Annotated in this window: 46 protein-coding genes, 3 tRNA genes, 1 pseudogene and 1 riboswitch; of the genes and pseudogenes, 38 read left to right on the forward strand and 12 right to left on the reverse strand. The window is 61.0% G+C overall.

Translation table 11 applies throughout. The annotated features are described in order from the left end of the window. Position 1: 1 nt before the first annotated feature. A tRNA-Gly gene (locus RQH14_RS21140) sits at positions 2-74 on the reverse strand. 249 nt (positions 75-323) lie between these two features. On the opposite strand from RQH14_RS21140, the gene RQH14_RS21145 reads away from it, so the two are divergent. The 16 genes from RQH14_RS21145 (at position 324) to hisF (ending at position 13,524) form a co-directional block, all read left to right on the forward strand. Beyond that, positions 324-398, forward strand: a tRNA-Val gene (locus RQH14_RS21145). Between the two features lie 682 nt (positions 399-1,080). Continuing rightward, positions 1,081-1,461 (forward strand): hypothetical protein, encoded by a 381-nt coding sequence (locus tag RQH14_RS21150; protein WP_311215090.1) that lies wholly within the window; start codon positions 1,081-1,083, stop codon positions 1,459-1,461. Positions 1,462-1,979: 518 nt separating this feature from the next. Further along, positions 1,980-2,864, forward strand: a complete 885-nt coding sequence (locus RQH14_RS21155) for a cytochrome (protein ID WP_311215091.1) — start codon at positions 1,980-1,982, stop codon at positions 2,862-2,864. A gap of 70 nt (positions 2,865-2,934) precedes the next feature. Further along, entirely contained in the window at positions 2,935-3,507 is a 573-nt protein-coding gene (gene def, locus RQH14_RS21160; protein ID WP_311215092.1) for a peptide deformylase, read from the forward strand. Then, positions 3,504-4,424: a methionyl-tRNA formyltransferase gene (gene fmt, locus RQH14_RS21165; RefSeq protein ID WP_311215093.1), complete on the forward strand. Its 921-nt coding sequence runs from the start codon at positions 3,504-3,506 to the stop codon at positions 4,422-4,424. Before def ends, fmt begins: the two co-directional genes overlap by 4 nt. Further along, on the forward strand, positions 4,421-5,968 hold the full coding sequence (locus RQH14_RS21170; RefSeq protein ID WP_311215094.1) for a transcription antitermination factor NusB: 1,548 nt from the start codon (positions 4,421-4,423) through the stop codon (positions 5,966-5,968). Before fmt ends, RQH14_RS21170 begins: the two co-directional genes overlap by 4 nt. A gap of 46 nt (positions 5,969-6,014) precedes the next feature. Next, complete coding sequence (gene rpe / locus RQH14_RS21175) at positions 6,015-6,689, forward strand: ribulose-phosphate 3-epimerase (protein WP_231338935.1); 675 nt, start codon at positions 6,015-6,017, stop codon at positions 6,687-6,689. A gap of 77 nt (positions 6,690-6,766) precedes the next feature. Next, a riboswitch (FMN riboswitch) is annotated at positions 6,767-6,922 on the forward strand. Between the two features lie 89 nt (positions 6,923-7,011). Continuing rightward, positions 7,012-7,716 (forward strand): nicotinamide riboside transporter PnuC, encoded by a 705-nt coding sequence (pnuC, locus tag RQH14_RS21180; RefSeq protein ID WP_311215095.1) that lies wholly within the window; start codon positions 7,012-7,014, stop codon positions 7,714-7,716. Further along, positions 7,713-8,852 carry a bifunctional diaminohydroxyphosphoribosylaminopyrimidine deaminase/5-amino-6-(5-phosphoribosylamino)uracil reductase RibD gene (gene ribD / locus RQH14_RS21185; protein ID WP_311215096.1) on the forward strand — a complete coding sequence of 380 codons (1,140 nt, stop codon included), beginning with the start codon at positions 7,713-7,715 and terminating at the stop codon, positions 8,850-8,852. The genes pnuC and ribD overlap by 4 nt, the downstream gene beginning before the upstream one ends. Continuing rightward, on the forward strand, positions 8,852-9,481 hold the full coding sequence (locus RQH14_RS21190; protein WP_311215097.1) for a riboflavin synthase: 630 nt from the start codon (positions 8,852-8,854) through the stop codon (positions 9,479-9,481). Before ribD ends, RQH14_RS21190 begins: the two co-directional genes overlap by 1 nt. Further along, entirely contained in the window at positions 9,478-10,173 is a 696-nt protein-coding gene (ribB, locus tag RQH14_RS21195; protein ID WP_311215098.1) for a 3,4-dihydroxy-2-butanone-4-phosphate synthase, read from the forward strand. Before RQH14_RS21190 ends, ribB begins: the two co-directional genes overlap by 4 nt. Then, the gene (gene ribA, locus RQH14_RS21200) at positions 10,170-10,874 is read left to right on the forward strand and encodes a GTP cyclohydrolase II (protein WP_311215099.1); all 705 of its coding nucleotides are present in this window, start codon (positions 10,170-10,172) and stop codon (positions 10,872-10,874) included. The genes ribB and ribA overlap by 4 nt, the downstream gene beginning before the upstream one ends. Before the next feature lie 18 nt (positions 10,875-10,892). After that, positions 10,893-11,378, forward strand: a complete 486-nt coding sequence (gene ribH / locus RQH14_RS21205) for a 6,7-dimethyl-8-ribityllumazine synthase (RefSeq protein ID WP_311215100.1) — start codon at positions 10,893-10,895, stop codon at positions 11,376-11,378. A 114-nt stretch (positions 11,379-11,492) separates the two neighbouring features. Then, positions 11,493-11,756, forward strand: a complete 264-nt coding sequence (locus RQH14_RS21210) for a phosphoribosyl-ATP diphosphatase (RefSeq protein WP_024820576.1) — start codon at positions 11,493-11,495, stop codon at positions 11,754-11,756. A gap of 83 nt (positions 11,757-11,839) precedes the next feature. Continuing rightward, a complete protein-coding gene (gene hisG / locus RQH14_RS21215) occupies positions 11,840-12,700 on the forward strand; it encodes an ATP phosphoribosyltransferase (RefSeq protein WP_311215101.1) in 861 nt (286 codons plus the stop codon). Between the two features lie 47 nt (positions 12,701-12,747). Further along, complete coding sequence (gene hisF / locus RQH14_RS21220) at positions 12,748-13,524, forward strand: imidazole glycerol phosphate synthase subunit HisF (protein WP_089594622.1); 777 nt, start codon at positions 12,748-12,750, stop codon at positions 13,522-13,524. A gap of 58 nt (positions 13,525-13,582) precedes the next feature. On the opposite strand, the gene RQH14_RS21225 is transcribed toward hisF, so the two are convergent. Continuing rightward, the gene (locus RQH14_RS21225; protein WP_172323894.1) at positions 13,583-14,227 is read right to left on the reverse strand and encodes a TIGR03085 family metal-binding protein; all 645 of its coding nucleotides are present in this window, start codon (positions 14,225-14,227) and stop codon (positions 13,583-13,585) included. An 89-nt stretch (positions 14,228-14,316) separates the two neighbouring features. On the opposite strand from RQH14_RS21225, the gene hisI reads away from it, so the two are divergent. The 11 genes from hisI (at position 14,317) to pyk (ending at position 29,549) form a co-directional block, all read left to right on the forward strand. Further along, positions 14,317-14,733: a phosphoribosyl-AMP cyclohydrolase gene (gene hisI, locus RQH14_RS21230; RefSeq protein WP_311215102.1), complete on the forward strand. Its 417-nt coding sequence runs from the start codon at positions 14,317-14,319 to the stop codon at positions 14,731-14,733. Between the two features lie 57 nt (positions 14,734-14,790). Next, a complete protein-coding gene (locus tag RQH14_RS21235; protein ID WP_311215103.1) occupies positions 14,791-16,374 on the forward strand; it encodes an anthranilate synthase component I in 1,584 nt (527 codons plus the stop codon). Continuing rightward, positions 16,371-16,976, forward strand: a complete 606-nt coding sequence (locus RQH14_RS21240) for a Trp biosynthesis-associated membrane protein (RefSeq protein ID WP_311215104.1) — start codon at positions 16,371-16,373, stop codon at positions 16,974-16,976. The genes RQH14_RS21235 and RQH14_RS21240 overlap by 4 nt, the downstream gene beginning before the upstream one ends. A gap of 132 nt (positions 16,977-17,108) precedes the next feature. After that, on the forward strand, positions 17,109-17,381 hold the full coding sequence (locus tag RQH14_RS21245; protein WP_089594626.1) for an HGxxPAAW family protein: 273 nt from the start codon (positions 17,109-17,111) through the stop codon (positions 17,379-17,381). 2 nt (positions 17,382-17,383) lie between these two features. Then, positions 17,384-18,202: an indole-3-glycerol phosphate synthase TrpC gene (trpC, locus tag RQH14_RS21250; protein ID WP_311215105.1), complete on the forward strand. Its 819-nt coding sequence runs from the start codon at positions 17,384-17,386 to the stop codon at positions 18,200-18,202. Between the two features lie 115 nt (positions 18,203-18,317). Next, complete coding sequence (gene trpB, locus RQH14_RS21255) at positions 18,318-19,694, forward strand: tryptophan synthase subunit beta (protein ID WP_311215106.1); 1,377 nt, start codon at positions 18,318-18,320, stop codon at positions 19,692-19,694. After that, positions 19,694-20,506, forward strand: a complete 813-nt coding sequence (gene trpA / locus RQH14_RS21260) for a tryptophan synthase subunit alpha (RefSeq protein ID WP_311215107.1) — start codon at positions 19,694-19,696, stop codon at positions 20,504-20,506. The genes trpB and trpA overlap by 1 nt, the downstream gene beginning before the upstream one ends. Before the next feature lie 20 nt (positions 20,507-20,526). Further along, a complete protein-coding gene (gene lgt, locus RQH14_RS21265) occupies positions 20,527-21,681 on the forward strand; it encodes a prolipoprotein diacylglyceryl transferase (protein WP_311215108.1) in 1,155 nt (384 codons plus the stop codon). A 259-nt stretch (positions 21,682-21,940) separates the two neighbouring features. Then, positions 21,941-26,554 (forward strand): glutamate synthase large subunit, encoded by a 4,614-nt coding sequence (gene gltB / locus RQH14_RS21270; RefSeq protein WP_311215109.1) that lies wholly within the window; start codon positions 21,941-21,943, stop codon positions 26,552-26,554. Beyond that, positions 26,547-28,004 (forward strand): glutamate synthase subunit beta, encoded by a 1,458-nt coding sequence (locus RQH14_RS21275; RefSeq protein WP_311215110.1) that lies wholly within the window; start codon positions 26,547-26,549, stop codon positions 28,002-28,004. Before gltB ends, RQH14_RS21275 begins: the two co-directional genes overlap by 8 nt. 54 nt (positions 28,005-28,058) lie before the next feature. Further along, positions 28,059-29,549, forward strand: a complete 1,491-nt coding sequence (gene pyk / locus RQH14_RS21280; protein WP_231338917.1) for a pyruvate kinase — start codon at positions 28,059-28,061, stop codon at positions 29,547-29,549. A 144-nt stretch (positions 29,550-29,693) separates the two neighbouring features. Here the strand turns inward: pyk and RQH14_RS21285 are convergent, their stop codons facing one another. Then, complete coding sequence (locus RQH14_RS21285) at positions 29,694-30,299, reverse strand: ANTAR domain-containing response regulator (protein ID WP_011774540.1); 606 nt, start codon at positions 30,297-30,299, stop codon at positions 29,694-29,696. Positions 30,300-30,497: 198 nt separating this feature from the next. Here RQH14_RS21285 and RQH14_RS21290 point away from each other — a divergent pair. Together RQH14_RS21290 and RQH14_RS21295 are read left to right on the forward strand one after the other, a co-directional pair. Next, positions 30,498-30,579: transfer RNA gene (locus RQH14_RS21290), tRNA-Leu, on the forward strand. An 86-nt stretch (positions 30,580-30,665) separates the two neighbouring features. Further along, the gene (locus RQH14_RS21295) at positions 30,666-31,796 is read left to right on the forward strand and encodes a site-specific integrase (protein WP_311215111.1); all 1,131 of its coding nucleotides are present in this window, start codon (positions 30,666-30,668) and stop codon (positions 31,794-31,796) included. Positions 31,797-31,820: 24 nt separating this feature from the next. Here RQH14_RS21295 and RQH14_RS21300 read toward each other — a convergent pair whose 3' ends face one another. Then, entirely contained in the window at positions 31,821-32,087 is a 267-nt protein-coding gene (locus tag RQH14_RS21300; protein ID WP_311215112.1) for a hypothetical protein, read from the reverse strand. A gap of 173 nt (positions 32,088-32,260) precedes the next feature. Between RQH14_RS21300 and RQH14_RS21305 the strand changes: the two genes are divergently transcribed. The 5 genes from RQH14_RS21305 to RQH14_RS21325 all read left to right on the forward strand — a co-directional run bounded on the left by RQH14_RS21305 (position 32,261) and on the right by RQH14_RS21325 (position 39,951). Then, a complete protein-coding gene (locus tag RQH14_RS21305; protein WP_311215113.1) occupies positions 32,261-32,485 on the forward strand; it encodes a hypothetical protein in 225 nt (74 codons plus the stop codon). A gap of 471 nt (positions 32,486-32,956) precedes the next feature. Beyond that, complete coding sequence (locus tag RQH14_RS21310) at positions 32,957-33,415, forward strand: hypothetical protein (RefSeq protein WP_311215114.1); 459 nt, start codon at positions 32,957-32,959, stop codon at positions 33,413-33,415. After that, positions 33,402-34,547: an XRE family transcriptional regulator gene (locus RQH14_RS21315; RefSeq protein ID WP_311215115.1), complete on the forward strand. Its 1,146-nt coding sequence runs from the start codon at positions 33,402-33,404 to the stop codon at positions 34,545-34,547. The genes RQH14_RS21310 and RQH14_RS21315 overlap by 14 nt, the downstream gene beginning before the upstream one ends. A gap of 226 nt (positions 34,548-34,773) precedes the next feature. Beyond that, entirely contained in the window at positions 34,774-38,292 is a 3,519-nt protein-coding gene (locus RQH14_RS21320) for a hypothetical protein (RefSeq protein ID WP_311215116.1), read from the forward strand. A gap of 534 nt (positions 38,293-38,826) precedes the next feature. Beyond that, complete coding sequence (locus tag RQH14_RS21325) at positions 38,827-39,951, forward strand: hypothetical protein (protein ID WP_311215117.1); 1,125 nt, start codon at positions 38,827-38,829, stop codon at positions 39,949-39,951. A 312-nt stretch (positions 39,952-40,263) separates the two neighbouring features. Here RQH14_RS21325 and RQH14_RS21330 read toward each other — a convergent pair whose 3' ends face one another. From RQH14_RS21330 to RQH14_RS21365, 8 genes are all read right to left on the reverse strand, one after another. Next, positions 40,264-42,039, reverse strand: coding sequence for a hypothetical protein (locus RQH14_RS21330; protein ID WP_311215118.1), 1,776 nt, complete (start codon positions 42,037-42,039; stop codon positions 40,264-40,266). A 453-nt stretch (positions 42,040-42,492) separates the two neighbouring features. Then, positions 42,493-42,780: a hypothetical protein gene (locus RQH14_RS21335; protein WP_311215119.1), complete on the reverse strand. Its 288-nt coding sequence runs from the start codon at positions 42,778-42,780 to the stop codon at positions 42,493-42,495. Between the two features lie 246 nt (positions 42,781-43,026). Next, on the reverse strand, positions 43,027-44,388 hold the full coding sequence (locus tag RQH14_RS21340) for a hypothetical protein (RefSeq protein ID WP_311215120.1): 1,362 nt from the start codon (positions 44,386-44,388) through the stop codon (positions 43,027-43,029). Positions 44,389-44,530: 142 nt separating this feature from the next. After that, on the reverse strand, positions 44,531-45,580 hold the full coding sequence (locus tag RQH14_RS21345) for an ImmA/IrrE family metallo-endopeptidase (protein WP_311215121.1): 1,050 nt from the start codon (positions 45,578-45,580) through the stop codon (positions 44,531-44,533). Next, the gene (locus tag RQH14_RS21350; RefSeq protein ID WP_311215122.1) at positions 45,577-46,044 is read right to left on the reverse strand and encodes a hypothetical protein; all 468 of its coding nucleotides are present in this window, start codon (positions 46,042-46,044) and stop codon (positions 45,577-45,579) included. Before RQH14_RS21350 ends, RQH14_RS21345 begins: the two co-directional genes overlap by 4 nt. 87 nt (positions 46,045-46,131) lie before the next feature. After that, complete coding sequence (locus tag RQH14_RS21355; protein WP_311215123.1) at positions 46,132-46,893, reverse strand: zeta toxin family protein; 762 nt, start codon at positions 46,891-46,893, stop codon at positions 46,132-46,134. Positions 46,894-47,292: 399 nt separating this feature from the next. Beyond that, a complete protein-coding gene (locus tag RQH14_RS21360; protein WP_311215124.1) occupies positions 47,293-48,159 on the reverse strand; it encodes a hypothetical protein in 867 nt (288 codons plus the stop codon). A gap of 473 nt (positions 48,160-48,632) precedes the next feature. After that, complete coding sequence (locus RQH14_RS21365) at positions 48,633-48,980, reverse strand: hypothetical protein (protein ID WP_311215125.1); 348 nt, start codon at positions 48,978-48,980, stop codon at positions 48,633-48,635. 956 nt (positions 48,981-49,936) lie between these two features. Between RQH14_RS21365 and RQH14_RS21370 the strand changes: the two genes are divergently transcribed. From RQH14_RS21370 to RQH14_RS21385, 4 genes and pseudogenes are all read left to right on the forward strand, one after another. Further along, positions 49,937-50,428, forward strand: coding sequence for a hypothetical protein (locus RQH14_RS21370; protein WP_311215126.1), 492 nt, complete (start codon positions 49,937-49,939; stop codon positions 50,426-50,428). Beyond that, the gene (locus RQH14_RS21375; RefSeq protein ID WP_311215127.1) at positions 50,425-51,441 is read left to right on the forward strand and encodes a hypothetical protein; all 1,017 of its coding nucleotides are present in this window, start codon (positions 50,425-50,427) and stop codon (positions 51,439-51,441) included. Before RQH14_RS21370 ends, RQH14_RS21375 begins: the two co-directional genes overlap by 4 nt. Beyond that, positions 51,438-51,896 (forward strand): hypothetical protein, encoded by a 459-nt coding sequence (locus RQH14_RS21380; protein WP_311215128.1) that lies wholly within the window; start codon positions 51,438-51,440, stop codon positions 51,894-51,896. Before RQH14_RS21375 ends, RQH14_RS21380 begins: the two co-directional genes overlap by 4 nt. Positions 51,897-52,194: 298 nt before the next feature. Further along, positions 52,195-52,683 (forward strand): annotated as a pseudogene (locus tag RQH14_RS21385) (lipase); the annotation flags it as partial.

Raw genomic sequence — 52,683 nt, forward strand, 5'->3', positions numbered from 1 at the left:
GAGCGGACGACGAGATTCGAACTCGCGACATCCACCTTGGCAAGGTGGTGCTCTACCAGCTGAGCTACGTCCGCAGTATCGTTTTGACGGCCAACCCTTCAGGCTTTCCGTCGCTTTCCGACGAGTAAAAACTCTATAGGAGGTTGTAGCAAACTCCAAATCGAGGGCGGAGATTTGGTTTCGCGGGTGGCCGGATCCTTGATTCTGCGCGGAATCTGCTGAGTTTCACGCATGTAATTCCAGGGGTGTAGTTCGGTACGGCCATGAAGGTGCTGATCGGTTTTGCAATCAGGCGGTGGTCGGTTAGTGTTTTCTATGCACCCGGGCGATTGGCGCAGTGGTAGCGCGCTTCGTTCACACCGAAGAGGTCACTGGTTCGAACCCAGTATCGCCCACCATAGGAAACCCCCCGGAGATCCGGGGGGTTTCTGTGTTTCCGAGGCTTTCCCTTGGCGCTGCGCTGATTTCGCTCCAGCGACACAAGACAAAAGGGTCCGGCGCTTATGCACCGGACCCTTTCCTTTGAGCAGAAGATCTCAGCAGCGCTGCAGGATGGTCGTCACGTTCGGTCCGGTGTAGACATAGCGGTCCGAAACGTACTGGGCTCCACCCGCGCCAGGATGGAGCTCGAGCCAAATGTTGCCTCCGTCTACCCAGGTGCCCGTCGTCCAGCAGTCAACCTCGTAGACTCTGCCGCTGGTCAGCATTGAGCCTGTGTAGGCGTATCCAGCGCCAGTTCCTCTTCGAACGTTCAGATTGTAGTTGGTGTGGACCTGAGGACACTTTGCACGGCTATCGCTTGGATAGACGGGATTGCCGTAGCGTCCGAATTGTGCTCGGGCGCTCGGGGGCAAGTGGACGACCTGATGTCAGCTTGTCGGAAACGGGGTCGCAGCCGGGACAGGGTCGCTCCCGGGGTGCATCACAGGATCTGTCACAAGAGTGTTCTTATTTGACAATCCCTTGACATGATGGGTGTTGCAACGTGAGACTCAAGGCGGCTTCGCGGTGTGATCGCCAATGCATTTGCTGGTGCGGGCGTGGTGCCACTAATTCACTATTTGGGGAAGGAATTACGACATGCGTAAATCACGATTCGCTCTTTCCAGTGTTGCAGCCGCTGGCGTTGTTGGAATCTCACTGCTGGCAACTGCGCCCATGGCCTCCGCCAGCGCTGGGGCGTCAGTGACCGGCTCGTACGCCTACTACAACTCGGCCAGCAACGTCCTTTCGAGCCAGGACACCCGTGTGGACGGTGTCTCGTCCGTAGCGCAGCTCAGGTACGTCTCGAATGGGACTACCTACATTGCGACGCTGACCAACAGCAACGGAAGTGGCACTCAGAGTCAAGCGCAAAGCAGCGGACTCAGTGGCACCGTTTACGTCCGGGCGTGCCTCAACAACCGAAGTGCTGGCACCGGCGTCTACGGTTGCTCAGGTTGGGTAGCCTCGGGCGCCTAGGAATGAGCAGAAGGATATGTGTTTGGGTTCCCTGCGGCCGGACGCTGCAGGGAACTTAAATGCTGTGCCGAAGCAGGCTCTGCGGTGATTGATTGTTTGCAGCATCTTGAAACCACATCATGAACGGCGTATTACGAATTTGATCTGCAGAAGAGTGTTCGCCAGTGGTCATAGAAAATACTGGGAACGAGGAAACCGCCGGCCCTCACGCCTGCGACGAGGAACACCCGGGTCACTTTCCCGTAGTTGGCGGGGTCTGACCCTTTGATTGCACCGCATTCGACAAGATCGATGGGTATTTAGCGTCACGAAACGCTCCATCGGAGCACTTGGTCAACATGCGTGCTGATGACGAACCTGATGTGCCCTGGAACGCTCCTGACTCTGGGATGTCCTCCACGGAGCTGGCGGTGACGGCCCCCATCCTCGCGGCGAAGCTGGCCCGGCTGCCCCCGGAGCAGCTCGCAATGATCTTCCCGCCGGAGAATTCTGTCGGCCCTGTATGACACAGTCTTTATATGACTGCTCCACTGCTTGCCCACGCTACTGACTACGGCCGGATGTATGCCCGCTCCACCACGGAGCAATTTTCGGTGCCCTCGATCACCACGGTAATCGGACAACAGGCGCACTCATTGGATGGCTGGTTCAGTTACATGGGTGCGAGCAGTCTCGCTGCGGATCCGGAGCTTCCCGCGATCCTGGGGAGTCCAGCCAAGACCCGCCAGGCCATCAACAAAGCCGCCAAAGCGGCGGAAGTGTACCGGGATGCAGCGGCAGCACGCGGCGACCGCGTGCACACCTACTGTGAGCAGGTTGCCTTGCGTGCTCTGGGACGTCCGCACCGCATGCAGGAATGCCGGGACGACCTCGCAGCCCATGGTGAGGAGGCGTTTGCCGCCCGTTTTGATGAATGGTGGGAGCTGTACCGGGTGGAGCCGTTGGCCCCCGAGATCACCGTGTGGAACAAGACTGTGGGCTACGCCGGGACACTTGACCTTGTGGCCCGGATCAACGGACGTATCTGCCTGATCGACTACAAGACCAAAGGCACTACCCGGGACGGAACGGTCAAGGCGCTGGATGACAAAGTGGTCATGCAGCTTGCCGCTGGAATGAAGGCTGAGGAGAGCCTGGTTGATCCCGTTGCCGGGGAATGGGAACCCTGGAAATACGGCGACAACCCCATGCTGCTCGCTGTAGCAATCGGAGAGACCGAAGTCAGGCCGATGCGGGCCAACCCGGAAATCCTCAAGCACCACTGGTGGAAGTTCTGCGCCCTTCGGCGCGTCTGGGAAATGTCGGCAGACGTCTCTGCAGCGGGACAAGCACTGTTGCCCATCGCTCCACCTGTGTTTGCATCGGTTGGGGCCGGGGCGGCAAACAGCGGCAGTGGCGAATGACCTCAACTAAACTGGCTTAGGCTCCGCAACACCCGGAGCCGGGTTTGACGATAGTGAGGACTGACAGCACATGGCAATTTTGAGTATCCGAATCATCGGGGATCCGGTGTTGCGCACCGTAGCGGACCCCGTCACCGATTTCGGTCCGGAGCTCGCCAAGCTGGTAGCTGACATGACCGAAACCATGGAAGACGTGGAAGGCGCAGGCCTCGCCGCGCCCCAAATCGGCGTCAGCCAGCGCGTTTTTACCTACCGCATTGGGGGAGTGGAAGGCCACATCATCAACCCTGTCCTGGAAAACAGCGATGACTTCCAGCCGGACGAAGTAGAGGGTTGCCTCTCGATCCCCGGCCTGGGCTTCCCGGTCCGCCGTTTCCGGACAACCAGGGCCACCGGTGTTGATATCAACGGCAACCCGGTCTCGGTGGAAGCCGAAGGCATGCTTGCCCGGTGTTTCCAGCACGAGACGGACCACCTCGACGGCATTTTGTACACGGACAGGTTGGAAGGGGAGGACCGCAAGGCAGCACTCCGCGCCATCCGGAACGCCAATTACCACGCCATCACGGAGAAGACCACGTCCCAGCGCGCCACCAGCGTGGGATCAAGTTTTGGTGGCGGCAGCTTCGGGGCACCCGAGTGAGGGTCCTTTTCGCAGGAACCCCCGCCGTCGCGGTCCCATCGTTGGACGCTTTGGTCAAGGCGGGATTCGATGTCGTCGCTGTCCTGACGCGACCGGACGCCCCCCTGGGCAGGAAGCGGGTGTTGACGCCTTCGCCCGTCGCGGCGCGGGCATTGGAGCTGGGTATCGACGTCATCCGTGCGGCCAAGGTCGATGCGGATACCACCGCCCGGATCTCTGAGTTTGCCCCGGATGTCGCCGCCATTGTTGCCTACGGTGGAATTGTTCCGAAGACAGCTTTGACAGTTCCGACGCATGGGTGGGTCAATCTGCATTTCTCCCTCCTTCCTGCTTGGCGGGGCGCTGCCCCCGTCCAGCGTTCAATCATCGCTGGGGACGAAATCACCGGAGCCGTGACGTTCCAGCTCGAAGAAGGCCTCGATACCGGCCCAGTATTCGGCACCCTCACTGAAGCTGTTCGGCCGGACGACACCGCGGGGGACCTCCTTGAGCGCCTCTCCATCAGCGGGGCCGTGCTTCTCAGCCAGACGCTCTCCGCGATCGACGCCGGTCAGGCTGCCCCGCAGCCGCAAGCCGGGGAAGTCTCCCTCGCTCCCAAACTGCTGCTTGAGGATGGCCGCCTTGACTGGCAGTTGCCTGCCCTGGCCCTCAGTCGTCGGGCTCGTGGTGTGACTCCTGAGCCGGGAGCATGGACAACGCTGGAAGGCCAGCGGATCAAACTTGAACCAGTGACCCTCCGTCCTGAGGTTAAGGACCTGGCTCCGGGCGCCATCAGGGTGGATGGCAAATCTGTTCTGGTTGGCACCGGATCCCACGCCGTTGAGCTCGGCAGGATCCAGCCGGCAGGTAAGAAAATGATGTCGTCGGCTGACTGGGCCCGCGGCTTGGCAACACCCGAGAGAGTGGTATTCGAATGAGTGAGTCCGGCCGGCGAGGCCCCAACAACAGCGGGAACCGGGACGGCGGCGGACAAGGCAACCGGGGTGCACGTGGCGAAAGCCGGCGTGACGCCCAGGGCCGGGAGCGAAACCGTGGCCCTCAGCGGGGCTTCACGAACAATGCTCCTTCGCAGCGCACGCGCCGTGCCGACCCCGCACGCCTTGTGGCCTTCGAAGTGCTCCGTGCTGTTGCTTCCGAGGATGCCTACGCCAACCTGGTGCTGCCAGCCCGCATCCGGGAACACCGCTTGGATCGCCGGGATGCCGGCTTCGCCACTGAGTTGAGCTATGGCGCTTTGCGCGGTCAAGGCACCTATGACGCCATTCTTGCCCGCTGCGTTGACCGCCCCCTTGATCAGTTGGATCCTGCAATCCTGGATGCCCTGCGGATTGGCGCCCATCAGTTGCTTTCAATGCGTGTTCCTGCGCATGCGGCGTTGGATCAGACCGTTGGCCTGGCACGAGCCGTCATCGGCGCAGGTCCGTCGGCCCTGATCAATGCAGTCCTGCGCAAGGTCACTGCCCACAGCATGGGCGAGTGGTTGGACATCCTGCTGGCCAGCGAAACCGATGAGACCCGGATCGCCTCGCTCCGGCATGCCCACCCTGAATGGATCGTGCGCGCACTGCGCCAGTCACTGGTCAACCACGGCCGTCTGAAGTCGGAGATCGATGACCTGCTGGAGGCGGACAACGCCGCGCCGGTGGTCAATCTTGTAGCGCTGCCGGGCTTGGGAAGTCTTGACGAGGCTTTCGAGAATGGGGCCACGGCAGGCGAACTGGTGGAAGATTCGGCATTGTCCGCCGGTGGAGACCTCGGTCGCCTGGAGACGGTCCGTCGCGGAACCACCCGTGTCCAGGACGTCGGATCCCAACTGGTTGCCCGGGCTTTGGCCGGCGTGGACCTTGGTGCCTCTTCCGGAAGCGAACGCTGGTTGGACTTGTGTGCCGGTCCGGGAGGCAAGGCCGCTCTTCTGGCTGCCCTGGCGCATCGGGACGGCGCTACCCTGTTGGCCAATGAGCCCGCGCCACATAGGGCGAAACTCGTTCAGCAGGCCCTTTCAGCTGTTCCGGAGGACACTTGGTCGGTACGGACCGGTGATGGACGCGACGTTGGTTCGGAGCAAGCAGAAGCTTTCGATCGCGTGCTGGTTGATGTTCCCTGCAGTGGGCTGGGAGCGTTGCGCAGGCGACCCGAATCGCGGTGGCGGCGCTCACCCAAGGACATTGGCGACCTCGGCCCGTTGCAGCGTGATCTCCTGAAGTCTGCAATTGAAGCCGTGAAGCCCGGCGGCGTGGTTGCTTACGTGACATGCTCGCCGCATCCGGCCGAGACCACCGCGGTTGTCAGCGACGTCATGGCCAAGCGTGAGGACCTGGAACTGCTCGACGCCGGTCAGGCGCTTGACGATGTCAGCCTCACCGGGAACTTGGGCGCCGGTCACGAACAAACAGCCCAGTTGTGGCCACACGTCCACCAGACCGATGCCATGTTCATGGCCATCATCCGTAAAAAGCCGTAACTGCCGGAATCCGGCTTGCCATTCCCACCGACCCAGAGGGGCTGCCTTGTCTCAGTGCTGTATCAACCCGAGCATCCTGTCTGCCGATTTCGTCAACCTTGAGGCGGAACTGCAGCGGATCAGCAATGCCGATGCCGTCCATGTTGACGTCATGGACAACCACTTTGTCCCCAACCTGACGCTGGGACTGCCGGTGGTACAGCGGATCCAAGCGGTCAGTCCGGTACCGTTGGACGCCCACCTGATGATTTCCGACGCCGACCGTTGGGCGCCTGCGTACGCGGACGCCGGCGTCGCTTCGGTGACATTCCATGCGGAAGCCGCCATGGCCCCCGTCAAGCTGGCACGCGAACTGCGTGCGCGGGGATCCAAAGCTGGAATGGCCCTTCGTCCGGCTACGCCGGTTGAGCCCTACCTGGACATGCTCAGCGAGTTGGACATGCTGTTGATCATGACGGTGGAGCCCGGATTCGGTGGGCAGTCCTTCCTGGACATCACCCTTCCCAAGATCCGACGTGCGCGGGCGGCAATCGAGGGTTCCGGCATCGGCGTGGCCATCCAAGTGGATGGGGGCATTACAGAGGAAACGATCATCAGGGCTGCGGAAGCCGGTGCCAACGTGTTCGTGGCAGGCTCGGCGGTCTATGGGCACCAGGACCCCGCAGCGGCCATCGACCGGCTCCGTGCAGCGGGCCAGGCTGTGACGGCGACGTTCGCTTGACGATCGTCACCACATGTTACGAAGATGGCTGGGAATAGCCCGGCCATCTTGGTAGTTGTGGCAGAATAACAACACACATACGTGCTCCGGGGTCGGTGTAAGTCCGAACCGGCGGTTATAGTCCGCGACCCGCGAACCATCGGATTCCAAGTGATTGGATCTTCGATGGCAGACGGTTGAACTGGTGAAATTCCGGTACCGACAGTTAAAGTCTGGATGGGAGAAGCACGTACAGTCATGCCGTGGGCGTTCCTTTAGCGACGCCCGGCATTGCGCTGTCGTACACCCCCGGAGTCATCGCGGCTTACTGGGAAGGAACGGCATGGACTTTCTGCGATGGCTCTTCGAAGCACAGATCCCCGTTGGAGGATCTGCTCTTGTCTTACGCGAAGTGCTTGGAAACATCTTTGGGCTCCTCAGCGCCCTCGGCGGTATGCGCCGCAAAGTCTGGGCTTGGCCGATCGGCATAGTCGGCAACATCCTCCTGCTCACGGTCTTCCTGGGTAACGTCTTTGGTGCAGCAGCGCCGGCTACCCTGTGGGGGCAAGCAGCACGGCAGGTGATGTTCATCGCCGTCGCCGTTTACGGTTGGTATCGGTGGCAGCAAGGCCGGCAATCGAGCAGCCAAGGGCGCGCCATTGTGCCAGGCTGGGCCAGCAACAAGGTCCGCATCGCTCTGATTGGCGCCATGGTGGCCGGCACAGCAGCACTGACTCCCTTGTTTGATGCCCTCGGCTCCTACCCGCCGGTCTGGGCCGACGCCTGGACCTTCATGGGGTCACTTCTGGCGACGTACGGCATGGCCCGTGGATGGACTGAGTTTTGGTTGATCTGGGTTGCCGTGGACATCGTGGGCGTGCCGTTGCTGTTCAGCGCCGGCTACTACGCCAGCGCGGTCATGTACCTGTTCTTCGGTTTCTTCACCCTGGCAGGCTTCTTCGTCTGGTGGCGGGCTGAAAAGCGCGAACGGACCAAAAACGATGCCGGCAAACCGGACATTGCCGTACCAGCGGGAGTTGCACGATGACCGCCGATACGGCCGTCCACACTCCAGCGGAGCGTGGCGCCATGGATGCCGCACTCGCCGCAGCGTTGGCCGGTCCGCGCGGAGCCAATCCGTTGGTGGGTGCAGTAATCCTCAGTCCTGAGGGCGAGCAATTGGCTACGGGGTACCACCGGGGTGCCGGCACGGCCCATGCCGAAGCAGACGCGATCTCCGAAGCCCGCAAGCAGGGCATCGACACCGTGGGAACAACCATGGTGGTCACTCTGGAACCGTGCAACCACGTGGGCCGCACGGGACCTTGCGCGCAGGCAATCATGTCGGCGGGAATCTCAAAGGTGATCTACGCCGTCGACGATCCCCACGATCCCGCTGCGGGCGGCGCGCATACGCTCCGCTCCGCCGGGGTGGAGGTCCGTTCCGGGCTGGCCCTCGACCGGGCGTTCGACCTCAACCGCGATTGGTTCGACGCCGTTGCCGCCAAGCGTCCGTTCGTTACCTTGCACATCGCCCAGACGTTGGACAGCCGCATTGCGGCCGACGACGGCACGAGCCAATGGATTTCCAGTCCGGAGTCGCTCGCCGACAACCATGGGCTGCGGGGACTCATCGACGCCATCCTGGTGGGCACGGGAACCGTCCTGATCGACAACCCACGGCTCACTGCGAGGGACGCTGAGGGAGAACTCTCCAGCCGGCAGCCGGTCCGCGCCGTGATGGGTTTACGGGACGTCCCCGAAGATGCCGCCGTCCGGGGAACCGACGGGCGCTTCGTGCACCTGCCAACGCGGGATCCGGCAGAGGCTTTGGGCATGCTGTTCGACCAAGGAATCAGGCACGTCATGGTGGAAGGCGGCTCGTCCATCCTGAGCACATTCCTTGGTGCGCACCTCGTGGACGAATTGATCGTCTACATGGCTCCGACGTTGCTGGGATCCGGAACTCCTGCGCTGCACGACCTCGGAATCGCCACGCTGGCGGACGCCCAGCACTGGTCCTGGGACGACGCCTGTGGCGGAGCGGTCAGGACGCTCGGCAACGACCTTCGGTTGCACCTGCGGTCGCCCCGGGGCGCCGCAGCCAAGATCAACAATTTGGTTCCACACAAGAATTTGGTTCCGCGCAGTGAAGCTGCGGAACATGTCACAGGAGGACACTGATGTTTACGGGAATCGTTGCAGAACAAGGCACCGTACTGGGCATTGAGCACGACGGCGATGCCAGCGCCACACTGCGGCTGAAAGCACCCACCACTACCGATGGGTTGGCTCTGGGTGGGTCCATCGCCGTCAACGGTGTGTGCCTGACCGCCACGCAGATCGACGGACAGGACTTCAGCGTTGATGTCATGGGCGAAACCCTCGTCCGGACCACCATCGGCGGGCTGGCCCCGGGTGACACCGTGAACCTTGAACGCTGTGTTCCAGCGGGGGGACGGCTGGACGGCCACGTGGTGCAGGGGCATGTGGACGGTGTTGGAGAGTTGCTGGAGCGCGAGGCCTTGGGCAACTGGGACCGGCTGCGCTTCGGCGTCCCGGCCCCGCTGGCACGCTACATTGCCGAGAAAGGTTCGATCGCCGTCGACGGCGTCTCGCTGACGGTGACCGCCGTCAGCGCTGCGGCCGAACCGTCGCCGTGGTTTGAGGTGGGGTTGATCCCCACGACGCTGGAAGAAACCGGGCTGGGAGCCAAGCCACTAGGCGGCCGCGTCAACCTCGAAGTCGACGTGCTGGCCAAGTACACCGAACGCCTCCTGTCTTTCGCGCCGCAGGCAGGGAGCACACGATGAGCGCCCCTGCCAAGACATCACCGTCCGGAACGCCCCGTACCGGACTGGATCCCGTGGAAGCGGCCATTGAGGCCATGGCCGCGGGCCGGGCAGTGATCGTGGTGGACAACGAGGATCGTGAGAACGAAGGCGACATTATTTTCGCCGCCCAGCACGCCACGCCCACCCTCATGGGATGGACCATCCGGTATTCATCCGGCGTCATCTGCGTCCCGTTGGACGGCGAACGAGCGGACGCACTGGTGCTGCCTCCCATGGTGGAGATCAACGAGGACGCCAAGGGGACCGCGTACACCGTTTCCTGCGACGCAGCGATCGGCGTCAGCACTGGTATATCGGCTACGGACCGGGCCCTGACGGCCCGTATTCTGGCAGATCCGAGCAGCACCCCGGCCTCAATCACCCGCCCCGGGCATATTTTCCCGTTGCGTGCGGTTAACGGGGGAGTGCGTGAACGTCCGGGTCACACGGAAGCTGCCGTGGACCTGTGTCGTCTTGCCGGGCTGGCCCCGGTGGGTGTGATCGCAGAGTTGGTACATGATGATGGTGAAATGATGCGCTTGGACAGCCTGCGCGACTTCGCCGCCCACCATGGATGCCCCCTCATCTCCATAGAGGACCTGGTGTCGTATGTTGAGGCGGTAGAGTCCCAGGCGGCACGTATTTCACAGGAGGACGAGGAGAAGCGATGACCGCATCGACCACGCGCAGCAGTGAGCATTCCGGCCCGGCGCCGCACCCCGTCAGCGGTGGACCCGTTGTGCAGTTGCCCACGGCATTCGGAGACTTCGTGGCGCAGGCCTGGACGGACCATGTGACCGGCGTTGAACACCTCGCCGTCAGTTCGCCCAATCCGCCCAAGGACGGCCGCGCGCCCCTGGTACGGCTGCACTCCGAATGCCTGACCGGCGATGTTTTCGGTTCATACCGCTGCGACTGCGGAGAGCAGTTGGCCTTCGCCTTGGAACTCATCCACGCCGAAGGCGGAACGCTGCTCTACCTGCGCGGCCAGGAAGGCCGCGGCATTGGACTCGCCAACAAGATCAAGGCCTATGCCTTGCAGGAAGCCGGGTTCGACACCGTTGAGGCCAATGAGCAGTTGGGCTTGCCGGTGGATGCGCGTTCTTACAGCGCGGCAGGACAGATCCTCGCCGAAATGGGCCTCCACGAAGTCCGGCTGCTGAGCAACAATCCCGACAAACAGCACCGGCTCGACAAGGCCGGAGTGACTGTGGTGGAAATGGTGCCCACCGAGGTGCCCTCACGCGAACAGAACCTGCGCTACCTGCAGACCAAGAAGGACCGGATGGACCACCGGCTGACGCTCGATGTCGAGCCCGTCAGCAATGGCAAGACGCCTTCGAACCACACCTTTGACAACAACCAAGACTGAACGGATCCACAGCACACCATGAGCGGACACGGCGCGCCCACTATCGACCTCACTACCCTCAACCCCGAGGAAACCTCACAGCTCAAGCTCGCCATCGTGGCGGCAAGCTGGCATACACAGATCATGGACGGACTGGTGGATGGCGCACTCCGCGCCGCCAAGGAAGCCGGGATTGCCGAGCCCACAGTCCTGCGTGTTCCGGGCAGCTTTGAGCTTCCGGTCGCGGCCGCCAGGCTCGCGCCGCACTTTGACGCAGTGGTGGCACTGGGCGTGGTCATCCGCGGCGGGACACCGCACTTTGACTACGTATGCCAGGCCGCGACGTCGGGCCTCACCGATGTCAGCGTCCGCACCGGCGTGCCGGTGGGCTTCGGTGTCCTCACCTGTGACACCGAGCAGCAGGGTCTGGACCGCGCAGGCCTCCCCGGTTCCAAGGAAGACAAAGGCCACGAAGCCGTCACCGCAGCCCTCGCCACGGCAGTAACGCTGAAGCAGTACAGCTAACGCCCGCTGACTGCAGGCGCCAAGGGGGATGTGCGTGTGTCTTCACTCACATCCCCTTCGTCATGCAACGCCCCAACAAGCGGCGTCCGGCCCGGAGCAAGTAGTCTGGAGGGCGTGAAGAATTTCGAGACGCTGTTCGCAGAACTGAGTGAGAAAGCAGCGACCCGCCCGGCAGGCTCGCGCACGGTTGCCGAACTGGACTCCGGAATCCACGGCATCGGCAAGAAGGTGGTCGAAGAGGCCGCTGAAGTCTGGATGGCCGCGGAGTACGAATCGGACGAAGCTGCCGCTGAGGAAATCTCCCAGTTGCTGTACCACCTGCAGGTCCTCATGCTCGCCAAGGGCCTCACCCTGGAGGACGTTTACAAGCATCTCTAGCCACGCCACTCCACTTGCCTGTAGTGGAGCCCCTGCGTGGCCCAGGTGCCTGAAAACCTCCCTTCCAACAAGAAAGTCTCCCCATGCTCCGTGTAGCAGTTCCCAATAAGGGATCCCTGTCCGAAGCCGCCTCGGCCATGTTGTCCGAGGCCGGTTACCGCCAACGTCGCGATACCCGCGAACTGGTTATGGTGGACCCCGATAACGACATTGAGTTCTTCTTCCTCCGTCCCCGTGACATCGCTGTTTACGTGGGCCAAGGTACGCTTGATGTTGGCATCACCGGCAGGGATCTCCTGCTCGATGCGAAGGTCGAGGCCGAGGAAATACTTCCCTTGGGCTTTGCGCCATCAACCTTCCGTTTTGCCGGTCCGGTGGGTGACTTTGCCGGCGTCGAACAGCTTGAAGGCAAGCGACTGGCCACCAGCTATGACGCACTCCTGCGCGACTACCTCGCCGAGCGCGGCGTGAACGCCACTGTGGTTCGACTGGATGGTGCTGTGGAGTCCTCCGTCCGCCTCGGCGTGGCGGACGCCATTGCCGACGTCGTTGAAACCGGCAACACCCTCAAAGCAGCCGGCATGGAGATCTTTGGCGATCCCATCCTGAAGTCCGAGGCCGTGCTCATCCGCCGCTCCGGTTCAGGTGGAGCAGCCAACGGTACAGCCAAGGAAATCGAGATCCTCATCCGCCGCCTCCAGGGCGTCCTGGTGGCCCGCCAATACGTGCTGATGGACTACGACATCCGCAAGGACCTGGTGGAAGACGCCGCTGCGCTGACTCCCGGCCTTGAATCGCCCACGGTGTCGCCCCTGCGTGATTCCGAGTGGGTTGCCGTGCGGTCCATGGTTCCCAAGAAGGAAACCAACCGCATCATGGACGAGCTCTACGACCTCGGTGCGCGCGCCATCCTGGTCAGCAGCATCCACGCCTGCCGCATCTAACCCACGCAGTGACCGAGTAGAGCCCCAGCAGAACTGAGGAGCAGCACATGGCTGTAGCCGTCCGCGTCATACCCTGCCTTGATGTCGACGCAGGCCGCGTCGTCAAAGGCGTCAACTTTGAAGGCCTCCGCGATGCCGGTGATCCGGTGGAACTTGCGCACCGGTACGACAATGGCGGAGCCGATGAACTGACGTTCCTGGACGTCACTGCCTCATCCGGCAACCGTGAAACCACGTTCGACGTCGTCCGCCGCACGGCTGAGGAAGTCTTCATTCCCCTCACCGTGGGCGGTGGTGTTCGTGGCGTGGCAGAGGTGGACAAGCTCCTGCGCTTCGGTGCGGACAAAGCGTCCATCAACACCGCGGCTGTTGCGCGTCCGGAGGTCATTGACGAAATCACCCGTCACTTCGGCTCGCAGGTCCTGGTGCTTTCGGTGGACGCGCGCCGTACCCGCGAAGGTGACGTCCCGACGTCGTCCGGTTTTGAAGTCACCACCCATGGTGGCCGCACCGGAACCGGAATCGACGCCATCGCCTGGGCCAAGGAAGCAGCGGACAGGGGTGTGGGCGAAATCCTGCTCAACTCGATCGACGCCGACGGTACGAAGGACGGCTTCGACCTCGAATTGATCCGCTTGGTCCGTGCTGCGGTGAACATTCCGATCATTGCCTCGGGCGGTGCAGGGGAACCGGCACACTTCCCGCCCGCCGTAGAAGCAGGAGCTGATGCCGTACTGGCCGCTTCGGTGTTCCACTTTGGGCCGGACGACATGATCGCCCAGGTCAAGGCCGCCATCCGCGAGGCCGGCTTCGAGGTCCGCTGATCCGCAGAGTTTAAAAAGCAATGGAGGGTCACCGCTCAGGTGACCCTCCATTGGTCGTTTAGAGGCCGATGTCGGCGGACTGCAACAGAGCGACGGCGTCAGGCTGGCCTTCGAAGGTGACCAGGGCCTGGCTGGTGCGGCCGTGTGCGTGCATGAGCAATTCGCCCGGTTCGCCAACAATGGCAACGGAAACGGGGGCGCGCTTGGCGACGTGCCGCGGCCCGGTGGGGCGAACCAGCACGATGCCGAGGTCCACGCCGCGGTACAAGAAGGCAGCCCGTTTGATGAGGTCGTCCCAGAGGGCGTCCGAATATGCTTCATCGAGTGCCCGGGGCGCCCAACGGTCGCCGGCGCGGCGGATGTCCTCGGTGTGAACAAAGTACTCGATGAGGTTGGACGTCTCATCCAGGGCTTTGATCTTCAAGGGGGAGAGGGCCGGAGGGCCGGCGCGGAACGTCTTGATGAGGTCCGCGTAAGCGTCAGGACTCTTGAGCTTGGCTGCAAGTTTGGAGGTGGCCTTTTCTGAGGCCTTGCCCAAACTGGGAATCAGAAGGCCCAAACCCACTGCAATCTTCCGTTCGCGCAGATACAAATGCGCAGCAAGATCCCGGGTCTGCCACCCTTCGCAGAGCGTGGGGGAGTCAGGTCCGGCCGCCAGCAGGGTTTCGGCCAGTACTTCTCGGGAAGGATCGACGAAATGCATCACTTGTGAAACTAGCACGATCGGCGCACTCTTGCGCAGTGGAACCGCCGCAGAATCGGGCTCCCGTCAAAGGCACTAGACTTGATCTGATGTCAGAGCAGTCCGCCCCCAGCCACTCTCCCGCCGTGGAGCTTTCCAGCGACCCCGCAGGCCCCTTGCCGCAGGAGATCGCCAGCGCCCTCAAGCGTGATTCATCCGGGCTCGTAGCCGCGATCGTGCAGCAGCACGATACCGACGAGGTCCTCATGCTTGGCTGGATGGATGATGAGGCCCTGCACCGCACCATGACCACGGGCCGCGTGACGTTCTATTCGCGCTCCCGCCAAGAGTACTGGCGCAAGGGCGACACCTCCGGACACGTACAGTTCGTGAAGTCTGTCGCCCTTGACTGCGACGGCGATGCCCTCCTGATCCGCGTGGACCAGATCGGCGCAGCCTGCCACACCGGAACCCGGACCTGCTTCGATGGTCGCGACTTCACCGTCGTTACGGGCCACCGCGACTAAGGCACCCACTACTTTCCACTGACGCACCACCTCAGACAAAAGGCGGAGAACATAGCCATGCAGGACCTTGGAATCATCAGCCCGGGCCTGGAAGAGTTCCGCGAACTCGCCGTCCACAGCCGTGTCATCCCTGTCCGACTCAAAGTCCTGGCCGATGCCGAGACTCCCATTGGCTTGTACCGAAAGCTGGCCAAGGGGCAACCAGGAACCTTCCTCTTGGAATCCGCGGCAGTTGGCGGCGCGTGGTCGCGCTACTCCTTCATCGGTTCCAAGTCCCGCGCCACGCTGACAACCAAAGACGGCCAGGCCCACTGGATTGGTGAGCCGCCCGTGGGGGTTCCCGTCTCGGGTAACCCCGTTGACGCGGTGCGGGACACCATCGCGGCACTTCAAACTGACCGCTTTGATGGGTTGCCGCCGTTCACGTCCGGTTTGGTGGGCTTCCTCGGTTGGGAAGCGGTCCGTCACTGGGAGCGGCTGACGTCCCCACCCGAAGACGACCTGCACTTGCCTGAGATGGCCCTCAACCTGGTCACGGACATGGCTGTTCACGACAATATGGACGGCACCGTCCTCCTGATTGCCAACGCCATCAACTTTGATGACAGCTCCGAGCGCGTGGACGACGCCTGGCACGACGCCGTTGCCCGGGTGAAGGGGCTGCTGGACCAGATCAGCACCCCTGTTGCCCAGCCGGTCTCCGTGCTGGAAACCGCCGCTTTGGATTTCGCTTCCAGCGTCCAGGAGCGTTGGGATGAAGCCAAGTACCTGGAAGCGATCGACCGCGGCAAGGAAGCCATTGTTGACGGCGAGGTTTTCCAGGTGGTGATCTCGCGGCGTTTCGAAATGGAGTGCGCGGCGGACCCCTTGGACGTTTACCGCGTCCTGCGCAACACCAACCCGAGCCCGTACATGTATCTCTTCAGCCTGGAGGATGCGGACGGCCGCGAGTACTCGATTGTGGGGTCGTCGCCAGAGGCATTGGTCACGGTGACCGGGCAGGAAGTCATTACCCACCCCATCGCCGGTTCGCGCCCACGTGGGAAGACCGTTGAGGCAGACAAGGCCTTGGCAACAGAGCTGCTGGCCGATCAGAAGGAGCGGGCCGAGCACCTGATGCTGGTGGACCTGTCGCGCAATGACTTGTCTAAGGTCTGTGTGGCAGGAACGGTGGATGTCACGCAGTTCATGGAAGTGGAGCGGTTCAGCCACATCATGCACCTCGTCTCCACCGTGGTGGGGGAGCTCGCTCCCCGGGCCAAGGCCTACGACGTCCTCAAGGCAACATTCCCGGCGGGCACGCTGTCCGGTGCTCCCAAGCCCCGCGCGCTGCGCCTGCTCGACGAACTGGAACCCCACCGGCGTGGCATCTATGGCGGCGTGGTGGGATACCTGGACTTCGCCGGTGACATGGACATGGCGATTGCCATCCGGTCAGCCCTGCTCCGGGAGGGCCGCGCCTATGTCCAGGCCGGCGGTGGAATTGTGGCCGATTCGCACAAGCCATCCGAAGCGCTGGAGACGGTGAACAAAGCGGCCGCGCCCCTTCGGGCCGTCCACACCGCGGGATCGTTGCAGAACATTTCCGCTGAAACGGTAGGAACTGCAGACATCCACGACGACGGGACTTCCGCCTCATGAGCACGGCACCCTCAGCGCCTCCCGTCAGGCAGCAGCCGCGCTGGGCACGCAAATCCACGCTGGTCCTTGCCACCACCATCCTTGCCCTGGCGGTATTCGGCGCCACCACGCAGACCTGGATCGAGGTCCGGCTGGATCCGACCGGAGCGTCCAACAGCGACCTCCATGTCCAAGGCAGCAAGGCAGCCACTGCGGTTACTGCCCTTGCCGTGGTCGCCTTGGCCGGCGGACTCGCAGCGTCCATTGCCGGAAAAATCGCGCGCTGGATCATCGCGGTCCTCATCGTCCTGTCAGCGGCCGGGATCATCCTTGCCGCAATTACCGTCCTGCTCGACCCGTTGGGTGCCGCCCAGGGGGCCATTGCCGCGGCAACAGGCGTCTCCGGCGGACAGGCTGACGCTGCCTCCACGGCGTTCCCGGTGGTCGCCATCGTGGCGGGTGCCCTGCTGGCCCTTTGCGCTGTTGCGTTGCCGCTGGCCGGACGGTATTGGACCTCGCGGACCAAGTACGACACCGGCGCGCGGGGCCGAAAGAGCACAAACGAACCGGTGGACGAGATTGACAGCTGGGACAGCCTGTCGCGTGGTGAGGACCCTACGTAGGCAGCCACAGCGGGCTCGCGGGCAGGTGCTGCGCAACAAAAGCCCACACGCCTGTCCTGACGTCGGACGATGTCCCGGACGCCGCCAATAAATGGCAGAATGTAAGCAGTATTCATCCTGAGGAGATTTCACATGAGCAAAACCACAGTGTCCGCAAACCAAGCTGAATCCACCATGGCCAGCCACGCTGACGCCATCGGCCACGGAAACAGCCCGGCTGCCTGGACCTGCGTACTTGTGATGCTGGTCGGTGCCCTGATTTCCTCCATCGCGTTCGTCATCGCCAACACGCCGATCTTCGTTGGCGGACTGGTTGTCATGGTCATCGGCCTGATCGTTGGCTTTGTCATGCGCAAGGCGGGCTACGGAGTTGGCGGCAGCAAGCTGCAGAACAACGGCCACTAATCGTGACCGTTCTTGATGACATCATTGTTGGCGTCAAGGAGGAGATGGAGACGCGCAGCCGTCTCGTGTCCCTTGCGGAGCTGAAGGACCGCGCCGCGGGTGCGGCCCCGGCCCACGATGCATGGGCCGCTCTGGGCGGTCCCTCATCCGTCCGCAACGACCTCAAGGTCATCGCAGAAATCAAGCGTCGCAGCCCTTCCAAGGGCGACCTCGCACCGATCGCGGATCCCGCCTCCCTGGCGGTTCAGTATGCCGACGGCGGAGCTTCCGTCATCAGTGTCCTGACCGAACAGCGCCGTTTCGGCGGCTCGCTGGCTGACCTCGATGCCGTCCGTGCCGCCGTCGATGTTCCCTTGTTGCGCAAGGACTTCACGGTGGACGAGTACCAGATCTGGGAAGCCCGTGCCCACGGTGCCGACCTCATCCTGCTCATTGTCGCGGCACTGTCCGACTCGGAGCTGGCGGAATTCAGCGCACTGAGCCACGAGCTAGGCATGAACGTGCTGGTGGAAACCCACACCGAGGAAGAGATCGAACGCGCCGTTGCGGCGCAGGCCAAGATCATCGGCATCAATGTGCGCAACCTCAAGACGCTCGACGTCGACCGCTCGGTTTTCGGGTCGTTGGCCGGATTGATTCCTGCCGGGGCCGTCATTGTCGCCGAATCGGGTGTCAGGGGCGCGGACGACGTCTCGCATTACGCCGCGGGCGGCGCCAACGCCATCCTGGTGGGGGAGGCGCTGGTCAGCGACTCCACGCCGCGCGAACGCATCACCGAATTCAAGGCAGCTGGAGCTGCCGCCATCGCCGTCAGGAACTGAGGCAGTCACTGAAATCACGGCGAACAGTCGCAAGGCAGCCCGGGCTTGAGCCTGCGGCTGCCTTGCGGCACGTGGAACTACCCAATGAACTAACTGGAACAGGACGGTGAGACTGATGGTCGACGCGCCAACAGCCGGCTCAGAAGAGAATGCGGCCGACGCATTCCTGCAAGGTGGCCCTTCGCTGCGCAACGCCTCCGGGCCCTACTTCGGCAACTACGGCGGACGCTGGATGCCTGAGTCCCTCATCGCCGCCCTTGACGAAGTCCAGGACACCTTTGAGAAGGCCAAGGCCGACCCCGCGTTCATCGCTCAGCTCAAGGACCTCAACAAGAACTACTCCGGCAGGCCTTCCCTGCTCACCGAAGCCAAACGCTTCTCCGAGCACGCCGGGGGAGCACGCATCTTCCTCAAGCGCGAGGACCTGAACCACACCGGGTCCCACAAGATCAACAACGTCCTGGGCCAGGCCCTCCTGGCCAAGCGGATGGGCAAGACCCGTGTCATTGCCGAAACCGGTGCCGGCCAGCATGGCGTGGCCAGTGCCACTGCCGCTGCGCTGCTGGGGCTCGAGTGCGTGGTCTACATGGGCGCTGAGGATTGCCGGCGCCAAGCCCTGAACGTTGCCCGCATGCAGCTGCTCGGAGCCACCGTGGTGCCCGTGACCAACGGCTCCCAGACACTCAAGGACGCCATCAATGACGCCTTGCGCGACTGGGTCGCGAACGTGGATCACACCCACTACCTTTTGGGTACCGCAGCCGGGGCACACCCGTTCCCGGCCATGGTCCGCTACTTCCACGAAGTCATTGGCGAGGAAGCCCGCAGCCAGATCCTGGAGCAGACGGGCAAGCTTCCCGACGCCATTGCCGCATGTATCGGTGGTGGGTCCAACGCGATCGGCCTGTTCCACGCTTTCCTTGACGACGCATCCGTGCAGATCTACGGCTTTGAAGCAGGCGGAGAAGGTGTAGAGACCGGCCGCCACGCTGCTGCGATCTCCCTGGGCCGTCCCGGCGTCCTGCACGGCGCCCGTTCCTATCTCATGCAGGACGAAGACGGCCAGACCATCGAGTCCCACTCCATCTCGGCAGGCCTGGACTACCCCAGCGTGGGTCCGGAGCACTCCTACCTGGCCGATATTGGGCGCGTCACGTACGAGGCGGTCACGGATACCGAAGCCATGGACGCCTTCAGCCTCCTGTGCCGGACCGAGGGCATCATTCCGGCCATCGAGTCCTCGCACGCCTTGGCCGGCGCCATCAAGATTGGCCATCGATTGACCGAAGGCAAGGAAAACCCTTCCGACGTTACGGTGATCGTGAACCTGTCCGGTCGTGGAGACAAGGACGTGGAGACAGCCGCGGCCTGGTTCAACATGTTGGATGAAGAAGGGCACGTCAAGGGCACTACATTGTCCACGCGCAAGCCCAAGGGCCCCACCGAGCGCGCGTCCGATGCAGCCATGGATGTCAACGAGGACCAGAACTGATGACTGAAGAATTCGCCAGCAAATCCGCTGCCGCCATCGATCGCGCCAAGGCAGAAGGCCGCGCCGCCCTGGTGGGCTACCTCCCCGCGGGGTACCCAACGGTCCAGGAGAGTATCGAGGCGGGCATCGCTTTGGCCCGCAATGGCGCTGACCTCATCGAAATCGGCATCCCGTATTCCGATCCCGTGATGGACGGCCCGGTCATCCAGGCTGCCACCACCGAGGCGATCGCCAACGGATTCCGTGTCAGCAACGTTTTTGACGTTGTCGCCGGCATCACCGCCGCGACCGATGCGGCCGTGCTGGTCATGACCTACTGGAACCCCGTCATGCGCATGGGCGTCGATGAATTCTCCCGTCGCCTGGCGGAAGCCGGGGGAGCAGGACTTATCACCCCCGATTTGGTCCCTGACGAGGCTCATGAGTGGTTCGAGGCCTCGGATAAGTACGGCTTGGACCGGGTGTTTCTTGTGGCACCTTCGTCCACCCCGGAGCGACTGGACATGACCGTTAAGGCAAGCCGTGGATTCGTCTACGCTGTCTCGATCATGGGCGTCACCGGAACGCGCACCTCTGTCAGCAGCAGTGCTGAAGACGTGGTGGCCCGGTCGCACGCTGCCGGAGCCGAGCGCGTGTGCGTCGGTTTGGGCGTGTCCAACCCGGACCACGTCCGCGAAATTGCTGCCTATGCTGACGGCGTGATCGTTGGAACCGCCCTGGTGGCGGCCCTCCGCGATGGCGGCGTGGACGCCGTGGGGCAACTCACCAAGAACCTCAGCGCCGGCTTGGGCCGCGCAGCTGCAGAAGCCTAGAAAAGGAAACAGCGAAGCGAATGCAGACCGTCCTCCACGCAGCGGCAATGGTCCCCATGAGTATCCCGAGCCCATCGTGGTCCGGTTTCGACATTCCGCTACCGTGGGGGACGCTGCGTATCCACGCGTACGCCCTCTGCATCCTGGCGGGCATCATCGTTGGCCTGTGGCTGACGTCGGCCCGATGGAAGCGCCGTGGCGCTCCCGAAGGCAGCCTGTGGGACATTGCCATCTGGGCAATTCCTTTCGGCATCATCGGCGGCCGGCTCTACCACGTGTTCTCCTCACCTGACGCGTACTTCGGTCCGGGCTTTGACGGTACAGGGGACCTCTCGCTGATTCCGCAGATACAGCGAGGCGGACTGGGCATTTGGGGTGCCGTCATCCTGGGTGCGGTAGGGGCGTGGATTGGTTGCCGCCGGGCCGGCGTCAAACTGACGGCTTTCCTGGACGCGGCAGCGCCCGGACTCCTGCTGGCCCAGGCAATCGGCCGTTTGGGGAACTGGTTCAACCAGGAACTCTTCGGTGCGCCGACCACCCTGCCTTGGGGACTCGAGATTGATCCAGCCAACGCGAACTTCCCGCCGGATATGGCTGCAGACACGCTGTTCCACCCCACGTTCCTCTACGAGATGCTGTGGAACCTGGTGGGCGTGGCCATCCTGCTGCTGCTGGACAAGAAGTTCAACTTCCGGTGGGGCCGGCTCTTCTGGCTCTACGCCGTGTACTACACCCTGGGCCGTGTGTGGATCGAGGCGTTGCGCATTGATGATGCTGAACAGATCAACCTGTTTGGCATCACCACCAGGCTCAATGTGTGGACCAGCATCTTTGTCTTCATTGCTGCGCTGGCCATTTTCTTCATCCTCGGCCGACGGGGACGCCCCGTGCCCGACACCCCTTATTTGGCGGGGCGTGAGCCGGAAGAGAAGGCCGAAAAAGAGCGCGTTGCGGTGACAAGCGTCACCAGTCATGATGTGGACGCATCTGTCTCAGATACTGGTTCGCGTGGTAATCTCCCTGATAACCAAAGCGATTCGGGCCACGTTGACGAGCCGCAGGAAACAGCAGGGAAGCCGGAAAAGGACACTACGTCCGCCACGGATTCCACAACTGCTGCGACTGCCGCAAGGAAGGCCCCCGGATCCACGCCGAAGGCTGACGACACCAAGTAGTCACGTTCGGTAAAGGGGCAACAGAGTCACCGCTCGTAGGGCCCAGTCCACAGCGTCGTGGCACCCCGGAAACCGGACCGCAGCATACCGATGTTCACTGGTCAAGCCGGGGCCAGAGGTCTGCGTAACTGTTCGTTGCGCTGGATCGGCTGGCCTACAATTCCAATTACTAGCGCTTTGTTGTGCCCGTCACAGGGCAGGCAAGGTGGGGCCAACGTTGTCCCTTCCATACGCACGATTCCGAGGAAGGACGTCTCCCATGACCCATCTTCATAACCCCGGTTGGTCCGAAAATATCGAACCTCAGGGTGCCATGTCTCCATTCAAGCGCTTTGCCGCGCTCCCGGAGGCCCAGGGTCTTTACAACCCTGATAAGGAGAAGGACGCCTGCGGCCTGGCTATTATTGCCACGCTCCGTGGGGAACCGGGATACGACATCGTGGAAGCGGCTCTGACCGCCCTCCGCAATCTCGAACACCGCGGCGCCGTGGGCGCCGACGAAGGTACTGGCGACGGTGCGGGCCTGCTCATGCAGGTTCCGGACGAGTTCTTCAGGGCCGTCACAGAATTCGAACTGCCTGCTCCCGGCCAGTACGTGGTGGGCACTGCCTTCCTCCCTGCTGAATCCCGCGAAGCGGAAACCGCCAAAGCCGGCATTGAAGCCCTTGCCGCTGACGAGGGCCTGACGGTCCTCGGTTGGCGTGAGGTTCCCGTGGTCGCTGACCTCGTCGGCGCCATGGCACGGGCCTGTATGCCGTACTTCTCGCAGCCATTCTTTGCCTCTGCCACCGGCGAGCAGCTGGAACACAACGAGCTGGACTCCCGTGCCTGGCGTATCCGCAAGCGTGCCCAAAACAAGTTCGGCGTGTACTTCCCGTCGCTGTCCTCGCGCACCATTGTGTACAAGGGCATGCTGACCACTGCGCAGCTGGAGCCGTTCTATCCGGACCTCTCGGACCAGCGTTTCAAGACCAAGCTCGCGATCGTCCACTCGCGCTTCTCCACCAACACGTTCCCGTCGTGGCCCTTGGCGCAGCCTTTCCGCACCATCGCGCACAACGGCGAGATCAACACTGTCAAGGGCAACCGCAACTGGATGCGTGCGCGTCAGTCGCAGCTGGCGAGCCCGCTGTTGGGCTCCATTCCCGAAGAGCTGTACCCGATCTGCACCCCCGGTGCCTCGGACTCCGCTTCCTTCGACGAGGTTGCCGAGCTCCTGTGGCTGTCCGGCCGCCCCATCACGCACTCCATCATGATGATGATCCCGGAAGCGTGGGAGAACCACGCCACCATGGATCCGGCCCGCCGTGCTTTCTACGAGTACCACTCACTGCTCATGGAGCCGTGGGATGGTCCGGCTGCAGTCTCGTTCACCGACGGCAACCTCGTTGGCGCAACGCTGGACCGCAATGGCCTGCGCCCTGGGCGCTACTGGATCACCGAAGACGGCCTGATCATCTTCGCCTCCGAAGTTGGCGTGATCGAGGTAGAGCCTTCCAACGTCGTCAAGAAGGGCCGCGTCGCCCCCGGCAAGATGTTCCTGGTGGACACCGAAGCCGGCCGCATCATTGACGACGCCGAGGTCAAGGCCGAGGTAGCCGCTGCCAACCCGTGGGCCGAATGGCTCAAGGACAACCTGATCGACATCAACGAGCTCCCTGAGCGCGAGCACGTGGTCCACACCGCTGCGTCGGTCAACATCCGCCAGCGCACGTTCGGGTACACCACCGAAGAACTCAAGATCCTCCTCGGACCGATGTCACGCACCGGTGCGGAGCCCTTGGGCGCCATGGGCTCCGACACTCCTGTTGCTGTCCTTTCCAAGCGCCCGCGCTTGTTGTTCGACTACTTTGTGCAGTCCTTCGCCCAGGTCACCAACCCGCCGCTGGATGCCATCCGCGAAGAATTGGTCACCTCCCTGACGTGCGCCATCGGCCCCAACGGCAACCTTTTGGACGGCAAGCAGGTCCGCCAGCCGCAGATCTCCCTGCCGTTCCCCGTGATCAACAACGATCAGCTGGCCAAGATCGCGAACATCGAAACGCCCGACGGCGACCGCATCGCCATGAAGGTCCGCGGACTGTACCGCCCGGAGGGTGGGGAAGCGGCGCTTCGTGCCCGCCTGACCGAGATCTGCGAACAGGTTTCCGGCGCCATCAACCGCGGCGTGCAGTACGTGGTGCTGTCCGACCGTGACTCGAACGCCCAGTGGGCGCCGATTCCCTCGCTCCTGCTGGTCAGCGCCGTTCACCACCACCTGCTGCGTAGCGCCAACCGCACCAAGACCGCGCTGGTGGTCGAGGCCGGCGACGTCCGCGAGACGCACCACGTGGCGGTACTCATCGGCTACGGTGCTTCCGCAGTCAACCCATACCTGGCCATGGAATCGGTGGAACAGCTGATCTCCAACGGCGACGTCACAGGCGTCACGGCCGAAGACGGGGTCTACAACCTCATCAAGGGCCTCGGCAAGGGTGTCCTGAAGATCATGTCCAAAATGGGCATCTCCACGGTGGCTTCCTACACGGGCGCCCAGACCTTCGAAGCGTTGGGCCTGTCTCAGGAGCTCGTGGACGAGTTCTTCTCCGGAACGCACTCCCAGCTGGGTGGCGTCGGCCTCGATGTCATCGCAGCCGAAGTTTCGGCACGCCACCAGATGGCTTACCCGGAGGGCGGCATTGAGCACCCGCACCAGCCGTTGCTCGGTGGTGGCGAGTATCAGTGGCGCCGCGACGGTGAACCGCACCTCTTCAACCCCGAGACGGTGTTCCGCCTGCAGCACGCTACCCGCGAACGCCGGTACGACATCTTCAAGTCTTACACCAAGGGCATTGACGATCAGTCCGAGAACCTGATGACCCTGCGTGGGCTCCTCAAGTTCAAAGACGGGGTCCGTCCGGCTGTTCCGCTCGAGGAAGTGGAACCCGTTTCCAGCATCGTCAAGCGTTTCTCGACGGGCGCCATGAGCTACGGGTCCATCTCCAAGGAAGCGCACGAGACCCTGGCCATTGCCATGAACCTTTTGGGCGCCAAGTCCAACACCGGTGAAGGTGGCGAGGACGTTGACCGCCTGCTGGATCCGGAGCGCCGCTCTGCCATCAAGCAGATCGCTTCCGGCCGCTTCGGCGTCACCAGTTTGTACCTGACCAACGCCGACGACATCCAGATCAAGATGGCGCAGGGTGCCAAGCCCGGCGAAGGTGGCCAGCTGATGGCCCAGAAGGTTTACCCCTGGGTGGCCCGGACGCGGCACTCGACTCCCGGCGTCGGACTCATTTCGCCGCCCCCGCACCACGACATCTACTCGATCGAAGACCTCGCGCAGCTCATCTACGATGCCAAGCGCGCCAACCCTTCGGCCCGTGTGCATGTGAAGCTGGTTTCGGAAGTCGGGATTGGCACGGTGGCGTCCGGCGTCACCAAGGCGAAGGCCGACGTCGTGCTTGTTTCAGGCCACGACGGCGGTACCGGCGCCTCGCCGCTGAACTCGCTGAAGCACGCGGGCGTGCCGTGGGAACTTGGCCTTGCCGAGACCCAGCAGACCCTGATGCTCAACGGTCTCCGTGACCGCGTAGTGGTTCAGGTGGATGGCCAGCTCAAGACCGGCCGCGACGTCATCATTGCTGCCCTGCTGGGTGGCGAGGAATACGGATTCGCGACTGCTCCGCTGGTGGTTTCCGGCTGCATCATGATGCGCGTCTGCCATTTGGACACCTGTCCCGTTGGTGTTGCCACACAGAACCCCGAGCTCCGCTCCCGGTTCAACGGCAAGCCCGAGTTCGTGGTCAACTTCTTCGAATTCCTCGCAGAAGAAGTCCGCGAAATCCTTGCCGAGCTCGGTTTCCGCAGCCTGGAAGAGGCCATTGGCCACGCCGAGGTCTTGGATACCCGCGAAGCGATCAACCACTGGAAGGCCGAAGGGCTGGACCTGGACCCCATCCTGCACGGGCTGGAGTTCGACGACGACGTACCGCTGCGCAACATGACCAGCCAGAACCACGAGCTGGACAAGCACTTCGACCAGCGGCTCATCACCATGGCCCAGGAAGCGCTCAGCGACCGCATGCCGGTCAAGATCACCTTGGACGTCATCAACACGGACCGTTCCGTGGGCACGATGCTCGGCCACGTGGTGACCAAGACGTTCGGCATCGATGTCCTGGCGACCGACACCATCGACGTCACGCTCAACGGCACCGCGGGCCAGTCCCTCGGCGCGTTCCTGCCCGCAGGCATCACGCTGCGCATGTTCGGCGATTCCAACGACTACGTCGGCAAGGGTCTCTCCGGCGGACGGATCATCGTCCGCCCGGACCGCACCAACGTGTTCCAGGCTGAACGCAACGTTATTGCCGGCAACGTCATCGGTTACGGTGCCACCAGCGGCGAGATGTTCCTGCGTGGGCAGGTGGGCGAACGTTTCCTGGTCCGCAACTCCGGCGCTACCGCCGTCGTCGAAGGCATTGGCGATCACGGGTGCGAGTACATGACCGGTGGCCAGACGCTCATCATCGGCCGCACCGGACGCAACTTCGGTGCCGGCATGTCCGGTGGAACCGCCTATGTGCTGGACCTGCAGCCCGAGCGCGTCAACAAGATGGCCCTCGACACCGGCGAACTCCAGCTTCTGGAGCTCGACGCCGAGGACCGCGACATCGTTCACGGCCTGCTCACCAAGCACGTTGAGGAAACCGAATCAGTCCTGGCCGGCCGTCTGCTCGAGAACTTCGACGACACCGCCGCCCGCATCACCAAAGTGCTGCCGCGCGATTACGCCGCAGTCCTGCAAACCCGACTCGACGCCATTGAAGAGGGCCTTGACCCCGATGGCGAAGAAGTATGGTCTCGAATCCTGGAGGTAACCGGTGGCTGATCCACGCGGATTTCTGAAAGTCCGGCAGCGCGAAACGCAGCCACGCCGTCCCGTTCCCGTCCGCATCATGGACTGGAAAGAAGTGTACGAAGCGCAGGAGAAGGGCGTCCTGAAGAGCCAGGCCGGCCGCTGCATGGATTGCGGTGTTCCGTTCTGCCACCAGGGCTGCCCCTTGGGCAACCTCATTCCCGAATGGAATGACCTCGTGTGGCGGGACAAGGGTGAAGAAGCCATTGAGCGACTTCACGCCACGAACAACTTCCCGGAATTTACGGGTCGTCTGTGCCCTGCACCGTGCGAAGCGTCCTGCGTGCTGGGGATCAACCAGCCTGCAGTGACCATCAAGCAGGTTGAGGTTTCGATCATCGACCAGGCTTTCGACAACGACTGGGTCCAGCCGCTGCCGCCGACGCGCCTCACCGGAAAGACAGTGGCCGTGGTCGGTTCAGGCCCTGCCGGCCTGGCCGTCGCACAGCAACTGACCCGTGTTGGCCACACTGTGGCTGTCTACGAACGCGACGACAAGATTGGCGGATTGCTCCGCTACGGCATCCCCGACTTCAAAATGGAGAAGGAACAGGTTGACCGCCGTCTGGAGCAGATGAAGGCCGAAGGCACCCGCTTCCGGACCGGAGTCGCCGTTGGTACGGACGTCACGTGGGAGCAGCTGCGTCGCCGTTACGACGCCGTTGTGGTTGCCACCGGCGCCACTGTGCCGCGTGACCTGCCCATCCCGGGCCGCGACTTCGAGGGCGTCCATTTCGCCATGGACTACTTGGTTCCTTCGAACCGCATGGTGGCGGGGGAGAACCCCGAAAACCACATCGATGCCCGCGGCAAGCACGTTGTCATCCTTGGTGGTGGCGATACCGGTGCTGACTGCATCGGTACTGCCCACCGCCACCAGGCCGCTTCGGTGACCACGCTCGCGATCGGCAAGCAGCCGCCGTCGGAACGTGCAGGCCACCAGCCGTGGCCGACGTTCCCCACCCTGTTCGAGGTCGCCAGCGCCCACGAAGAAGGCGGCGAGCGTACCTACCTTGCCTCAACCGTTGAGTTCGTTGGAGAGAACGGCAAACTCACCGGCGTCAAAGTTGCTGAAACCGAGTTCGTGGACGGCAAACGCCTGCCCAAGGCCGGTACAGAACGGATCATCCCAGCTGACCTTGTCTTCCTGAGCCTTGGCTTTACCGGCGCCGAGCCGGCAGGAATCACGGAGCAGGTCAGCGCAGAGTTCGACGGTCGGGGCAACGTTGCCCGCGACGGCTACTACATGACGAACACCGAGGGCGTGTTTGTTGCCGGCGATGCCGGACGTGGCCAGTCACTGATTGTGTGGGCCATTGCGGAAGGCCGTGCATGTGCGGCCGCAGTGGACAAGTTCCTGATGGGAAGCACCATTCTCCCGGCACCGGTCGCCCCCACCGACCGGGCGATAGCGGTCTTATAGCGCCGGCAGGAACAATCTTTTACTCAATCAGCATGAACTACTTAGGGTAGGTATATGAGACGCGCGAAAATTGTGGCAACTTTCGGCCCGGCTATCTCCAGCTTCGACAACACCCTCGCGGTGCTGGAGGCCGGCGTCGACGTTGCTCGCATGAACATGAGCCACGGCGACTACTCCGTGCATGACATCACCTACGAAAACGTCCGCAAGGCTGCGGCGCAGCTGGGCAAGCCTGTTGCGATCATGGCCGACCTCCAGGGACCCAAGATCCGTCTTGGCCGTTTTGTTGACGGACCCCACGAGCTGGCCGTCGGCGACACCTTCACCATCACCACCGAAGACGTCCCCGGCACCAAGGACATCTGCTCAACCACGCTCAAGAGCCTCACCGAGGACGTCAACGTGGGCGACGCCCTGCTGATCGACGACGGAAAGGTGGCGCTGCGCGCCATCGAGGTTGACGACGTCAAGGTAGTCACCACCGTGACAGTTGGCGGCAAGGTGTCCAACAACAAGGGCATCAACCTGCCCGGCGTTGCAGTCAACGTCCCCGCCCTGAGCGAAAAGGACGAGGACGACCTCCGTTGGGCTCTCAAGCGCGGCGCCGACCTCATTGCACTCTCGTTCGTTCGCGATGCCTCAGACATCACGCGCGTCCACGAGATCATGGATGAAGAGGGCCGCCGTGTGCCGGTGATCGCCAAGATCGAAAAGCCGCAGGCCGTGGAGCAGCTCCACGAAATCATCGACGCCTTCGACGCCATCATGGTTGCCCGTGGCGACCTCGGCGTCGAGCTGCCGCTCGAAGAGGTGCCGATCGTCCAGAAGCGCGCCATTGAACTGGCACGTCGCTGGGCCAAGCCGGTCATCGTGGCCACGCAGGTCCTGGAATCCATGATCGACAACCCGCGTCCGACGCGCGCCGAGGCTTCCGACTGCGCCAACGCAGTGCTCGACGGCGCCGACGCAGTCATGCTCTCCGGCGAAACCTCCGTGGGCCAGTACCCCATCGAAACCGTCAAGGTCATGGCCCGGATCATCGAATCCACTGAAGTACACGGCCTTGAGCGCGTACCCCCGCTGGGCACCAAGCCCAAGACCCGCGGTGGCGCCATCACCCGTGCCGCCGTCGAAATCGCGGATCAGCTGGATGCCAAGTACATCTGTACGTTCACGCAGTCCGGTGACTCGGCACGACGCCTCTCGCGCCTGCGCCCCGTCAAGCCGGTGTTCGCGTTCACGCCTGTGGAGCACGTCTGGAACCAGCTCGCCCTCACCTGGGGCATCCAGCCGGTACTGGTCCCCACCGTGGGCCACACCGACGAGATGACCGCACAGGTGGACCGCAGCCTGCTGGACATGAAGCTCGTGGACGAAGGGGACTTGGTTGTCATCGCTGCCGGTTCCCCTCCCGGACAGGCAGGTTCCACGAACTCGCTGAAGGTCCACAAGGTAGGCGACCTCGCCGATACGTCCACTGTGGACGCCTCGCGCAAGGAGCCTGTTGGCCCGTGGCCTGAAAAGAAGTCCAAAGCCAAGGCATAGTTCTTCGGTTGTCGTGAATGCAGGCCCCACCTTTTGGTGGGGCCTGCATTTTGTTGTGTCTTTGTTTTTGTTGGTAAGTACGACGGCGGCCGCCCACTTCGCATGAGGTGAGCGGCCGTCGTCGTGCGTTTACTGCAGGTGGCGCTAGTTGACCTGGTTGATGATGGTTTCGGCAACCTCACGCATGCTGAGGCGACGGTCCATGGAGGTCTTCTGGATCCAGCGGAAAGCTTCCGGCTCCGTCAGGCCCATCTTGGTGGTCAGGAGGCTCTTGGCGCGCTCTACAAGCTTGCGCGTGGCGAACTGCTCCTGGAGGTCGGAAACCTCGTTCTCAAGCGCCTTGATTTCCTCGTGGCGGGAGAGAGCAATCTCAATGGCCGGGATCAGGTCCGCGGGGGAGAACGGCTTGACGACATAAGCCATGGCGCCGGCGTCGCGTGCCCGCTCCACCAATTCCTTCTGGCTGAAAGCAGTCAGCAGGACAACAGGCGCGATACGGGCCTTGACGATCTTCTCAGCCGCCGAGATGCCGTCCATGACGGGCATCTTGACATCCATGAGGACAAGGTCAGGCTTCAGTTCCTCGGCCAGCTGCACGGCCTTCTCGCCGTTGTCTGCCTCGCCGACGACGTCGTACCCTTCGCCCTTCAGGATCTCGATAATGTCCAAGCGGATGAGGGTCTCATCCTCGGCTACGACAACGCGTCGGGCCGGCTGGGCTGTGGACGTGGACTCCGTCTGTTCGGTCACGGGATCTCCTTGAAAAGGTTCGGCGGGTTCATGTCCATCTTAGTGTGGACTCTTTGATGGCTGGTTTGTGTTGCATCAGCGCGCCCGGTTCTTTGAATCAGCCTATCTGCATGTAGAGTAGTTTCGCGTGCTGGGAAAGGATCGCGTTGCTCACAGAAATGAGAGCAGTCAGCGAGAATTAACTTCCCGGTAATCCGCGCCCGAGTGGCGGAATTGGCAGACGCGCTGCACTCAAAATGCAGTATCGAAAGGTGTGTGGGTTCGAGTCCCACCTCGGGCACTGTATTGTCGCAGGTCAGGGGCCTATATGGCCCCTGACTGTTGACAAAACCCCCAAATCCGTTGACACGGAACTAGCATTTTTATGTGGCTAGTATCCGGAAACGCGTCAAAAAGGACGGCTCTTCGTCCTTCATGGTGGTCTGGCGCGACCCCAAGATTCGGAAGCAGCAGGGCATCACTGTCGACTCCGCGCATGAGGCTGAAACGCTCAAACGGTTGCTCGATGCGAACGGTCAATCGTTTGAGATCGCCCAGCAGGCACTTCTGGACAACAGAGCCAAGATACCCACGGTTGGCGAAGTAATTCAGGAGCACATCGACCTCCTGATCCGGCCGTCGAGTGGAACCGTCAAGACGTATCAGACGATGCTTGATCTCCATGTGAAGAAGGTCATTGGCCACGTCCCCGTCGACAAGCTGGACTATCGGATGATCGCCTACTGGGTGAAGTCGATGATGGCTAAAGGACGCTCACCGAAGACGATCAAGAACGTGCACGGCCTGATCTCGGCGTCGATGAATACCGCAGAGATGCTCGGCTACATCACTCGCAATCCCTGCCGCGGCGTGCAACTGCCGAGCGTCGAAAAGGCCGAGGACGAGATGATGTTCCTCACCCACGCTGAGTTCGGCCTGATCATGGACGGCATGGGGGAGCGGTACAAGGATTTCACTAACTTCCTGGTCATGACTGGGACGCGCTTTGGTGAAGCGACGGCGCTGACTGTTGCTGACATCGATTTGCTGGGCAAGCCGGCCACGGCTCGGATCAACAAGGCATGGAAGCGGGACGGGCAGAACCAGTTTTACATCGGGCCGACGAAGACAGGGGCAGGCAAGAGGACCATCGGGTTGAATCCTGCGCTGGTTGACCTGCTGATTCCGTTGGTGGCTGGGCGGCCGAGTAGCGACTTGCTGTTCACGACGCCGAAGGGGGAGCGGATCGTACACAAGCTGTTCTGGCATCACTTTTGGGTGCCGGCAGTGAAGGCTGCCCAGGCTCGGGGACTTCGGAAGAACCCACGAATTCACGATCTACGACACACGCATGCTTCCTGGCTAATTCAGGACGGCGTCCCTATCTTCACGATCTCGCGTCGTTTGGGGCACGCCTCGACTAGGACGACGGAGGGCGTTTACGGCCACCTCATGCCGGAAGCCTTGCAGGCTGGGGCAGATGCTACGGAGCGGTCGGTGTCAGCATTTATGCGGTAATGCGGTTGATGTCCTAGCTTTGCCCTAGGAGGCAATTCGATTACGGGCTCTAGTGCCAATGAGCCGAGTGTTGCTGTTGCTTCGCTCAGGAACGCCGGGTGTCGCGCGGGAGCTGGGCAATATCTCGCTAATCCTGGCAATCTCTGCGATGTGCTCAGAGGTAAAGACGATTTTTCCCTTGCCCCAGCAGGCGTAAGGGAAGCGTCCCGCGGCTGCGCCGTCACGCAGCCAACCCTCGCTGCATCGCATGAGGGCTGCAGCTTCGGCAGGTTCGAAGAATTCCAAGTCCATGACAGTCCGCTCTTAGTTCGTTGACCTTGGTCATTCATTCGGATTGTCGCTCGTGAGTACATGACAGGGCGGCCAATATCAGTATGTGCTTCGCCAAACGTGAGGACCTTTGGGAGATGCACAAAGGGCTCCGGGGTGTTACCGACGGTCCTCCGGGATTGTGGCTCGGCGGAATGAACGCCATGCTTTCCTCCGATCGCTCTAAGGTGGTAGGACTTCAAACTAACTGTCTGTTTGGTTATATTGGCGTTGAGTTCCTGTGGGACGAGAACTACGGCGACATGGATTCCTTCTTCCCTCACGAAGTTCCTTTCCTGAACGAGTATTTGGCTGACCCCAAGTTGGTGGAAGCCATTCGTTCGCGATCTTTGGAGCCGTCAGATCCTTCTCAAGGCTGACGCGGCCGGACGTGCACCCTGCGTAAGTGTTTCGGTGAGCCCACGCGGCAGTTGTAGTCGGTTTGTCGACTCACATATTGAGTTCGCAGACGGCCGTCACGGAGCGATACCCACTGCCCAGCGACACGACTGAAGCTCAAATGAGCAGATCGCGATGAAAACTAAAGTGGGATGTTAGGCTTTTGGTAGTTGCCCAAAGTAGAGGATCTGAACTTGGATATGCAAGCTGCACTGCCTTGGTACGTCGACCTGTTAGGACCTGAAGGGGAGTCCCTCAAGCGGGAGGCTCGGGAGTTGATCTCTGGGTGTCACGAGCGTCTATCGGATTCTCAGGATGCTTCAGGTATGAAGGCGCGGGGGGTATATGGGCAGATCTGGCGCGCGGCCTTGGAGGCGTTCGAGGAGACCTTGCTCAAGTACCCAGGGTCTCAGAGGATACATCCCAGAGGCGCCAACTATTCGGTGGTAGCTGTGGGAGGAACCGTTCTGTTCCCGTGGCGATTCGCCCGGGATGCGGCTCAGAATCTTGAAGATACGCCCTTTGCTGTTTCTGACGCGCGCCTCGGGCTTTTCGACTTGCCCTACAACGAAGCTCCTCCGGAACTCGACCTGGGTCTTCACCGGTCCGCGGAAGAGGAATCCTCTGTCAAGGAAGACGCCGAGCTCGCTGTGCGGGAGCTGATGACCACCTTCCGCGTCGTGGTCGTAGCCTTCTCCAGCCGTTCCGGAGCCCTGCACTCAATTGAATGGGGCGAAGTGACACTTGGCGAGGACGGATGCGTTGTTTGGGGCAACCATGAGCGGTTACTCGAAGCTACCAGACCGCAGCTGGCCACTGTGCAGGAGCCACAGGCGTTCAACGAGGGCCCGGTCCCATCGGTCTTTGTAGCCACCAAGGAAGATCAAGCAGTAGGCGATGACGAAAGATAGTAAGCAGCTGTCTCTCTTCGAGGAAACTCACTCGAAGGGGGTTTTCAGGGCCGGCGACGCGTTTGAAGCGGCCCGGTTGACGCAGGCCAGGACACTCGCCGGGCTCACCAAGCAGGCGCTGGCCGAAAAGTTGTGTGTCTCACCAGCGGCTATTGGGCAATTTGAATCGCGAGTTACCCCGCCGCGAGCTGAACTGGTCGCTGAGATAGCGCAGGCGCTGGATATGCCCGTGGGTTTCTTCTATACCGGACGCCCGCTTGGGCGGCTGGACACTGCCGCTGCTCATTTCCGGAGCCTGCGGTCGACGCGATCTGCTGACCGCGCCCGTGCCGCCACGTTCGTCGAACAGGTGTGGGAGCTTTGCTTTGCCCTTGAGAAGCGCATCCAGTTCCCTGAGGTAGACCTTCCGATTGCGGAGCCCGCCGACGAAGTGGATCCGGTCGAAGCAGCCCGTGCTGTTCGACGTGCGTGGGGTGTGCCACCAGGTCCGTTTCGGCACCTTGTGGCGACCCTTGAGTCGAAAGGCATCGTGGTTACAATTCTCGCGTTGTCCAATGAAGCTGTTGCCAGGGTGGATGCGTTCTCGACTGGTTCTTTGGGGCGACCAATTGTTGTCGTCACGCCGGAGCGCGCACGCACGGTTTACCGCCACAGATTTACTTGCGCGCACGAGCTAGGGCACTTGGTCATGCACGGTGACGTCACACCGGGTGACCTGCAACAAGAGCGAGAGGCAGATGCTTTCGCCGCTGAGCTCTTGACTCCTTCGGCTGAAATCAACGTGGTACTTCCCAAGACCTTGCGGTTGTCCGAGCTGGACAGGATTGGTCGTTCCTGGGGCGTCTCGCCTGAATCACTGATCCGGCGCATGCAAGAACTCAGACCAGTGCCGGAGAGTGCCGTACGCCGCGCCTATCAGCGCCTCCGGAGCGCAAACGAATTCCAAACGCCTGAACCTGTGGCAGCGTATCGTGGCGAACTGCCGTCGATGCTCTCCGAAGGGCAGAAGCTCGCGGAACAGCATGGCTTCAGCCTTGTCGATCTTGCAAATGAACTCATGTGGCCGGTGTCTCGGGTTCGTGAAATTCTCGGCGCAGAAGACACGCGCCCCAGGCTGCGGCTCGTGACCTAGACGGCGGTAATGGCGGGGCGCTGCGCCATAGTCGGCCGACATGGCCACAGCGCGCCCAAGAAGAGATGCCACTGCCATTTTGAGGAAAACACCGTTGTCCAAAGACCTTAACCAGCAGCCAGGCAATTCGTGGCGCTATTTCTACGAGCGATTGACTGAAAAGCGCTTCCAGCAGCTGTGCAGTGCGTTGCTTTCTATCCACTTTCCCAAGGTTCAGTGTTTCCCCGTGGGGCAGTCGGACGGGGGCCGCGACGGTGTGGCCGGGAAGGGGCCCGACCGGATCATCTTCCAAGTCAAGTGGAGCAGTAAGCGCGTTCAGGACCCGGTTTCCTGGCTGAAGAAGGCCATCGACGGCGAAAAGGAAAATATCGAACGGCTTGTCCAGGAAGGCGCGTCGGAATACATCTTGATGACGTGCGTAGCCGGCACGTCATCGCCTCGCCGAGGTTCCATGGACCGCATCAACCAGGAACTCCTCAAGTACAGCGCAGCATTCGGGATCCAGATGGATGTCTGGTGGCAGGCGGATCTCGACGCCAGAGTCGACTCCGCTGCTGAACTGAAGTGGACGTACTCCGAGATGCTCGCCGGGGTCGACGCCGTCCAGGCGATGATCCGGGGCAAGGCGGAGGATGACCGAGAAAAGGCAATGCATGACCTGCTGGCCGCAGTCATCGCTGCCCAATGGGTAGAAGACAGCAAGGTCAAGTTCAAACAGGCCGAGCTTGATTCGCTGGAGCTGGTGGATCTCTTCGTTGACGTGGAAGCCCAGCGCATCTCTGAACCACGGGCTGCCCTTAGTGTCGTTGCACGGAACCGAACGCTGACGGCGGACGATCTTGGTGGGGCTGTAGATTATCTCCTAAACAGTTCGCGGCCGCTAACGTTGGTCCGTGGCGAACCCGGCCAGGGTAAGTCCACGCTGGGGCAGTATCTCTGCCAGACGCACCGCGCCGATTACCTGGCCTCCAGCAACTATCTCGGTGGACGCCCGCCGACCCGCAAGCCGGCCCAGTCAAGGCTGCCACTGAGGGCGGACCTCCATGAATACGCTAACTGGATCACTGGAGGGGACCCATATGAGGACCACCAGCCGAACAAGAGACAACGACCAACCCTCCGGCGAGGAAACCGGTCGATCGAGGCATTCCTGGCCGACCTGCTGTCCGCCCGCAGTGGAGGATTCACTGTCACGGTGGATATGGTCGGCGACATCCTGAAACGCTTTCCGATGTTGGTTGTCCTTGACGGCTTGGACGAGGTCGCGCAGGATGACGTCCGGCGGGCCGTCGTTAACGAGATCGATCTTTTCGCCGCGAGGCTAGGGACGGGAACGACACCGCCGCAGCTGATCGTGACCACGCGGCCGAATGCGTCCAGCTTGCCTGAGCCCAGCGTGGATCGTTTCGAAGTGATCGCCCTGTCCGCGCTCAGCCCGGATCTGCGCATCGCGTATTTACGCAGGTGGGCCACAGCGCAGTCCGTGCGGGGCGCAAACCGCCGAACGTTGGAGCGGACTTTCCGTGAGCGCACCATGGAACCGCACATCGCGCAATTGGCCAAGAACCCCATGCAACTGACCATCTTGCTCTACTTGATGCACAAGCGTGGTGACTCGATACCAACAGGCCGGACGGAGCTCTACTCTTCCTACATGGAGACCTTCCTGGACCGGGAATCGTCCAAGAGTGTTCAAGTCCATGAACACCGCGACGACGTTGAGGAAGTGACGGCGCACCTTGGCTGGCTTTTCCAAACCAAGGCTGAACTGGAAGGCGCCCAGCACGCTTTGCCCGTGAAGAGCATCAAGAATGCCATTCTCAACTACCTTTTCAACGTCGACAAAGACACGTCTATGGTCGATGACCTTTTCAGGGCAGCAACAGACCGTGTATGGGCACTCTCGAGCAAGGTTCAAGGCACGTTCGCCTTCGACGTCCAATCGGTCAGCGAGTACTTCGCCGCCAAATATCTGTACGAGTTCGCAGGTGCAAGCAACCGGCAGTTCGATCCGGCAACGGTGCTCCAACAGCTCGTGCGACGCCCATACTGGCGTGAGGTCAGCCGATTCTACGCAGGCTTCGCCAAAGTCAAGGATCTTGCCGCACACCTCGATGCGTTGGAGGAAGAGTGGGAATCAGGCTCCCACCCCGCACAGTCCCGAATGACCGCCTGGGCACTGGTCGGCGATGGCGTTTTCGCCGCGAGGCCGAGATCCCAAAGTCAAGCAACCCGACTCTTCACTGATGATCTGAGCATCAGGCTCCTCGCACATTCCGCAGCGAACGACCCCACGTTTAGCATGCTGCCCCAGGACCGTGGCGGTGCTTCATATCTTGAGCACTTGAAAGAGGTCCTGCAAAACGACCCAACGTCTCCTATTGCACCAGAAGTCGCGGCGCTGGCCGCCAAGCATATGTCCACCGTCGACACCCTGGACCGTTGGTGGACTGGCCGGATCATGGCATCCATCGGGACCGCGCAGGCGGCCTCATGGCTTGACATCGGGGGACCACTTCGCGCTGGATCCAGGTTGCCGGCGGACGTCACGGAACAGATACTCTCCGAGCTCAAGACCGCACCCATAAAGTCACTGAACGCCGGTCTCAGTCCGAAAGAAGGATCCAGCGGCGAGCAGCATCTCGTTAGAGCGGTCCTCAACGGACTCAGCTCGGATGCCGTTCCCACCGGCAGCGGCTACGCAGCCGACCTGATCCGAATCCTCGCCCCCCAGCACTTCCTGCGACGTGTGGCCGGCCGCGACGAAGCGTACGCTCACCCGACGGAACACCCTGACGAACCACTCTCCGATGGCCGCAGGCAGGCCGCCCTCAAACGGCTTATTGGCCGTGACCCCCGGTTCGCGAAGCTCCAAAGAGCCATGAGGGCTGGTAAGGGACAATCCGGAACGACGTCCGTGTGGGCGGATACGGCTCGCTCCGTCGCTGAAATCTTCGGTCCTTGTTGGCTTGCCACCGATCTGGCCCTGATCGGTGCAGCCGCATCTGAAGAAACATGGACGACGGCAGCGACGCTGAGCAAAGACGGGAAACCACTCGGTCCCGACATGGATTACGGTCATCTCCAATATCAGGTGCGTCTCAAACGATCAAAAGCCGATTGGTGGATTCAGCAACACGACGCCTACAGTGACGATCTTTCCCGCGCGACCTGGGCTTTGGCGGCTCTGACCGTAGCCTCCCCAGAAGTCTTCGAGAAACTGTTCCGCAAGGTTGAACAGGTCGTGTCCAGCCTGCCCGCTCCGTCGTTGCACGCCCTGCTGTTCTCTTCGAGCCGCATCGGTGCCGCCGCCATTTCCAGGCGGCTACCCGGCAAGTTCTTGCGCTCCAGTCAACAATTGACGGCCGAAATGAGCGCGCTGCTGCTGCATCACTGCGTCGAAGAGGAAGGTCACTTGCCCGAGTCCGTGCTCACGGAAGCGCAGCTTCACGAAATCTCCGAATTGGGAATCCCGGCCTGGCCAGCGCACCAAGAAGTCACCCGCCGGCTCCGCTTGAATCCGACACCTGCACTGTGGGAGGCACTTCGAGCTTGCGGACCCAACGCGGCTGTCGAGGTGTACGGGCCCATTTCGGACTTGGGGCATAGCGAAGTAGCCATGATCCTGAGATCGCCAAGGGACTATCCCCGAGTATGGGTGGTAGCCGCTGGCCGCGAGTTGTCGCTGCGGTCCAAGGAACCAAGCCTCGCAGATGCTGCGGAGTCCGGGGCGTGGTTCGAATGATTCGTAGAGGGTGGGCTTAAAGTTCTTCCTTGGCCAAAGCCGTTGTCCTGGGCGGCGTCACCCGACCCAGTCGCTTGTCAAGCGTTACCCGGAGCCTCGCCGCGGCAATTTGCACACGGCGATCCGCGAGAGTCGACGTGTCCAGCCTCTGTGCCACGCACGGGGGTTTCCGGGCATTGCTCCGTTCCGGTGGATCCATTCTCAAAGCTGTAAGACCTCCTTCGGCACCTATGTTTCATTGTCGCCCCCGGTACCAACCTCGTCCATTGCATTCTGTGGAACGCGCCCAACGACTCTCCTGGCCGAATTCGTATGTGTTGCGCCGGTGGACTGAACCTGTCGTTGTTGCCCAACCCTCTGCGCCGAATGCGTGGATGCAGCGAACGAAGCACTGCCCACAGGACCTGCGTCAGCCGGTAAGCAAAATCCCACCAAGAACGAGCCCCGGCGCTCAAGGGATCGCCGCCGGTGACCTCCGCGTTGAAGAGCCGAGCCGGATTCCGGGTTCTGGCCCGGCGCCTGCATAATCAACACATGTCCTCCTGCGCCTTTTGTGATTCCACGCAACCACTGACCCGCGAGCACGTCTTCGGCCAATGGGTGGGCAGACTCGGTCTCGACATGAGCCCCGTACAGTACAAGGCGGGCCCGCTGAACGGGCTGCACCGTGACATGGGCCGTCAGCCCCCATACCGCCAGACCGTCAAGAACTTTTGCGCCACTTGCAACAACGGCTGGATGAGCGACCTGGAAGGTATCGCCCAAAGGGTTCTGTCACCGCTGATCCTTGGGGAACCAGGAACGATTAACCTTGAAGACCAATCCGCGATCGCCATGTGGGTCCACAAGACGGCACTGACCGCGATGCTTATCTCCAGTGATAAGCAGCGCGATGAAGGATACGGCTTGCCGTCCTCCGAGTACGCCGGCTTGTATTCGCGTCGCGACCAGCTGCGGCCCTTGGAAGCGAGCCGTTTCTGGCTTGGGCGTTATGCGGGTACGGACGAATTTTCGGCCGTGCGGGTTACCCCGGTCACGATGGGGATGTCAGGGTTTCCGGAACCCGATCTGCCCCATGGATATGTCATGACTATCGTGCTCGGCCAACTACTCCTGCAGGGCCTAAGAATCACGACGCCGGATGTCGATTTTCCTGTCAGGAGCGATCTGGAGTTGCCACAACTGTGGCCCTCTCGCGAGATCCTTTCTTGGCCAGCAGGACAGCCTTGCGACGAAACAGGCTTTCTCCAGTTCGCCGATGGAAGAGTGCTGAGCCCGGCCCTGAAGCATCTGGAACTTCACCCGTGGTCCCCGGCAGTGAACGTGGCCAAGAGCGTCATTGTTGGGGATAGAGTTCAAGTCCCAGCGGTATGCGGAAAACACGTTTTCCACTACCCGGTCGCCTTACTTAGGGAAGCCACACGAGGACGTTTCTATGCATTTGTGACCCGATGTGATTGCAAACTGACGTACCTGATGCAGACTGAACCTGACGGCACTCACTGCAAGGCGGTCGAGGAAGTTAACGGCGCCACGGAGATCTACGAAGACATGCCCGGAGACGAACACGTGATGAGTGATCGGGCCGGAGTTTTCGTGTTCAAGAGCCTGCTAAAGGAGGGAACACCTGCGATAGGCGCGACCGAAGCGGGTAACTGACCACGGTTCATGTCATTGATGGAGCCATGGCCCAAAGTGGCGAAATTCAGATTAGGTCGGCTTTAGTCCTTCAACGACAGCGTCGAGCCTAGGGGAGGAGGGGGTGGCGTGATCACCCGGAGGACTCCGCAGGTCCAGGATTTCTCCCACGGCGCCGGCATGCTTACGTGGTGTTCCGCCGTGGGTCCGTGTCCTGGTCCGAACCGGTGCTCAAGGAGAGGGTCTGAGCGTGATCGTATTGAGCGCTTCGACCTTAGACCTGAAGCCGAATGTGATCCTTCCCGTTCCTCAGCCTTAATGTCGGCGACGATCCTATGATGGCGATGCTAGGTCCTCGTTGCTCTGGGTCAGCGGGGCTCCGACGAGTAAGGCCGGCAGATCCAATTCGAGCGAACCATTGCTGAGGAACTTCGATTCCGCGTCCATCAGGCGCCTATTTCCTGGAAGCTCTTCCATCGCCCGCGAAAGATGCGCCGTGGCAGCTTCCGTCTGGCCCGCTGCCGCGCACGCCATAGCGAGCTTTGCAGCTATGGCGGCTTCGATGACTGCGGCTATGGGCTCCGCTTTGCCGGCGGCTCGTTCTTTCAGGCGACTTTCGGCGAATTCGAGGAGCTCCTCTGTGGTCCATTCCGGCCCGCTTTCGAGGATGATCCTGACGGTGAAGGATTGTAGGCTCGGGACCTCAAGAAGCGGGGTGTACTTTTCGAGAAAAGCTGAGGCTGTTGCCGGGTGTGATTCTTCCGGCAGCAATGAGTTCCATAGAACATAGATTCCGACCATGGACCGTTTGGCGGATAAGTTCTTGGTCTGCGGGAGAAGGGCCTCGACGCGTGATAAGACGGATCCCATGGCCGGCAGGATCACGGGATCTGTTGGCTGGCCGTCTGCAGGAGGCTCTTTGGGAGCTTTGTCGAGTAGCAATTCGACAAAGCCTTCGAAGTAGGCGGCGGACGTTTTCGCCGTCAGCCCGGTCGCATCGTTGATCCACATTTCAGGTGCCAACCGCATGCGGATGACGTTGGGCAGCGAGCGGCGGTAGTCGAATGCACCGACCTGCACGGTCGAGGCACGGAAAACGAACTCCCTTATGACATGACGAGACAGCCGGTTGAGTCCTTCGAGGCTCAACATCAGACCTTCCCCAGCGGGGTCCACAGAGTCGGCCTGACCCGTGTGAGTCCATGCTTCCGGTGCAAGCTCTACCAAGCCGTGGACGTTCCGGGATCTGATTCCGTACGCGCGCTTTAGAGCTTTCTCCATGGAGAAGGCCGGCATTGGCCGAAGCGCGTCAACGGCCTCGTCCCGGTAATAGGAAGGGCTGATGTGGTCGACGACGAAAGCCACGAAACGGCGTGTGGCTCCTGCTTTATCGGCTAATAGCACGGCATCGCGGATTCTCCCGGCTGCGGCGTCATCCAGACCGGTCAGAGCTGTGTCGATGAGACGTCTTTTGCGGCCGTCAAAGGCATCCCAAGTTTGTTGTGGTGCTTCGGCGGAGGACGACAATGACTCCAAAGCTGCTACAAACATGGTATACGCCAGCGACGGGTCGTCGACCACTCTTGTACTGGCGGCGACCACCTGGCGGATGGCCCGTATGGTGAGCTCATAGTTTTCTCGATTGAGCGCTAGAAGTCGTTCGATAAAGAGGATCAGATCCTTGATTTGATCCTCTTGCAGGAGCGTGCCGGGTTCGAAGGTTTTACGCAGAATGTGCGAGGGCGATCGAGGGTCGTTTTTGTTGCCAGCATCTGGAATCAGACGTCGGACCAAGTCCACATCGGGGCTGAAAATTGCATTGGCGGCGAAGGAGAGAACGGCGGCGAGGTCGTCAAACAGGGAGTCGCCCCCGGTTGACAGGATGCCTTCCTCGCTGCCGGCGAGGTTGACTGCCTCCAACTTTTCCCAGATCTCAACTGAGACGGAACTGACCGGTTTGGTCCATTCTGTGGATGGGACGAGCCGTGCCACCGGCAGCACGATCTCGTCGCGGCCGATGACCCGCGTGTTGGTGAACAAGACGCGCCGATGGGTGGTCTCATGCAGTGCGACGTCTCGAAAAAACTTCCCGGTTGCGACCTGCAGCATAGGGTCTCCTGTCCTCCATCGGTAACCGGCCGCCCGGCCTGGGGATTAGGCCTCGAATATGATTGATTCGACCGGGCATGAGTAAGATTTGCTTCCCATGATAGGCGGCCTCCGGAGAGGGACTTCAAGTCAACCGGCGTTGGCATAAGTCCGTTTTGCGGACGATGGTGGGTCGTGGCTTCGGTTATCCCACGAACCTCATAGTCCTGTTCTGCGAAATGCTATCCGAATCAACATCAGAGCCCGGAAACGGCGGAAATGTCGCAATGCCTGGCGGCCCGCCATACGGGGCAGGCAAGATCCGAGGCGATCAAGGCAGGAGTGAACCTCTCGGTCCGTTCAATTCCTGCTCCTGACTCACGGCCACCGTCGGGTGAGGCTCGGCGAGCATATTCAGCTCGCGCGTAAGGGGAAACACGGGAGTGAGTGTTGGAAACAGGTGAGGCCACAACGTCAGGGCACAAAAAATTGCTGCTCCTGGGCAAGCTCGTCAAAACGATCCAGCCCTGCTGCCTCCGTTTCCGGAAGTAGATCCGTGATCTGTTCCAGTAGGAGCATTGTCAGGACTGTGGGGGCCGCATAGGAATCAAAGGTGAATGAACGGCTGAGTTCGGTGACAAGAACTTGGTCGGCTTCGTCGGCTATGGATGAAAAGCGGTTGTCAGTGACCAGCAGGACTTCAAGTCCGACTTTCCTAGCGAACTTCAGGGCAACCAGGAGTTCTCGGGGGTATCTGGGCATTCCGTAAGCCAGCAGTGCAGATGCACCGTCAGTTTTTGCCTGGGCATCCGGTAGCTGAAACACAGATACGGCGCGGCCGGAACCCTTTCCCCGGCCTGCTGCGATGGCGTCACTGTGCGAGATGGATCAAGGCAAAGCGTTAGAAAATCTGCCTGGGCGGGACCAACTAATGTCCCTCCCCACGCAGATTTCTATGCATCGAATTGCTTCAGCACGGTTGCGACGTTCGAATCTGACGTACTCGTATCAGATGTCGAAGGCCGGGAACGTCAGGATCGAAGTCTGCGACTGTAGTGGTTTCCATGCCGGCGACATAGTTTCCACAAGGCCTTCTGCGGTGAGGGTGTGGTGGGCCGCGCCTGGAAGCAGTTCGGGATCGAGCGGGTTCGTTGCGTTTGGATTGTGAAAAACATCCATCCCTTCGATCCATGTTTCTGGATCGTCTTGGCGAACAAAATGTACATAGGGGAGCGGTTCCGAGGCGTTTGGGTTGTTGTCTGCGACGAAGCCGCGCCTGATGAGAAGGACGTGGTCTGAGCCGAGGCCGGCTCCGACCCCCATCCGGTTGAATTTTGAGAGAGTTCCTCCACTGTTGAAGACGACAGCGGAGATGTTTTCGGCCCCGGGCAGGTAAAAGAATCCAGAAGGAACTCTTTTGGCTCCCCAGTTGTGGTGGGTGATCGGCCTTGGGGTAATACGGAGCTGACCCTGCGAATCGCGTGATGGCACCTGCGCGTATCCGTACAAGTATGTTGGCAAGGCTGTTCCGCTGTAAGTCATGGACATGTCGTCGTGGAAGTCCTGGATGGCCAGAACCATGGGTATATTCTCCACAGAGGGCTTCGTCCAGTACCGCTTGTTGAGCTTAGTTATTAGCGGTCCGGCGTACCTTATAGGGAGGTAGTGGTTGACGTAGTCCTCTACGGCCTTTTCATTCGCTGGCTTCTGTGATGGGGCGGGTTGACCATCTTCTCCCTGACTCGGATTGATAGTGGTTGCTTCCATCGCAAACTCACCGTGGGGCCCGCTTGCAAGGAAATCGGGTGCCGGCGAGGGACGGTCCACCTGTAACCCGGCCTCGGTCAGCACAGCGAACAAGTAGAGCTCCCAAATGCGGGCATCGAAACCTGATGTCTGGAACTGTTCGACGAAGTTACCGTCGACGTCCTCATGCCAGCGCATCATGGCGCCAATGATCTCCTTCGCTGCGCGAAATGAGTCACCAGATAGGAGTTGGCGAAAACCAGGGTTCAGCTTGTCCTCGGCTCCTAGCGGGGTGAAGAAATCCACGGCCTGCCTTGGCTCATCACTTTGGATGCGCAATTTATCCAGTTCGGGGATGATGCGAACGACGTGCCGGATTAGCTCGGTGTAGGCCGACTCGGGACTCTCGATGCCCTGTAGGCAAGAAATGCATCGGAACCTTTCGACCGAGTCGGGCGCGAGGATCAACACGACGAAGTCCCCATCGTTGTCAACCGCGATCGTCGCAAGTAGCCGTCCGGCCGCTGCTTCAAACCAGGCAAGCTCCTGCAGAAACATCGCGGCAGATGGCGCTCGGCTATAGCCTGCCAGAGCGTCGAACCGGGATCGGGAAATTGTTTTCATGCAGGGTCTCCGTCAACAATCATGCTCTTGAAGCTGTCATGGAAATCCAGGCAAACAGGTGTGTCAGCCGGACCGCGGGTGTCGGATCCACAGCGTTCCAACGGAATTGATGCCCTTGAACATCGCCTCCGTTGAAGCCTGTCTACCGGGTAAGTTTTTGGCTTCTGTTCTTGCGTGCGGAACGATGCAGGTCACGTGCGCGAGCGAACACAAAATCCTCTAACTGGGGGGACTTCACGAAATCGTCCAATTCCACACGCCGCCTAAGCCGGATGGTGAGGAGCCCTGCCATACGTTCCAACGCCACGTCACCGACCTCGCCCTGCAAGGCTCCACCAATCGCGCACACGGAGGACCAGATCCTGTGAGCCGCGGCCGGAGTGTCTGTGACTGAATCGCACAGAGACCGAAGCAGCGGCCGCCACTCAGCGTCACCCTCTGGTACAGGGATGTCGATTTCGGCTCGTCCCCACCAAACCCGCCGGCCATAGTGGTAGGCCCAGCCATGATCGGCCATTGTCCGGAGGGCTAGCGGTTTATCTATAGGCAGGCCCCGACTGATGCCCAGGACCGTGGGCACTCCCGACGACGGCGGCCCGGACCGCCAGGTCCGCTCGACCAAGTCAGAGTCGTCGAGCATGACGAACACGAAGCCGGGCGGCAAGCTATCTGACAGTGCCCGCATGCCCGCGGGGATGGACACATCAGCAGTTTGGAGCTTCTCCAACATCTCGGAGACGCTCAACCCGGCTATGGAGTCGATGAAGCGTTTGGGGACCAGCGTTCGAGCTGCGAAGGCATCAGCTTCGAGCTCCTGCATGCGAATCTCTTCGGATGTGGGATCCGACCCCGGGAGCCGGTGAGAGAGATCCGGATCATCTCCATCGTTCTCGCTGTCAGCTTCACAGATAAGCTCATGGGCTTGGTGCCACGAAAGCATGATGTGCCCGAGTTCGTGGGCCAGGGTGAAGCGGCGCCGCCTTGGCGGTCGTTCAGTGTTGACGAAGACATGCTTATCATCGGAGTCCAACCCCAATAGCACTGCGTCCAAGTCGGGAATATTGCTGGGGAAGGGATGAATGGACGCGTGCTCTTCAACCAGCTTCACGATGTCAATCGGCGGGGTGGCGTCGAGTCGTTCGATGAGCATGTCCGCCAGCCGCTGGGCGCTTTCGATTCTGGAGCTATTCACTTTTTCTTGGTCTTGTCCAAGCTGTTTCGCAACCCCTCAACGAGCTCGGCCGCACGTCGCCTGTCACCGCGAGCGGCCAAAGCGAAGTCCCTTCTGTCAAGCAGTGGTTTGTTTACCATCTCATCCAGTGTGACGCCGTTCATCCGGGCTGCTAAGACGATACGGAGATTGGCAGGGTTGTCGGTAACAACGATGACTTCCTCGGGGTCCAGATGAGTCTCAAGATCCGAAGCGATGATCGCTTGCAGATCAGGAAAGGACAGGATTCCTGCGGCGGCAGAGCCGATCGGATCGTTCTCGATCAGTTGCGCAATCACGGCGTTTGACGGGGGGCCATCGGAAATGTCCTTGGCGATACGGAGGTCCTCTTGGGCTGCATGAATTTCCCGTGTATTTCCTGATACATACGCGTAGACGAGACGCTCAGAAGCGTCGGCAATGGCCAGAGCCTGGTTCTTATTCATGCGGAGGACCTCCTTCCTGCTTCAAGTATTACGCACTCCAACTGCGGCACGCAGCAGATTCACCTGACCTTGGGGATATTTCTCAGGTTACGCTGCAACTTCAAAACGGTGGCTTTCGATGACACGGGGAACTTCACCGCTGGTATCCACGACAGCCCATCCGCTGAGCTTTCCAGTGGACTTTGCTGCTTCCAGGGCCCTCTCTGGCATTCCGCGCTTGGACTCGATCATCCAGAGCGGAACGAGCCTACCAGTCTGTAGAGCCCTTACCTTCGCGCGCTGCATGCACGTTTCCGTGGCACAACTGGCATGAAGAACGAAAACCCGCCGCCCGTTACGACGGAGGCGCGTCACCATCTGCGGCAAATAGTCCTCGTGACCGATGACGTCGATGATGGTTGTCTGGCCGGTCTCCAGAATGGCGCCCTGCAGTCCTGGCTCGAGCGGATCGGTGCCAATCTGACGGGTGTACATGAGTTCTGAGCACTCATCCTGGACCACTCCGGACCCCAGCCCTGACGCGTACTCAGGAAATTCGACGCGAAGTTCGTCAGCGTCACTGACTGAAACCTCGGATGGGTCTAGTCCGGCATGGCTGAACACCAGAGGCCGCAGGGCGGACGTTTTCCCGGAACCAGGCAGTCCGATGAGCACGTAGACCGCCCCTTTTCCCGGCTGCGCCGGCGCTGACGCGTCCGCACCGCTTCTCCGGGCCACCAGTTCATCCTGCAGGTCCCGCCGTTCGGGATGCCAATCGCCTTCATCGCGGTAAACGTGCTCCGTGAACGTGTGCTGGCCATTGAGAACTCGCTTGAAAAGAGCAGCCTTTAAGTCCGGGCGCGTGGCCAAGAAAGATCTTTGAGGCTCCGTCCGCTTCGTAAACCAGGTGCGAGCATAGGTGTCGACTTCGGCCGTGTACGAGTCAAAGGCATCATCGTCGACGGCAGGTCCTGTAGTAAGCGTTATCGCAAATCCCCGTTCACTTCAGGCACTCCTCGCGGTGTGCTCTGAATGCCATTTTGCGGGTGCTGAGCCCGCAATGTCTTCGTCTTGATAATAATCGATCCAGGTGGCCGTACATGCCAGCCACGCAGGTTCAGGCGGAGATGTAGAACCTCCCAAAGCTCGTTTGGGGCATGGCCGGCAGCGTGGTGAAAGCAGCGGCCGTGCCGCCCGTCGCGGTCACGGTGAGGGCGGCGCGGTATCCCGATGCAGGGTGCGAAGTTTTGTCCAGAGGAGTGAAACCGTTTAGACCTGGATCGGCAGCTCGTCCAGCTGATGCCTCACGAACTCTTTGTTGGCCAGTACAAGCAGTTCGGCGCGCAAGTTCGTGAACTTGGCTGCGGCGGCAGCGCCACTGTTCGTTCCTGTGTCCTTGAGCTCGTCCATGTTCGCCTGAACGAAGTAATACAACTGATCAAGCTTGTTGATGAACGTGGAACAGAAAGTCGTGTACCTCTTATCGCCGATCTTGTGCGGGGGCACGGTTGACTCCACAAAGTTCTTGAGGTTGTCATGCAGATACCCCGTCCGCATGAAGGCTCTAGTTCGCACCAGAGCCACCAACAGCTCTTTGACGCTCCGCTCGTAATGGATCGAGTCGAGGAACGCGGCGCGGTCGAGAGCTCTGTGCAAGGAGCCGGCATGGGCTGATGCTGCTGCAGGCTGCGCTTCCAGGGTGATCTTCGAAAAGTATGCCTGCGCTACCTCTGCTGCTCTGTTGATTTTTTCGTTTAGATCATCCCAAAACCAGATGTCCACAGGAAAGCCGTACGTTTTAGAGTCAATTCCCCTGACGGACGACTGCAGTTTGGCGTCACGCGGGATCGTTGTGACGATGATGTAGCGATCGATTGTTGGCTTGAAGTTCTTTGCCAGCGCGCACTCGGCCTCGACCTGCGTCAGGGTAAGGGACTGCACGGCCTTGCATTGGTAGCCGAACTGCAGGTCCCCGTGGGGACCCCACGTGCTGGCCAGGACGTCTACGCCGTCCTGCCGCTGCCCTTGTCTGCCGAGCCGTTGTACGTTCAGGGAGCCGTATTCGTTCTCGACGAGCATCGCGGTCAGGTTCTCAAGCCCAGTCCATTCCGCGGGTCTGGGAAAATCAAGTTGCATGCCGAAGGCCCTCTCATCATTGGATCAGCACATCCTCTCACTGAATCGGAATGACTCAGGCCCCCGACAGACTCCTGCATCGTTATGCCGCTGCCTCGTAGCGGCCCACCAAGGACGTTCGGGGTCAGACGTTTGGTTGCCCTGCCCTACGGAATCCCTATTCCGGCTGCGGCCCCTCAATCGGCGGGGCACAGCCCCCACGTAAAAAGTTGGGGGAGTCGCTGCCGAAGGCTTTCGGTTTTCATGGAACGCGGGCTGCCCTCGACATCAGGGCAGCCAAGGTCAATGACGTCGGTACCGTCGAATCCGTCAAGGATTGACGGCGTTCTCGCAGGCGAGCCAACGAGAACTGCGCGTGGCCTGTTGGTCATCGCATACCGGGCGAATCAAGCCTTGCGACTGAACTCGTCGTGGGTCGATCTGCGATCCGTGAAGCCAGGTTGATCACGCCAGAGCACTGACTCGCGCCGGCTCTACAGTTGCGACTCTCCGGTCTGCCTCGTGACGCCCTTGACGACAGGCTTGGCAGGACGCCAGTCAACGCCGCTGCCTTGCCAGTAAAGGTCAAAGTCCGATTCGATTTTTGACTTCAGTTCGTCCAAGTGAGCATAGAGCCCTTGTTCGGCCCTATTCAGGCCAGGACCCTTCAGCTGCTCTCTCAGGATGTCGATCTCGTCCTGAATATGGCGCAGGCTAATACCAGCTGCGCTGGTGAAGCCCTTTCGGTGTTGGTCGTCACCGTGGTCACTCAGGTTCTGTTGAGCTACCTCCTGCACGGCACTTTGTATGAACTGGCGGGCTTGCCGTATGCGGTCATTCATAATGTGTTTTCTCTCCCCAAACAGGCCGGTGTCGTAACAGAGTATGTCAAACTCCTTCCTAGTCCCGGGAACTGTGCAGGCACCTCGGTATGATGCCTCCACGACGTGCCGGTAACCCGGCCTAGACTGAGCTCGCTTCCTAGCATTTTGCGGCTAGCAAATATTATCCGGACCCGGTCAGGCACCTCTTGGAGCGGGTGTCTCATCCGGCTGCCGGATATGAGGGTGTGTGCTCTGTCGACAGACCAGCATTAAGGGCCATGACCTGCTCAAATCCAGCACCTAGCAGACCTGTCTTCCACCGGAGTGCAGCATCTGAACCTCTGAGAGAGTCGAACGGCGAGTAGAACAAGGGGTTGCTGCGGCAACGACTACGCCGCCACGCACGCCGGTTGACCGAGCCCGTTTAGGAACGGCCATCTTGAATGAAACAGCGCCATCTCCATGGCCACTAACCGCCCAAGAAACCACCAAGATCAACCTTTTGGATAGGTTCATCTAGAACGGAATCTCATAACCCGTGACTATTGGTCGCCTGCGTCCGCTCCAATTTGATTCCCGCCTGTCCAAAAGCCGGCTCGCAGGAAGAAACGAAGAGCACGTGGCGCCCTGATAGTTACAGCGGTGTTCCTCGACCGTATGTCTAATCAACAGCCCGAGTAACGTCTCACACAAGCTTGGTGCCTATCGGACACGTCAATGCCAATCAGCGGCGGCTGGTGTGGACCAAGACAGCGCGAAGTTGCTTCACCCAACGCCCATCAATCACGTTGTAGGACACGTGCATTCAGGGGTGACTCGGTGTGCAGGGCTGGCCGGCAGGAACCGCCGGTCGCTTCTGGACATGTCCAGAGTTCAAGGGTTCAATTGATTTGAGGGTTCGCGATTGGCTCGGGCCTGGCTACTGACTAGGCGTCATCAACGAATCGAAGCTGAACGCATCACTGGGGATGCACATGGACGACAACACATACCCCTCAGGACAATCGCCGGCGGAACGCGCCGCGAATGCCTTCGCTTCCTTAGCGCTTCCGACCCATCTGAACCTGGAACGACTCGTCGAAGTGATCGAAGGCGTCCGGCATCGGCCCATACATATCGAAGCTGCCGAAGTTCTGAATGGTGGATCGGTCTGCGGCTTGTGGCTATCCACGGACGACATAGAAATCATCTTGCATGCCATTAGTCCTTCTGGGCTGCACCGGCAACAGTTCGTCCTGCACGAACTCGGGCACATGGTCTTGAGGCACGACGAACTAGTCGTCCCCGCGGACTACATAGAAGTCCTGTTCCCAAATCTTTCCGTGGGACTTGTCTCACGCGTTCTTGCCCGCAGCAGCTTCACTGATGACTTGGAGGCCGCTGCGGAATCGCTGGCAGATCTCTTCGCAGCAGCAATCAGGAACAGTGCCAGGGAGCCACGATCGTTCGAGAAGGTCTTCGAATGATCCAGACAGTGGCCGCGGCTATGATTTGGCTACTCGTCTTTTGCCTGTTTCCTGGAATCAGGAGACGGCGCGATTACAGCGTGCTGACGGCCTCGATCACTATTGCAGTCGCACTGACGCTCAACGTCGATCAGGTCTACTTGGCTATTGATTCTGTCCTGAGCGGTCGTAACTTCGTGGACCTGTTGGCCAACATATCTATGGTCGTGGGCATCTACTTTCTCTCGAGAGCTATCATCCGGGCGGCTACGCCTGACGAGACGGTCGACAGACGAGACAGTGCTGGCATGATTCTCTTGGCGGTGGTGATCGCGGGCCTTACAGTCAGCTTCAGCGCCATCGTCACCCAGGGGAGTTCCACTCGTTTCATGGTGGATTACGGTGACCAGTGGTCTGCAGCCCTCTACTCATCCATCCAGTTCGTTTACATCGGCTACGTGGTTAGCGTTACCGGTGTTACGTGTCTTCGATTTCGCGGCGATATGTTGAGACCCTATTTCCGCACGGCATTTACGTTCATCGGGGTTGGCTGTAGCTTCGCCGTTCTCCTCGTATTGCTTGTGCTCATCATGGACGTTCTGCATTTGCAAGGGCGCCTGGATGCTATGCGTGCGGTCTCGCCTATTTATGATGCGGCGGTCGTTGCCGCCATGATTTTCCTGTGCGTAGGTCTGGCCATTCCGCCCGTGGCGCGTCGAATTCTCCGCCGTAAGCAATCCGCTACCGAGGCGGAGCTGGTTAGCGACCTGACGAAAATCTGGGAAAAGACAACACAGAAACGGCAAAACGTTCGGCTCGTGCGAGACACCGAAATGATCAGCCAACAGGACACGGCACAAAGACTCCATAGAATGCTTGTTGAAGTACAGGACGCACTGTTAGTAGAGCCCGGTTTAGGCAGCTCCTTGGACATCCACGACCTAAGTGTCTTATACGCAGTTGAGAACTACCTGGCGGGGCCGATCGTGCGCCAAGTTCCGGTTCGTCGACGGAAGGGGGAGCAGGCGATATGACGAATGATGCCAGTTCCTCCGAGACGCCACAGGCCAGATTGGCACGAAAACTCAATCTCCTACTTGACCTCTACGAGGCCGAGGGATCGGAGGCATTGACCTACCCCGAGATCAATCGGCATATGAGTCAGCGTGGAACGCCGGTTTCCCGCTCCCGCTGGGCCTATATGCGCAGCGGGGACAGCTCGTTGGCGACCGATCCCGCGCTGCTTCGGAATCTTTCAGAGTTTTTTGGAGTGGACCGTGATTACCTCTTGGACGATGCCGGGGAGATACCAAAGCTTGTAGACACTCAGCTGGAACTGCTCCGTACCCTTCGTGAGTCACGTGTGCGGAACTTCGCCGCTCGTCAGTTGCAGGGGATCTCTTCGGAAACCCTGGTGAGGCTCCGTCAAGTGATTGACGAACGCAATCGGGGTAAGGGGGTGGACGATGCCGACAGTGAACAGTCGTAGAGCTCTAAAGGTTGGAGTTCGCGCTGCATCCGGGGCTTTGCTTGCAGGCGTCTCCGGTGCAGCCTACTTCGCTCGTCACGTCGTAGTACCAAAATACAGCCGTCGTGAGGGTCTGGAAGTTCGGGCTGTGCACACCAATGGGAACGGATCTCTAGAGATCGAACTCCCCGCTACGGAACAAACGAGAGCACCGGGACGATACAGTCTGTGGTTTGAGCAGGGGGCGGGCCACGCATGCCTCGGACCGGTCGTTGGCACCCACCCTGATCGAAACTCAGTAGTCCGGGTAGTTGAGCGAGTGGACTCGGGGGACCTTGAACAAGCCATGGCAGGTATCTGGAGTGGGTACGTCTACTCGAAACCGGAGCAGCTTGGTTTGCGGTACCAAGACGTTGAGATTCCAGTCGCCAACGGCGTCGCCCCAGCGTGGAGATTTGATGCGTCCGCTGGCGTCAATGCATCCGGCGGATGGGCCATCCACATCCATGGCATGGGCGGTAAAAGAGCCGGGACACTTCGCGGCATACCCGTCGCAAGCCGCCTGGGACTGACGTCGCTGGTAGTCTCGTTCCGCAACGACGGCGACGCACCGCCGTCGTACGATCGCCGCTACAGTCTCGGCCAGACCGAGTGGCATGACGTCGAGGCCGGCATCAACTACGCCATTTCCCATGGCGCTGAGCGCATTGTCCTTTTTGGGTGGTCGCTCGGCGCTGCAATCGCCCTTCAAGCAGCCGCTCTGTCGCCGGATTCCTCGCGAGTAACCGGGATGGTTCTCGACGCGGCC

It is taken from the genome of Arthrobacter sp. WCS2018Hpa-7 (genome assembly GCF_031843805.1).
In the GTDB taxonomy this organism is placed as follows: Bacteria; Actinomycetota; Actinomycetes; order Actinomycetales; family Micrococcaceae; genus Arthrobacter.

Coding starts and splice junctions, on each gene's coding strand:
- RQH14_RS21150 (WP_311215090.1), top strand. CDS start 1,081: ATGCGTAAATCACGATTCGCTCTTTCCAGTGTTGCAGCCGCTGGCGTT.
- RQH14_RS21155 (WP_311215091.1), top strand. CDS start 1,980: ATGACTGCTCCACTGCTTGCCCACGCTACTGACTACGGCCGGATGTAT.
- def (WP_311215092.1), top strand. CDS start 2,935: ATGGCAATTTTGAGTATCCGAATCATCGGGGATCCGGTGTTGCGCACC.
- RQH14_RS21170 (WP_311215094.1), top strand. CDS start 4,421: ATGAGTGAGTCCGGCCGGCGAGGCCCCAACAACAGCGGGAACCGGGAC.
- pnuC (WP_311215095.1), top strand. CDS start 7,012: ATGGACTTTCTGCGATGGCTCTTCGAAGCACAGATCCCCGTTGGAGGA.
- ribD (WP_311215096.1), top strand. CDS start 7,713: ATGACCGCCGATACGGCCGTCCACACTCCAGCGGAGCGTGGCGCCATG.
- RQH14_RS21190 (WP_311215097.1), top strand. CDS start 8,852: ATGTTTACGGGAATCGTTGCAGAACAAGGCACCGTACTGGGCATTGAG.
- ribB (WP_311215098.1), top strand. CDS start 9,478: ATGAGCGCCCCTGCCAAGACATCACCGTCCGGAACGCCCCGTACCGGA.
- ribA (WP_311215099.1), top strand. CDS start 10,170: ATGACCGCATCGACCACGCGCAGCAGTGAGCATTCCGGCCCGGCGCCG.
- ribH (WP_311215100.1), top strand. CDS start 10,893: ATGAGCGGACACGGCGCGCCCACTATCGACCTCACTACCCTCAACCCC.
- hisG (WP_311215101.1), top strand. CDS start 11,840: ATGCTCCGTGTAGCAGTTCCCAATAAGGGATCCCTGTCCGAAGCCGCC.
- hisF (WP_089594622.1), top strand. CDS start 12,748: ATGGCTGTAGCCGTCCGCGTCATACCCTGCCTTGATGTCGACGCAGGC.
- RQH14_RS21225 (WP_172323894.1), bottom strand. CDS start 14,227: ATGCATTTCGTCGATCCTTCCCGAGAAGTACTGGCCGAAACCCTGCTG.
- hisI (WP_311215102.1), top strand. CDS start 14,317: ATGTCAGAGCAGTCCGCCCCCAGCCACTCTCCCGCCGTGGAGCTTTCC.
- RQH14_RS21235 (WP_311215103.1), top strand. CDS start 14,791: ATGCAGGACCTTGGAATCATCAGCCCGGGCCTGGAAGAGTTCCGCGAA.
- RQH14_RS21240 (WP_311215104.1), top strand. CDS start 16,371: ATGAGCACGGCACCCTCAGCGCCTCCCGTCAGGCAGCAGCCGCGCTGG.
- RQH14_RS21245 (WP_089594626.1), top strand. CDS start 17,109: ATGAGCAAAACCACAGTGTCCGCAAACCAAGCTGAATCCACCATGGCC.
- trpB (WP_311215106.1), top strand. CDS start 18,318: ATGGTCGACGCGCCAACAGCCGGCTCAGAAGAGAATGCGGCCGACGCA.
- trpA (WP_311215107.1), top strand. CDS start 19,694: ATGACTGAAGAATTCGCCAGCAAATCCGCTGCCGCCATCGATCGCGCC.
- lgt (WP_311215108.1), top strand. CDS start 20,527: ATGCAGACCGTCCTCCACGCAGCGGCAATGGTCCCCATGAGTATCCCG.
- gltB (WP_311215109.1), top strand. CDS start 21,941: ATGACCCATCTTCATAACCCCGGTTGGTCCGAAAATATCGAACCTCAG.
- pyk (WP_231338917.1), top strand. CDS start 28,059: ATGAGACGCGCGAAAATTGTGGCAACTTTCGGCCCGGCTATCTCCAGC.
- RQH14_RS21300 (WP_311215112.1), bottom strand. CDS start 32,087: ATGGACTTGGAATTCTTCGAACCTGCCGAAGCTGCAGCCCTCATGCGA.
- RQH14_RS21305 (WP_311215113.1), top strand. CDS start 32,261: ATGAACGCCATGCTTTCCTCCGATCGCTCTAAGGTGGTAGGACTTCAA.
- RQH14_RS21315 (WP_311215115.1), top strand. CDS start 33,402: ATGACGAAAGATAGTAAGCAGCTGTCTCTCTTCGAGGAAACTCACTCG.
- RQH14_RS21325 (WP_311215117.1), top strand. CDS start 38,827: ATGTCCTCCTGCGCCTTTTGTGATTCCACGCAACCACTGACCCGCGAG.
- RQH14_RS21330 (WP_311215118.1), bottom strand. CDS start 42,039: ATGCTGCAGGTCGCAACCGGGAAGTTTTTTCGAGACGTCGCACTGCAT.
- RQH14_RS21335 (WP_311215119.1), bottom strand. CDS start 42,780: ATGCCCAGATACCCCCGAGAACTCCTGGTTGCCCTGAAGTTCGCTAGG.
- RQH14_RS21340 (WP_311215120.1), bottom strand. CDS start 44,388: ATGAAAACAATTTCCCGATCCCGGTTCGACGCTCTGGCAGGCTATAGC.
- RQH14_RS21350 (WP_311215122.1), bottom strand. CDS start 46,044: ATGAATAAGAACCAGGCTCTGGCCATTGCCGACGCTTCTGAGCGTCTC.
- RQH14_RS21360 (WP_311215124.1), bottom strand. CDS start 48,159: ATGCAACTTGATTTTCCCAGACCCGCGGAATGGACTGGGCTTGAGAAC.
- RQH14_RS21365 (WP_311215125.1), bottom strand. CDS start 48,980: ATGAATGACCGCATACGGCAAGCCCGCCAGTTCATACAAAGTGCCGTG.
- RQH14_RS21370 (WP_311215126.1), top strand. CDS start 49,937: ATGGACGACAACACATACCCCTCAGGACAATCGCCGGCGGAACGCGCC.
- RQH14_RS21375 (WP_311215127.1), top strand. CDS start 50,425: ATGATCCAGACAGTGGCCGCGGCTATGATTTGGCTACTCGTCTTTTGC.
- RQH14_RS21380 (WP_311215128.1), top strand. CDS start 51,438: ATGACGAATGATGCCAGTTCCTCCGAGACGCCACAGGCCAGATTGGCA.